The following is a 57,671-nucleotide window of genomic DNA, read 5'->3' as shown; positions in this document are numbered from 1 at the left end:
AACGCCACCGTGCGGAAGGCGTCGGTGCGGGCGGCGTGGGTGCGGCGGTTGTCGTCGAAGGTGCCCTGGCGGCGCCGCTCGCCGGCGATCAGGTCCAGGTCGACGTCGGCGACCGCGTGCCGCGCGCCCTGCGGGAAGCGCCCGGACTCCGCGAGCAGCACGCCGTTCTCGTAGATCATGGTCTGGCCGTCCCACGAGACGTCCGTGGTCGACTCGCCCTCACCCGCGGCGGCGTAGACGTAGGCGGCCAGGCAGCGCGCCGACGCCGAGCGCGACAGCAGGTGCCGGGTGTCGGCCCGGCCGACCGTGATCGGTGAGCCGGACAGGTTCGCCAGCACCGTCGCCCCGGCCAGCGCCGCCTCCGCCGACGGCGGGATCGGCACCCAGTAGTCCTCGCAGACCTCGGCGTGGAGCACGAAGCCGGGCAGGTCCTCGGCGGCGAAGAGCAGGTCCGTACCGAAGGGGACGTCGGTGGCGCCGAGCCGGATCGAGGCGCCGCGGACGTCGTCCCCGGGGGCGGTCTGGCGACGCTCGTAGAACTCGCGGTAGGTGGGCAGGTAGGACTTCGGGGCGACGCCCAGGATCCGGCCCCGGTGGATCACGACCGCGCAGTTGTACAGGCGGTGGCGGTACCGCAGCGGTGCCCCGACCACGAGGACGGGCAGCAGGTCCGCGGTCGCCTCGACGAGGGAGAGCAGCCCGGTCTCGACGGTCTCCAGCAGCGTGTCCTGCATCAGGACGTCCTCGATGGAGTAGCCCGAGAGCGTCAGCTCGGGGAACACCACCAGCCCGACGCCGTCGTCGGCGCAGGTCCGGGCGGTCTCCAGCACGGCGGCGACGTTCGCGGCCGGGTCGGCCATCGTGGTGTGCAGGGTCGCCGCGGCGGTGCGCAGGAAGTGGTGGCGGTAGACGGAGCGGAAGTCCACGCCGTCATTCTGACCGGTGGGTGGTCAGCTCCGCCGACCCGCCAGCATCCGCGCCGCCGCGCAGGCGACCCCGGTGGCGAGCAGCAGCCCGAGCAGGACCGCCCAGCCCGCCCCGACCGACCCGCCGGCCAGCACGACCCCGAGCGAGCCCAGCCATGCCAGCGGCACCAGCAGCCACAGCGCCAGGCCGTGCAGCACCTTCGGTATCTCCCCGACGCCAGCAGCGATCACGATCCACACCACCCCGGCGAGCAGCCCGCCGACGAGCAGCAGGGTGCCGACTCCCTCCCAGACCACGTGTGTCTCCTTCCTAGGGGTCGGGCACCGGCAGCACACGCTGCGGCACGCCGGGCCCGTCGTCGATCGTGACACCCGCCGGCGTCACGGGCGGGACCAGCGGCCCCAGCAGGTGCGCACCCAGCCAGTCCACCAGGTCCGGCAGCTGCGCGCGGACGGCGTTCTGGTTGTGTCCGCCACCCGGGTAGAGCCGGGTGTCGACGGTCACCGGCGGCGCGGCGGCCGCGCGGATCCGGTCCGCGGCGGCCCGCTCCTCGGGCTCGTCGGAGCCCGCGGTGACCAGCATCGCCAGGGGCGCGGGCCGCTCGCCCAGCAGCGCGACGACGTCGTTGGCGGCGGCCAGGTCGGGCCGCCCGGCGAACAGCTCCCCGGTGACGACGTCGTCGGGGGTGCGGTCGTAGCCGCTCTGGCTGACCGCGAGCGCGTAGGTGCGCGGGTGGCGCAGCGCCAGGTTCATCGCGCAGTAGCCGCCCGAGGACCAGCCGGCCAGCGCCCAGGCGCCGCGGTCGGGCCGCACCCTCAGGTGCCGGGTCGTCCAGTCGACGAGGTCGGTGGTCAGGTAGGTGTCGTCGGCCGCGCCGTGCTGGGCGTCGACGCACTCCTGGTCGTGGCCGAACCGGGGCTCGCCGTTGATGTCGGGGACCACCATCACGACCGGCGGGATGCGGTGCGCGGCGATCGCGGCGTCGAGGACGTCGGGCACCTCGAACAGCGCGGCCACCTCGCGGGGCTCGCCGGGGAACCCGGGCAGCCACTCGACGACCGGGAACCGCGCCCGCGCGTGCTCGGTGTAGCCGGGCGGGAGGTAGACGTCGGCGTCGCGGTCGATGCCGGACACGGCCCCGTGCAGGGTCATGTGCAGCGTGGAGCCCAGCCCCTGCGCGGAGCGGGCGGCGACCAGCGGCATCGCCGCGTCGAGGCCCGCGCCGTCCGGGCCGATGTCGGCGACCGAGCCCTCGCCGGGGTCGGGGGACGACCCGACCAACGACCCGACGGTGGGGAAGAAGCCGCCGAGGAGGTTGGCCCCGGCCCCGGCGGCCGCGAGCACGGCCACGGCCGAGACGGCCACGAGCAGCGTCCGGGCCACCCGGCGCAGCCGGTGCCACGCCCCACCGGTGAGGGCGAGCAGCAGCACCGCCGCCACCGCCGGCACGACCACCGCGGCGACGACGTCGAGGCGCAGCTCGGAGGCGTGGATCACGGCGCCGCCCCCGCGCGGACCCGGCTCACCGGCGCAGCAGCCGCAGCAGCGCCGGCGGTCGGCCGCCGAAGCCCTCGGCCTCGAGCACGACGAACAGCACCCGCGGCAGGTCGCGGACGGCGGGGAACAGCACGTAGCGCGGGTACCAGCTCGGGCGGAACTTCGCGTTGAACCGGTAGAGCGAGTCGATCTGCCACCAGCGCGACGCGATCCGCAGCACCCGGGCCCAGCCGCGGGCGACCGGTCCGGCGCCGATCCGCTCGCCGCGCTCCAGGGCGGAGCGGAACATCGCGAAGTTCAGCGACACCCGCTTCACGCCGTGGTCCTTCGCGGCGGCCATCAGTTCGGCGATCATCAGCTCGTTGACGCCGTTGTCGGCGTCGGCGTCGCGGACCATGAGGTCCAGCGAGAGCCCGTCGCGGCCCCAGGGGACCAGCTGCAGCATCCCGGACGGCTCGCCGTCGCGGAGCGCGGTGACGATCACCGCGTCCGGGTCGGAGGGGTCCGCGACCCGCGAGGACGCCATCGAGAAGCCGCGCTCGTCCTCGGCGCCGCGCCAGCGGTGCGCGCGCTCGGCGACCCGCATCCGTGCGGTCTCGTCGAGGTCCCGCAGCCGCGTCACCTCGACGGTGTGCCCGCTGCGCTGCATCCGGTTGACGGTCTGGCGGACCCCGCGCATGGGGCGTCCGTCCAGGCTGAACGACGCCGTCTCCAGCACCGCCTCGTCGCCGAGCTCGAGGGCGTCGAGACCGGCCTTGGACCAGGCGGTCGCGCCGCGCTCGGAGCAGCCCAGCACCGCGGGCGACCAGCCGTAGCGGGTGCAGATGCCGAGAAAGGCCTCGATCGCGCCGGGCCAGGCGCCGACGTCGCCGACGGGGTCGCCCGAGGCCAGTGCGACCCCGGCGAGCACCCGGTAGGACACCGCGGACTTGCCGCCGTGGGCGAACACCGCGGCCTTGTCCCGGCGCAGGGCGAAGTAGCCCAGCGAGTCGCCGTCGCGCTGGTCGAGCAGGGCGCGCAGGCGCTGCTCGTCGTCGGGGTCGAGCGACGGGCGCGGCTCCGGCGAGCGCAGGAGGTGGTACCCGGCGACGACGAGCGCGACCACCCCGAAGGTCAGCCCGATCGCCGAGGTCAGGTCGTCGAGCCACACGGCGCGCTGCTGGAACTCGACCGGTCCGGTCACCCCGATCAGCGACAGCGCCGCGTGCGCGGCCTGCGCGGCGATCGAGGGGTCGCCGACGAGCCGGCGCGGGTTGAGCGCGAGCAGCACCCAGACGATGAGGAAGCCGGACAGCCCGAACTGCAGCAGCGACCGGACCGACCGGCCGAGCCCTCCCGGGTCCTGCCGGGCGACGAAGTAGCGGCGCGTCGCGATCAGCGCCGCCAGCAGCGCGACGACCAGCACCGCGGGCCCGATGCCGCGCCGCTGGTCCAGCACGTGCAGCAGGTTGACAACGACGAGGAACGTCGTCGTCGCGGTCGCCACCCACCAGGCGCGCTGCTTGCGCCGGCGCAGCCCGGTGGCTAGCAGCAGCAGGCCGACCCCGGCGAGCGCGGTCACGACCAGCGACGCCAGCCCCAGACCTGCGGGCAGGCCCAGGGTGCTGCGCAGCTCGCTGCCGATGACCCGGCGCGGCGCGGGCAGCACCGCCGCGACGACGGTCAGCGCACCGACGATCCGCGCCGCCCACACCACGGCGCGGACGACGGCGGCCTCGGACAGCCGTCGTCTGCGGGCCTCCGGGTCCGGCGCCGGCGCCGCTCCGCGGGTGCGGACGTCCCCGTGCTCGTCCCGGTGCTCGTCCCCGGTGGTCCCGGGCGGGCCGGAGCCCTCAGAGCCCGTCACGCGTTCCTCCTGTCGATCCCGTCGCCGGTGGCGGACCACCGGCGACGCCCGAGCGGGCCACCGGAGCCGGCAGCCGGGCGCCGAGCGCGTCCAGCTCCGCGGCGACGACGTCGGCCGCCGGTGTCCCGGGCGCCGCGGTCACCGACCCCGACGCTAGCGCCGGGCCCGGCGGCGGCGCGTCCGGCACCGGGTCATCCTGCGTCGCCGCGGTGCGCACGACGACCAGGTCCAACGGATCGGGCGAACCGGACGCGGGGGCCGGGCAGCCGTCGCCGCCGGGCGGCCCCGCCGCCGTCGCGACGTCGGCGCGCTCGGCGAGCGCCCGGCCCAGCGGGCACCCGGGGCCCTCGGGCGGACCGGCGAGGGCCCACGCGGCCCGGTCGGTCCGCAGCACCGGCGAGCCGGCCGCGACGGCGGCGGCGCGCAGCCGGGACACCGGCACCCGGTCGGTCCACAGCACCACCACGGCCGGCATCCGGCCCGCGGTGACCGCGGCGTCGACGGCGGCGTCGACCGCGGCCGATCCGTCCGCGGGCCCGGTCCACACCAGGACGGGGTGGGCGAGGTGCTCGTCGTAGCCGGGCGGCAGGTGCGCGGGCACGTCGACGCCGTCGACGGTCAGCACGGTGTCCCGGCCGGGGCCGGTGACCGGCGGGGCGGGTGGCGCGGGCAGCCCGCCGCGGTCCGGTCCGGCGGCGAGTGAGGCGGGCGTCGGGTAGAAGCCGAACCAGGCGTTCGTCCCCACCGCGAGGGCGAGCACGACGAGCCCGACCACGGCCGGCAGCGCGGCCGCCCGCACCGCGGGCCGCCAGCGGGACCAGCGGCGCACGAGCAGTACGAGGGTGAGCGCGGCCGTGCCCGCGACGGCGGTGACGGTGACGGCCGACCCGAGCGGGAGCAGTGCGGTCCCGGCGAGCACGTCACCACGATTCCACGCCGGTTCCGGGGACCCGGCGGCGGGATGATCCGTCCCCGTCGTCGGGAACGTCCTAGATCAAGTCCAGAACAGACCGTCCCAAACATGCCGTCCGGGGTCGCCCGCGACGGGAACGCGCTACACCCAGCGTTGTCGCACAAGCGATCCCGTGGGGCCGGGTGGATGACGACGGTCACACGGACGACGGGGAACGGGGCGTCCGCCGCATGTCGGGGCGGTTCCGGGCCGACCCCACCGGTGTTCGACAGCATTCGCACCGAGCCACGGAGGAGAGCAGCATGATCACGAAGGACATGACCCGGGAGCTCATCGGTCGTCAGGTCGTCGACAACCACGGCGAGAAGGTCGGCAAGATCGGCCAGATCTACCTGGACGAGCGCAGCGGTGACCCGACCTGGGCCACGGTCAACACCGGGCTGTTCGGTACCAAGGAGAGCTTCGTGCCGCTGCAGAACGCCGACGTGCACGACCGCGACGTCGCGCTGGGCGTGGAGAAGAAGGCGGTCAAGGACTGCCCGCACGTGGGCCGCTCCGACGAGCGCCTGACCGGGTCGGAGGAGGACGAGCTCTACCGCCACTACGGCATCGGGCACGGCAACGGCAACGGCAACGGCCGCACGGACGCCCGCCACGCCACCGGTGAGCGCACCGACCGCGACCGCACCGACCGCACCGACCGCACCGGCGACGACGCGATGGTCCGCCACGAGGAGAACCTGCGCGTCGGCACCGAGACCGAGGAGACCGGCCGCGTCGCGCTGCGCAAGTACGTCGTGACCGAGGACCAGACCGTCACCGTCCCGGTGTCGCACGAGGAGGTCCGCCTCGAGCGCGAGCCGATCGACGGCACCGAGGCGAAGGCCCGCCCGGGCGCCATGGGCGAGGCCGAGCACGAGGTGACCCTGCACCGCGAGCGCCCGGTCGTCGACAAGACCACCGAGGCCGTCGAGAAGGTGCGCCTCGGCACCCGCACCGTCACCGAGGACGAGAAGGTCTCCGACACCGTGCGCAAGGAGCGCATCGAGGTCGACGACCCGCAGCACGCCCTGCCCCGCGACGAGCGCCGCAGCTGAGCGACGCACCGCGCCACCGGCGCGTCACCGGAGCCCGCACCTCGGGCCCGGTGACGCGCCGGGCCCATGTCGGGGGTCGGTCAGGTCGCGCCGAGCAGGGCGAACGCCGTCCGTAGCGCCCCGGCGGCCTCGGCGACGGCCTGGCGGGGCCGCACCCCGATCCCGAGCGAGGTCGCGAAGCCGTGCACGAGGTCGGGGTGGCGGCGCAGCGTCGCCGGGACGCCCGCCTCCCGCATGCGGGTGACCAGGTGCTCGCCCTCGTCGCGCAGCGGGTCGAACCCGGCGGTCGCGACGTAGGCGGGCGGCATCCCGGACAGGTCGCCCTCGGCGATCCGCAGCCGCGGGTCGTCGCGCATCGCCTCGGGCACGTACCAGCCCGCCATCGCCTCGATCGCCTCGCCGGTGAGCAGGAACCCGTCGCCGAACAGCTCGCGTGAGCGGGTGTGCCCGTCGAGCGCGGTGACCGGGAAGAACGCCAGGCAGAACACCGGACGCCCGGCCGGGTCGGCGCCGTCGCGGCTGGTCTCGCGGGCCACCGTCAGCGCCAGGCCGGCCCCGGCGGAGTCCCCGCCGACCGCGATCCGGCCCGGGGCCGCCCCGAACTCCTCCGGGTGCGCCGTGACGTGCGCGAACGCGGCCAGACAGTCGTCGACGGCGGCCGGGAACGGGTGCTCGGGCGCCAGCCGGTAGTCCACCGACAGCACCCGGGCGCCGGACTCGGCGGCCAGCGTCGCGCACAGCTCGTCATGGGTGTCCAGGTCACCGGCGACGAAACCGCCGCCGTGCACGTAGACGAGCAGCGCGCCGTCGACGACGTCGGGTCCCGGCGGCGGCACGTACAGCCGCGCCCGCAGGTCGGCGACCGCACCGGGGACCGTGCGGTCCTCGCGGCGCACCCCCGGCTCCTCGGGCCCGGCGACGACACGGTCGACGAACGACTGGCCCGCCCGCATCTGCTCCGGCGGCGGGACGGGCTGCGGCCGGCGCGGGGTGAGCAGCCGCAGCAGGAGCTGGATGTCGAGGTCGAGCTGCTGGCCGTCGCGCCGGACGGGCGGGCCGGCGATCGCCCGCTTCACCGGCTTCGGCAGGGCCAGCACACCGCGCAGGGCTCCTCGTGCGACACGTACCCGACGATGCACGGTGGCCTCCCGCGTCTACCCGATCTTCACCGTCGATTGTGGCACCGGGTGCCGTTGCGTGCCGCTCGTCGCGGCACGGATCACCGGCGGAGCGGCGCCGGGGAGCGGGACGAGGCGCCGCACGCCGCGCCGCAGCGTCGGGTCGCAGCGCCGAGCCCGTCGACAGTGCCGGAACGGCGCCCGCCGCGACCGTGTCGCAACGTCCGGTCGCGGTGCCGCCCGTTCCCCGGCGGACGGGTGCTCGTTCAGTCCAGTGGAGATCATCTGCGGAGGGGGACGGGCATGAGGACGAGACTGCGCGCGACGGTCGTGGCGGGGGTGGTGGCGGTCGTCGCGGCGGTGGTCGCGGTGCCGCAGGCATTGGCATCGCCGGACGGGCCGGGGGGCGAGGGTGCGCCGGGTGACGTCGTGTCCGCGGAGCGGGTCCTCACCCCGACGGTGCCCGCCGCGACGGCGACCCGGATCCTCTACCGCAGCCTCGACACCGACGATCGCCCGGTCACGGTGACCGGGATCGTCCTCACCCCGCTGGTCCCGGCGCCCGGGCCGACCCGGGTCGTCGGCTTCGCCGCGGGGACCCAGGGGCTCGCCGACCGCTGCGCGCCGTCGCGGCAGCTGCAGGCCGGCACCGAGTACGAGGCCCCGGCGATCGGTGCGCTGCTGACCAGCGGCTACACCGTGGCCGTCACCGACTACGAGGGTCTGGGCACGCCCGGCGAGCACACCTACGTCAACCGCGCGGCGCAGGCGCACGCCCTGCTCGACGTGGCGCGCGCCGCCCAGCGGGCCGGCGTCGGCGTGCCGGAGGACGCCCCGACCGCGCTCTACGGCTACTCCCAGGGCGGTGGCGCGTCGGCGGCCGCGGTCGAGCTGGCCCCGGAGTACGCCCCCGAGCTGGACCTCGTCGGCGCCTACGCGGGCGCGCCTCCCGCCGACCTGCGCGCCACCGGCCGGGCCCTCGACGGCGGCCCGTCCGTCGCGCTGCTCGGCTACGCCGTCTCCGGGTTCGACGCCGCCTACCCCGACCTGGGGGTGCAGGACCTGCTCAACGACCGCGGCCGGCAGGTGGTCGCCGAGCTGCGCGAGCAGTGCACCCAGGACTCCGCGCTGCGCTACCCGGGCCTGCGCTCGGAGGCGCTGTCCGCCGACGGACGCCCGATCTCGGCGTTCCTCGACGAGGAGCCCTTCGCGAGCCGGGTCGACGAGCAGCTGATCGGGCGTCGCACGCCCGGGGCGCCGGTGCTGATCGTGCACAGCGTCGCCGACGACATCGTGCCGTTCGGCCAGGGCGAGGAGCTCGCCGAGCGCTGGTGCGCCCGCGGCGCCGACGTCGAGTTCCGGCCGTCGCCCGTCCCCGGTCACCTCGGCGGGTACCCCGACGGCCAGGCCCGCGCGCTGGCGTTCCTGAAGGCCCGTTTCGCCGATCTGCCGACCACGCCCACCTGCGGCTGACGACCATGGCGGGAGTCCCTCCCGCCATGGTCAACGTATAACGCACCGGGGGACTTGCGGCAAGACCCGGGGACCGCGCCAGACTCTGCGCCCGGCGCCGTGACCTGCGGCGTCGTGGTGACACGGGGGTGGGAGTGCACGAGGTGCTGCTGCAGTTGGGCGAGGTCGGCCGGGACCGGCTCGGCGTCGTCGGGGGGAAGGCCGCGCACCTGGGGGAGCTGACCCGGACGGCGGGGGTCGCGGTCCCGGGCGGCTGGTGCGTGACCACCGGCGCCTACCGGGCCGTCGTGGGGGGCGCGCCCGGGTTCGACGCGTTGCTGGACCGCCTGGCCGGACTGCCCGCCGACGACGCCGACGGGCTCGCCGCGGTCGCCGCCGAGCTCCGCGGGCTGGTGGCGTCCCGGCCGGTCCCCGACGACGTCGCGGCGGCGGTCACCGCGGCGGTCGGCCGGGCCCCGGCCGGGACGGCGTGGGCGGTGCGCTCCAGCGCCACCGCCGAGGACCTGCCGACGGCGTCGTTCGCCGGGCAGCAGGACTCGTACCTGAACGTGGTCGGCGCCGACGCGGTGCTCGACCGGATGCGGGACTGCTGGGCGTCGCTGTTCACCGACCGCGCCGTGGCCTACCGCCGGCGCCGCGGCCTGGACCACCGCGCCGTCGCGATTGCGGTGGTGATCCAGGAGATGGTCGTCCCGGATGTGTCCGGGGTGCTGTTCACCGCCGACCCGGTGACCTCCGACCGGACCGTGACCGTCGTCGAGGCGGTGCCCGGGCTGGGGGAGGCGCTGGTGTCCGGCCTGGTCGCCGCGGACGCGTGGACGGTCCGCGCCGACACCGTCGTCGACACGCGGATCGCACCGCGGACGGTCGCGGTGCAGCCTGCGCCGGGCGGCGGCACCCGCACCGAGCGGCTCGACCCGGACGGCCCGCCCCTGCTCACCGAGGACCGGGTACGGGAGCTGGTCCGGCTCGGCCGGACGGTCGAGGCCGGGCTGGGGAGCCCGCAGGACATCGAGTGGTGCCTGTCCGGCGGCCGGTTCCAGGTCGTCCAGAGCCGCCCGATCACCACGCTGTTCCCGGTCCCCGCCACCGGCGACGACCGCCTCCACGTCTACCTGTCGGTCGGCTACCAGCAGATGATGACCGACGCGATGCGTCCGCTCGGGCTGTCGTTCTGGCAGATGACGACGCCGCGCCCGATGGCCGAGGCCGGCGGGCGGCTGTTCGTCGACGTCACCGCCGCACTGGGCACCCCCTCCGGACGGGCCGGCCTCCTCGCGGTGATGGGCCGGTCGGACCCGCTGACGACCGACGCGCTGCGCACCGTGCTCGACCGCGGCGCGGTCCCGCTCGGTGAGGATCCGGCGACGCCCGCCCCGGTGCACGGCGCGCCGACCACTGAGCCGCTGGACCCGGACCCGGCACTGGTCGCCGAGCTGGTCGCCGAGGGACGGGCGTCGGTGGCCGACGCGGCGCGACGGATCCACGGCCGCGTCGGACCGGAGCTGTTCGTCGCGATCCGCGAGGACATCCCCGAGCTGCGGGCGCGGCTGAGCAACCCGCGCAGCACCCGGGTGTTCATGACGGCGATGGACGCGGCGTACTGGATCGACGAGCACGTCGGCGAGTGGCTGGGGGAGCGGCCGTCGGACGTGCTGACCCGGTCGGTGCCCGACAACGTGACCTCGCAGATGGGGCTCGCGCTGCTCGACGTCGCCGACGTGGTCCGCCCGTACCCGGCGGCGGTGGCGCTGCTGCGCGAGGCCGGGGACGACGTGCTCGACGCGCTGGGGTCGGTGGAGGGCGGCACGGTGGCCCGCGACGCGATCGTCGGCTGGCTCGACGCCTACGGGGCCCGCTGCGTCGGCGAGATCGACATCAGCCGGCCGCGGTGGCACGAGCGCCCGGCCGCGCTCGTGCCGCTGATCCTCGGCCACGTCGACGGCGAGGAGCCCGGCGCCGGGCGCCGCCGGTTCGAGGAGGGGCGCCGCGCCGCCGAGGCGACCCGCGACGACCTGCTGGCCCGGCTGCGGGCCGGGGTCGACGGCGAGGCACGGGCCGCGCGGACGGCGCTGATGATCGACCGGCTGCGGACCTTCATCGGCTACCGCGAGTTCCCCAAGTTCGGCATGGTCTCGCGCTACGCGGTCTACCGGGCCGCGCTGCTCGCCGAGGCCGACCGGCTCGTCGCCGCACGCGTGCTCGACGACCGCACCGACGCCTACTACCTGCGGTTCGACGAGCTGGAGCAGGTCTCGCGCACCGGGCACGCCGACCTCGCGCTGGTGCGCGCCCGGCGGGCGGAGTTCGCCGCGTACGAGGCGCTGACCCCGCCGCGGGTGCTGACCTCCGACGGCGAGTGCCTGCAGGGCTCCTACCACCGCGACGACGTGCCGCCCGGAGCGCTCGCCGGGCTCGCGGTGTCGGCCGGGACGGTCGAGGGCCGCGCCCGCGTCGTCGCCGACCTGTCCGGGGCCGCGCTCGAACCCGGGGACGTGCTGGTCACCGCCTACACCGACCCCAGCTGGACGCCGGCGTTCGTCACGGTCGCGGGGCTGGTCACCGAGGTCGGCGGGCGGATGACCCACGGCGCCGTCGTCGCCCGCGAGTACGGCCTGCCCGCCGTGGTCGGGGTGGAGGGCGCGACCCGGCTGATCCGGGACGGTCAGCGGGTCCGGGTGGACGGCGGGAGCGGGCTGGTCGAGATCCTCGGCTGACACATGTCGAGAACCGGGGACCGGCTCCGTCCCCGGGGCGGACGCGGCCACCGGGGCCGCGCGGTCGGGAGGATGTCATGAGCGTGCTGCGGATGGACAACGTCGGCGTCGTCGTCACCGACCTCGACGAGGCGGTCGCGTTCTTCGGTGCGCTCGGCCTGGAGGAGGAGGGCCGGGCGACGGTGGCGGGCCCGGACGTGGACCGGCTGGTCGGGCTCGACGGCGTGCGGTGCGACATGGCCGTCGTGCGGACGCCGGACGGGCACGGCCGGCTGGAGCTCATGCGGTTCGTGTCGCCGTCGTCGCCGGCCGGGGACCCGGGCGCCGCGGTGAACGTGCTCGGCATCCGGCGGATCATGTTCGCGGTCACCGACGTGGCGGAGACCCTCGCCCGGCTGCGCGGACACGGCGCCGTGCCGGTCGGCGACGTGGTGCCGTTCGGCGGCGCGCACGTGCTCGCCTACGTGCGGGGACCGGACGGCATCCTCGTCGCGCTGGCCGAGGAGACCGGCTGACGGCGCCCGGCTGACGGCGGCCGACCGACCGGGGCCGGGCGGCCCTCGGCCGGGCGGCCCCGGTTCTTGACAGCGGCGCCCCTCCCCGTCACTCTCTTGCACCGTGAACCTGTCAGACAGCCAGACAGCCGGACAGCGTGGTCCCCGTCGCGTCAGCGCCATGGAGGCCGTGCTGTCCCACCTGCGAGCCATGATCGAGCGGGGTGAGTACGAGGTCGGCGACAAGCTGCCCGCCGAGGCGGCGCTGAGCGCGGAGTTCGAGGTCAGCCGGTCGGTGGTCCGCGAGGCGCTCCGGGGCCTGCAGGCGCTCGGGCTGACCGAGTCGCGCACCGGGCGCGGCACCTTCGTCGTCGCGACCGGTCCGACGGACGACCCGACCTTCGGCGACTACAGCGCCCGCGACCTGTTCGAGGTCCGCAGGCACGTCGAGATCCCGGTCGCGGGCTACGCCGCCGTGCGGCACGACGACGCCGACCTCGACGAGCTGTGGCACCTGGTCGGACGGATGGACGCCGAGACCGACGACGCCACCTGGGTCGCCCTGGACTCGCTGTTCCACATCACGATCGCGCGGGCGTCGCGGAACCCCGCGTTCGCCAAGGTCATCGAGGAGATCCGGGAGGCGCTGGCCGCGCAGTCGTCGTTCCTGAACAAGCTGGGCGACCGGCGCGAGCAGTCCAACGCCGAGCACCGGCGGATCGTCGCGGCGATCGCCGAACGCTCCTCCGAGCGCGCCGTCGCCGAGATGACCGCCCACCTGGGCCACGTGGAGCAGACCCTGGCCGGGATCGTGCGCGAGGGCGGGGTGACCCGGTGACCCGGACGCGACCCGCCCCCGTCGCCGACCCCGGCGACTCCGGCTACCGCAAGGACCTGCGGGCCCGGCACATCCACATGATCGCCATCGGTGGGGCGATCGGGACCGGGCTGTTCCTCGGTGCCGGCGGCCGTCTGGCCCAGGCGGGACCGGCGCTCGCGCTGGTCTACGCGGTCTGCGGCGTCGTCGCGTTCCTCGTGGTCCGGGCGCTCGGTGAGCTGATCCTCCACCGGCCCTCGTCGGGTGCGTTCGTGTCCTACGCCCGGGAGTTCATGGGGGAGAAGGGCGCCTACGTCGCGGGCTGGATGTACTTCCTCAACTGGTCGACGACCGGGATCGCCGACATCACCGCGATCGCGCTCTACGCGCACTTCTGGTCGTTCTTCACCCCGGTCCCGCAGTGGGTCCTCGCCCTGGTCGCGCTGGCCGTCGTGCTGGTGGTCAACCTGGTGTCGGTGCGGCTGTTCGGCGAGCTGGAGTTCTGGTTCGCCATCGTCAAGGTCGGCGCCCTGGTGGCGTTCATGCTGCTGGGCATCTGGCTGCTGGCGACGCAGACCCCGGTCGACGGGGTCACCCCCGGACCGTCCCTGATCACCGGGAACGGCGGGATCCTCCCGGCCGGGCTGCTGCCCGCGGTGCTCATCGTGCAGGGCGTCGTGTTCGCCTACGCCGCGATCGAGATGGTCGGCGTCACCGCCGGCGAGACCGAGCACCCGGAGAAGGTCATGCCGCGGGCGATCAACTCGATCGTCTGGCGGATCGCGCTGTTCTACGTCGGCTCGGTGGTGCTGCTGACGATGCTGCTGCCGTGGACGGAGTACTCCGCCGGGGAGAGCCCGTTCGTCACGGTGCTCGCCCGGCTCGGGCTGCCCGGCGCGGACAGCATCATGAACCTGATCGTGCTCACCGCGGCGCTGTCCAGCCTCAACGCCGGCCTCTACACGACGGGCCGGATCCTGCGCTCGATGGCGGCGTCGGGGTCGGCACCCCGCTTCACCGGGGTGATGAGCCGGCGCGGGGTGCCCTACGGCGGGATCCTCCTGACCTCGTCGATCTGCGTGCTCGGCGTCGGGCTCAACGCGGTGGTCCCGGCGCAGGCGTTCGAGATCGTCCTGAACTTCGCCGCGATCGGCATCCTCGGCACCTGGGGAACGATCATGATCAGCAACCTGCTGTTCGTGCGCCGCTGCCGGCGCGAGGGCGTCGAGCGGCCCGCGTTCCGGCTGCCGGGCGCGCCGTACACGCACGTCGCGACGCTGGTGTTCCTCGCCGCCGTCGTCGTGCTCATGGCCTTCGACGAGGTCGGCCGGATCACCCTCATGGGGCTGCCGGTGATCGTCGGCGCCCTGGTCGCGGGCTGGTACGCGGTCCGCAACCGCATCGACATGTCCGCGTTCGACCGGACCGGTTTCGGCGCGGACGACACCACGGCCCACAGCACACACGCCGGAGAGGACGACACGGTATGACCCAGCTGGCCGCCCCGCCGAGGATCGGGGTACCGGCCCACGAACCGCTGGTGCACCTCCTGCGCGACGGCATGGTCGAGGGGGTGCACCACGGCTCGGTCGTGGTGCTCGCCCCGGACGGCTCGACGCTGTTCGCCGCGGGGGACCCGGACGTCGCGTTCTACCCCCGCTCGACGGCGAAGCCGCTGCAGGCCGCGGCGATGGCCCGGCTCGGGCTGCGACCCGGTCCGTCCGGGTTCGCGATCGCCGCCGCGAGCCACTCCGGTGAGCAGGCCCACCTCGGCGCCGTCCGGGCGCTGCTCGGCCCGATCGGCGTCGGCGCGCTGGGCAACCCCGCCGACCTGCCCTACGACCCCGAGGAGCGGGACGCCTGGCTCGCCGCGGGCCGGTCCGCGTCGCAGCTGGCGCAGAACTGCTCCGGCAAGCACGCCGCGATGCTGCGGACCTGCCTGCTGCGCGACTGGCCGACCGAGGGCTACCTGGACCCGCGGCATCCGCTGCAGACCGCGATCCGGGGGACCGTCGAGGACCTCACCGGCGCCCCGGTCGCCCGGACCGCCGTCGACGGCTGCGGGGCACCGCTGTTCGCGGTCTCGCTGCGGGGTCTGGCCGGCGCGCTGGCCCGGCTCGTCACGGCCGACCCGGAGTCCCCGGACGGCCTGGTCGCGGCCGGGATGCGCCGGCACCCCGAGCTCGTCGGCGGATCGCGGCGCCCGGTCACCGCGCTGATGCGGGCGGTGCCCGGCCTGCTCGCCAAGGACGGCTTCGAGGCCGTCACCGTCGCCGCGCTGCCGGACGGCACCGCCGTCGCCGTGAAGATCGCCGACGGCGGGCTGCGCGCCCTGCGCCCCGTCGTCACCGCCGCACTCGCCCGGTGCGGCGTCCACCTCCCGCCGGGCCGGGCCGACCTGCGGGTCACCGGACCCCTGGCCACCGCCGAAGGAGAGACCGCATGAGCGCCGTCCGTCACGAGCACGACCTGCTCGGCGACCGCGACGTCCCCGCCGAGGCCTACTGGGGCGTGCACACCGCCCGGGCCCGGGAGAACTTCCCGATCACCGGCACCACCATCGCCGCCTACCCGCACCTCATCGAGGCGCTCGCGGCGGTGAAGGAGGCCGCGGCCCTGGCCAACCGGGAGCTGGGGCTGCTGGAGCCGGAGGTGGCCGACGCGATCGTGGCCGCCTGCGCCGAGATCCGGGGCGGGGCTTTGCACGACCAGTTCGTCGTCGACGTCATCCAGGGGGGTGCGGGCACCTCGACGAACATGAACGCCAACGAGGTCGTCGCCAACCGGGCGCTGGAGCTGCTGGGCCACGAGCGCGGCCGCTACGACGTCGTGCACCCCAACGAGCACGTCAACATGTCCCAGTCGACCAACGACGCCTACCCGACCGCGGTCAACGTCGCGACGATCCTGGCGGTGCGCGAGCTGTCGGAGTCGATGCACGTGCTGGAGCGCGCCTTCGCGGCGAAGGCCGTCGAGTTCCACGACGTGCTCAAGATGGGTCGCACCCAGCTGCAGGACGCCGTGCCGATGACCCTCGGCCAGGAGTTCGGCACGTACGCGGTGATGCTGGGCGAGGACCGCGAGCGGCTCACCGAGGCCGCGGCGCTGCTGCACGAGATCAACCTCGGCGCGACGGCGATCGGGACCGGTCTCAACGCGGCGCCCGGCTACGCCGAGGCGGCGTGTGCGCACCTGGGCGAGATCACCGGGGTGCCGGTCCGGACCGCGGCCGACCTGGTGGAGGCCACCCAGGACTGCGGCGCGTTCGTGCACCTGTCGGGTGTGCTCAAGCGGATCGCGGTGAAGCTGTCGAAGTCGTGCAACGACCTGCGGCTGCTGTCCTCGGGCCCGCGCGCCGGTCTGAACGAGATCGACCTGCCGCCGGTCCAGGCCGGCTCCTCGATCATGCCCGGGAAGATCAACCCGGTGATCCCGGAGGTGGTCAACCAGGTCGCGTTCGAGGTGATCGGCAACGACGTCGCCGTCACCATGGCCGCCGAGGCCGGACAGCTGCAGCTCAACGCGTTCGAGCCGATCATCCTGCACTCGCTGTCGGAGTCGATCACGCACCTGGGCGCCGCGTGCCGGACGCTCGCGACCCGCTGCGTCGCGGGCATCACGGCGAACACCGACGTGCTCCGCGGCTACGTGGAGAACTCGATCGGGCTGGTCACCGCCCTGAACCCGACGATCGGCTACGCCGCCGCCACCGAGATCGCGAAGGAGGCGCTCGCGTCGGGCCGCGGGGTCGTGGAGCTCGTCGTCGAACGGGGCCTGATCCCGGCCGACGAGCTGGCCCGGCTGCTGCGCCCGGAAATGCTGGCCCGCCCCGGCACGCGCTGAGACCCTCTGGCCCCGCCGTCCCCCCCGGCCGGGGCGGCGGGACCGGCCCAGGGCTGCGGCGGGGCCTCGTCGGGCAGTCCGCGGGTCGGGCTGTGCACCCCGCCCGCGGTCGGCAGGCCCCCGAGCGCGATGGTTCCCTCCGCTGCTCAGCTGTCGTCGACGGCCCGGCGGGTCGTGGACGGACACCCGCCCGGCTGGGCTCCGGTCACTGCGCCCGGCGGCGGATCGGCGCACCGGCCCCGGCCCCGACGAACCGGTCCCGGAACTCGCGCGGCGAGACGCCGAACCGCCGGTGGAACACCCGGCTGAAGTGCGCCGGATCGGGCAGCCCGCACCGGCGACCGATCGTGGCGACGGACTCGCGGCGGCTCGCCGGCGAGCCGAGCGACCGCACCGCCGCCTGCAGCCGCTCCTCCCGGATGAGGGCGGCCACCGTGCGCTCCTCGCCGGCGAACACCCGGTGCAGGTGGCTGACGGAGACCCCGCACGCCCCGGCGATCGTCGTCGGGGACAGTCCGGGGTCCCGGAAGTGCCGCCGGACGAGAGCACGGACGAGGGCGACGGGGACCCGTGCGGGCCCGCCGGACGGGGCCGTGGGGACCAGGCAGGAGACCGCGGCCAGCAGCGACTCCTGGAGGGCCAGGTCGTCGTCGATGTCACCGCCGGTCCGCTTCGGCGGGACGAGAGAGGCGACGAGGTGGCGCACCGCCCCGGCCAGACCGTCGCGGGCGGACCCGGGCCGGACCGTGCACGTGGCGTCCACCCCGCCGGGCAGTCCCAGCAGGCCCTTGGGCATCAGCAGGATCGTGTAGTCGAGGGCGCCCCGGGTGCGGAACTCGAAGGGCCGGGCGCTGTCGTAGAGCAGGAAGTCCCCGGGCGTGAGTGTCGCCGTCCGCCCGTCCTGCTCGACGACCGTCGTGCCGCGGTTGACGAACAGGAGGTTGAGCTCCTCGGGGTCGCCGCCCCGCCGGATGTCGCTGTCCCGCCGCCGGAACGTGTGCTCGGTGCCGGCGATGCGCCGGACCCGGGTGCTGCCGATCTCACGGAACCGGATCCGGCCCTGCACCTCCCGGCCCGCCGGGACGACCAGGAGCGGCACGAAACGGTCGCGCACGGACTCGTGCCAGTACTCCAGCCGCTCGCGGGCGGGGACGGCTCTGGTGTCGACCTCCACACCGATCAGTGGACCACCGGCTGCTCCGGCGGTGGTTGCGCCCGCGTCACATGTCTTGTCGATGCGTCGCCGTTCGTTGACGCATCGAGCGCCGGGACCGGAGTGTCGCGCCATGACCGACGCAGCGGACCCCACCACCAGCACCGACGACCGCCCGCTCTACGACCGCCTGGGCGGGTTGCCGGTCGTCACCTTCCTGGCCAAGACGCTCGTGCAGCGGGCCATGCTCGACCCGACCATCGGCCACATCTGGAACCACAAGAGCCAGGCCGAGGTGCAGGAGGAGATCAACGGCTTCGTCGAGTTCCTCGGGGAGCACTGGGGCGGCCCGCACACCTACACCGGCCCCGACATGGCCACCGCGCACCGCGGGATGGGCGTCACGGAGGAGTACTGGACGGCGCTGTTCGACGACATCGTCACGCCCGCCTACGCCGAGTTCGGCCTCCCCGAGCGCGAGGCGAAGGAGATCGACGAGTTCCTCCGCTCGTTCAAGGACGTCGTCGTCGGCAGCCCGTCGTACAAGGACGTCCTGCTCGCCCACCCGGACATGGACGTGCTGGCCGGGATGGAGAGCGTGGGCGTGCACTGGCCGGCGCCCCGCGACGCCGACGCCCGCTGACGACGGCGCCGGGAGCACCGCATGGGTGAGAACGGACGCGACGGCGACCCGGCGGCGTGGCGGATCGAGGTGTCACCGCGCTGCATCTCCGCGGGCCTGTGCCTGGCGATCGCGCCGGACCACGTCGAGTTCGCAGGGGTCCGGGCCCGGCCCACCGGGGCGCCGCTCGACGAGGAGGGCCTCGCGACGGTCCGCGCCGCCGCGGACCGGTGCCCGGTCGCCGCCATCACGGTGGAGCCGGGCCTGGCCCCGGCCTGAGCCGCCCCGGCGGCGCGACGACCGCGCCGCCGGGGCGCCACCCGCCCGCGGGCCGGACGCGCTCGGACGGCGGCCCCCGCCGCCGCCTCAGCCGTGGCGCCCGGCGCGGGTCGTGCCCCGGCCGAGGTGGGCGTGCTCGCCCTGGAGGCTGAACAATGCGAGCGTCTCGGCGGGCCGGTCGTCGGCGCTGCCGATCCAGTGCGGTGTGCCGGTGTCGAACTCGACCACCTCGCCGGGGTCGAGGAGGTGCTCGGTGTCGTCGAGGACCAGCCGCACCCGGCCGTCGAGGACGTAGAACCACTCGTAGCCCTCGTGGGTCTGCAGGGCGGTCGTCGGCGACGCGGCGGCCGGCGGGTAGACCACCTTGAAGGCCTGGACCCCGCCGCCGCGACGGGTCAGCGGGACGAACACCAGCCCGCGGTGGCGCACCGGGCGCAGGTGGATGCGGGGGTCACCGGTCGGCGGTGCCTGCACGAGGTCGTCGAGCGGGACCCCGTGCGCCCGGGCCAGCGGCAGCAGCTGCTCCAGTGTCGGCCGCAGCTTCCCGGTCTCCAGCCGGGACAGGGTGCTCGCGGTCAGGGCGGTCTCCGCCGCGAGCTGGTCGAGGGTGGCGCCGCGGCGACGGCGCAGGTCCCGCAACCTCGGGCCCACGCCGGCGAGCACGTCGTGTCCGGTGTCGTCCACCTCCCCAGATTGCCGATCGGCAAGATTCCTTGCAACCCGGGACGGCGGGTGTCGATGCTGCGGAGGTACCGACGTCGGCGACGCCGATGACGCCGCACCCACACCTCCCGGAGGAACCACCGATGGAGCCCATGCCGACCGCGTCCGACCCCGCGACCTTCTGGGACGAGCTCTACCGCCGCCGCGGTGGGGGAGAGGCCCGCGCCAACCCCCTGCTCACCGAGGTCGCCGGCCCGCTGACACCGGGCACGGCCCTGGACCTCGGATGCGGTGCCGGGGGCGACACGATCTGGCTGGCCCGGCACGGCTGGCACGTCACGGCGGTGGACATCTCCGCCGCCGCCGTGGACGGGCTCGCGCGTCGCGGCCGCGCCGAGGGGCTCGCGCCGCGGATCCGCGCCGAGCGCCACGACCTCGCGACGACGTTCCCGGACGGGACGTTCGACCTGGTCTCCGCCCAGTACCTGCAGACCCCGTTCACGCTGGACCGCGACGCGGTGCTGCGGACCGCCGCGCGCGCACTGCGCCCGGGCGGGCTGCTCCTCGTCGTCGACCACGGGTCCGTCGCCCCGTGGTCGTGGAACCAGGACCCGGACGCCCGCCACCCCACCGCCGCCGAGATCGCCGCCGGGCTCGGCCTCGATCCCGACGGATGGGCCGTCGAGCGCGCCGACGAGCCCCGGCGCCTCGCGACCGGCCCCGACGGCCGTACCGCCACGGTCGTCGACACCGTCCTGGTCCTGCGCCGCGCCGGCGCCGCCGCCACCCACCGGAGCTGACCCGTGCCCCGCCGCGACACCGCCCTCCCGCCCGACGCCGCGGACGAGAAGAGCGTCCTGACCGGGTTCCTGGGCCACCTCCGCGGCGCGGTCGCGGCCAAGGCCCTCGGCATCCCGGACGCCGCCGCCCGTGAGCCCGGCGTCCCCTCGGGGACCAGCCTGCTCGGCCTGGTCGCGCACCTGACGCACGTCGAGCGTCACTACTTCCTCGGTGAGGCCGTCCGGGACTGGCCCGCGACCTTCCGGCCGCGGGCGGAGGACACCGCCGAGGACGTCGTGGCGGCCTACCGGGAGGCCACCGCCCGGGCCGACGCCGTCGTCGACACCTGGTCCGGCCTGGACCGGGCGGCGCCGGTACCCGCGGGACGGAGGTCGGCCCCGTCGAGGCGGTGGCTGCTGGTGCACATGATCGAGGAGACCGGGCGCCACGCCGGGCACGCCGACATCCTCCGCGAGCGCATCGACGGCCGCACCGGGCGCTGAGGAGCGAGCCATCGCCGACCTGTCGGCAGAATGACCCACCATGGCGGACGCTCTCACGGTCGCGATGCTGAACGAGGACACCTGGCCCTCGTTCGCCGCAGTGGTCGAGGCGAACAACGGTGTCTGGGGCGGTTGCTGGTGCATGGGCTTCCACGTCGAGCTCGGTGGAGGCCGTAGCCCGCAGCAGAATCGGACCGAGAAGCGTGAGCTCGTGCGGTCGGGTGCCACCCACAACGCACTGGTCCTCGACGGCGACACGTGTCTGGGCTGGTGCCAGTTCGGCAGGCCGCACGAGCTCCCCGAGATCAAGAGCCGGCGGCGGTACGAGAAGGAGCTGGCGCGGCTGCCCGACTGGCGCATCACCTGCTTCTTCACCGGGAAGGGGCTGCGGCGGCGGGGAGTCGCCGACATCGCGCTCGGCGGTGCGCTGGCCGAGATCGCCCGTCTGGGCGGCGGGGTCGTGGAGGGGTATCCGGAGGAGACCGACGACCGAGCGGTCCCGGGTTCGTACCTGCACACCGGACCGATGGCTGTGTTCGAGCGGCGAGGCTTCACCCGCACCCGACCGATCTCCCCGCACCGCTGGGTGGTGACGCGCACCGTCGACGGGACGTCGCCGGCGCGCCCGCAAGGAGTCGCCCACAGCCGATGACGGCCGGACACGACGAACGCGGCCCCTCACCCTGTTCCAGCAGGTGAGGGGCCGCGTTCTGCCGAGCAGTGACGTGCCCCCGGCAGGATTCGAACTCCCCGCCTTCCGTCGCTCGCCCCGGTACCCGGGCTGTCACCGGTGCTCGTGCGGTTCGGAGGGCTCGCAGTGACGTGGCGACAGGAAGTACGTGGGTGACCCGACATCGCTTTCCCGGCCGAGAAGTGTGCGGCTCCAGCTGAGCATCGTGCCGGCCGCGGGGCGCTCCCCGGCGAGTCCACTGTTGACATCACGTCCGGTGTGAGCCGAGCATGCCCCTACCCCGGGAGCCCGAAGAGGGACCAGCCGCCGGAGGTAGGACAGAGCTGACGGGGAATCGAGGACATGGGGACGTCACGCCTGCGAGATCATCCTGACTTCGCCTACACGATCAGCGACTTCGATGCGCTCTACCGGTTCGGCTCGGCCGGGGGGAGCCGGCCGATCCGCACGCACATGCGGCAGGTGCGTGAGGCGATCGCCGACGTGTTCGAGGACAACCCGGAGGTCGTCGGCCGCGAACCCACCCGACTTCCGGTGGTCGACCATCTCGGTCGCGCACTGGACCTGGGCTCGCGTGGCGACCTGGGCGTACTCAGCGACTCGCTGCGAAGGATCTCCGACCGGCTGACGTGGGAGCACGGGTACGAGAAGGTTCCGCGGGGGCTGGTGAAGAAGTACGGCTACTGCGAGATCGTCGGCCCGAAGGGGCCGGTGGTGTCCGACCGCATCATTCTGGGACTGGTTCTCTTCGCCCCGGAGACCGTCTATCCCCAGCATCACCACCGGGGGATCCAGGAATCCTACGTCGCGATCGCCGGAGAATGGTCGGAGAACGACGGTGCAGTGCATGCTCCGGGCTCGCTGATCCTCAACGAGGCCGGGCACGAACACCGCATCACGACCGGACGACAGTCCCCGTGTCTGCTCGCCTACTCCTGGATCGGTTCGCCCGAACGGCTACTGACGCCGGCAATGCGTTTCTCCGCACCGCGCCGCCGCGTTCGATAGGCGGTCCCGAGGAGGGGCCCGGGGCTGATGGCGTAGGTCCGGGCGTGTCGGACCTCCCACGAGGGGCCGGTGTCCGACGCTCGACGGAGGATCGGCCGGTGACCGAGCACTCGGTGGCGGTGCTGCTGAAGGTCCACGTACCGACGATCGACGGCCGGCAGGACGCCACGCGGCGGCGCATCGACGCTGCGTCGGGCAGATCGGCGGGCTGAGCCGACTTCGGGGCGCGGTCGGGAGAACACTCGCAACGGGCCATCCACGGCGGGTGGCGGCCGGACACGACGAACGCGGCCCCTCACCCTGTTCCAGCAGGTGAGGGGCCGCGTTCTGTCGAGCTGTGACGTGCCCCCGGCAGGATTCGAACCTGCGCTCCCGCCTCCGGAGGGCGGTGCTCTATCCCCTGAGCTACGGGGGCCGTGCGATGGGAGAACAGTAGCGCACCCTGCGCGACCCCCCGACACGGGGGCCCGTGCGTGATCAGCTCAGCGGCAGCGGGGCGGCGCCCCGCTCGGCGAGCAGCCCGCGCATCAGGTCCGCCTCGGAGTTCTGCGAGAAGAGCATCTGCCCGGCGAGGTTGCGGACCTCGGCGGTGTCGGCGTGGTCGCGGGCGTACTCCAGCATCGACACGCCTCCCTGGTGGTGGCGCAGCATGAGCTGGAGGAACTCGACGTCCAGGGCGGCGCCGGGCGGGGTGGCCCGCAGCCGGGCGAGGTCGGCGGTGCTCGCCATGCCCGGCATCGTCGCGACGCTGCCGGACATGCCGGACATGCCGGCGTGCGCGGAGTCGTCCATCCAGGCCATGTGGCCGCCGCTGGGCAGGCTCGGCGCGTCCCACAGGCCGAGCCAGCCCTGCATCCGGCCGACCTGTTGGTTCTGGGTGGTCTCGATGTCGAACGCCAGTTGCCGCACCCGCGGGTCGGTGGCGCGGTCGCGCTCCCAGGACGCCATCTCGACGGCCTGACGGTGGTGCACGGTCATGTCCTGGGCGAACCCGACGTCGACCGAGCCCGGCTCGGGCACGAACGGGCCGAACGCGCCGCGTACCGCGAACCCGGCGACGAGCACCGCGACCAGCGCGATCACGCCGAGCGTGATCGTGATCGGGTTCCGCCAGAGCGGGGTCTCGTCGGCCGGGGTCGTCATCGGGGCCTCACTGCCCGGGGGCCGGTGCGGGCGCCGGGGCCTGCTGCCCGGGTGCGGGCTGCCCGGGGACGGTGGGGTCGGGCGCCGGGGCGCCGCCGGGGGTCGCGCCCTGGTTCTCGGGCAGGATCGTCTGCCCGTCGACGGCGGACTGCTCCGGGATCGGCTGGAAGGCCGGCGGGTTGTCCTGGTCGAAGCCCTGTGCGCCGAGGGCGTCGCAGGAGGCGCCGACCTCGGGGTGGGTGAAGCGGTTGAGCCGCAGCGCGCGGATGAACTGGTCGATCCGCTCGTCGTCGGCGCTCTGGACCTTCAGCTGGTTGCCCCAGGACTGCAGCGAGATCGGGGCGTCGAGGCCCGGGTAGGGCGACATCACCGTGTACGGCTGTCCCTCGACCCGCTGGGACAGTGCGGCCTTGCCCGCCTCGTCGAGGGTGTCGGGGTTGTAGGCGATCCACACGGCGCCGTGCTCCAGGGAGTGCACGAGGTTCTCCGAGCGGACCGGGTTCGGGTAGACCACGCCGTTGCACGCGGCCCAGAAGCCGTCGTGCGCGCCGCCGAAGGGCGGGCTGTGGGTGTAGGCGACCCGCTGGAAGCCGAGCACGTGCTGCAGGCCCGGGTAGTCCTGGCTGACGATGCCGGGGATCGCGAGCGCCGGGTTGCGGTTGTCGTCGGTGGGCTCCCAGGCCCGGTTCTGGTTGCGCTGCACCAGCGGGTAGACGATGAACGCCCCCGCGAGCAGCACCAGCACGGTGATCGCGGCGACCATGCCCCAGGGGAACTGGCGCCGGCCGACCGAGCTCGGCATCGACGGTCGCTTCTTGCCGGACTTGCCGCTGGCCATGGGGGAGTCCTGTTCGTGGTCGGCGGGCGGGTTCGCCCGAGTCTAGGAAGACGCCGTCAGCGGCTCGCCCACCACCCGTAGGAGCGGTAGTCGGGGTAGGGCGCGAGCAGCGGTGCGACCGGACGGGTGGTCACCGTGACGCGGTCACCGGTCACGAGCTCCCCGGGCACCGTGAACGACGCCTGCGCCCACGGCTGCGCGTCCGGCAGCGTCCACTCCCCGGCGGGGCGGCCGTCGACGTCGACGGCGACCACCCGGGTCCGCTCGCCGGGCAGCGCGGGCCCGGCGCCGATCCGCCCGGTCAGGGTGAGCGGCCGTCCGGGGACGGTGCCGCCGAGGGTGAAGGTCTCGCCCCCGACGACGTGCCGGCCGCTGTCGGCGACGAGCCGCCCCGGCGCGACGACGGCCCGGTCCAGCACCGAGTCCGGCTGTACGCCGAGCACCGGCGGGTCGGTCGTCCAGCCGTGCGCGGCCTCGTCGGCGGTGTCCCCGACGTTCAGGTGGTCCACGATCCGGCCGGGCACGGGTGCGTCCGGTGCCTGCGCGGAGTCCGCGGCGGACCAGTCCGCGCGCCAGATGCTCACCCGGTCGCAGCTGCGGTCGATCTGGCAGGTCTGCGGTGCGGACGCCGAGATCGGCCGGGCCGGCCCGGCGAGCCCGAAGGTGATGACCGGCTCGGTGCCGAGCAGCCCGGCGCGGCCGAGGTCGGCGACGGGCACCCCGCCCCACCGGTCGAACACCGCGAACCACTGCGGCCGCTCGTCCGGCGGCAGCGCGCGCAGCGCCTCGTAGAGCGTCCCCGGTCCGTTCAGCGACGGCGCGGCCATCCCGTTCGTGGTCAGGCCGACCAGGTCGACGGTGCGGTGACCGCCGAACCAGGCCGCGGCGCCGACGTCGTTGACGGCCACGGCGTCGCCCGGCGGGACGTTCCCGGCGATCCACTGCGCGACGCTCACCGGCCCCTCGCGCATCGCCGAGGCCTGCTGGCCCAGCCGCAGCGCCCAGGCGGGCGTCGCGGCGACGGTGAACAGCAGCACCACCGCGAGCAGCCCGCCGCGCGCCGTCCGGTGCGGCACGAGACCGGCGCCGAGCACCACGAGCAGGAGCAGCAGCGGCAGGAACGGCTGCAGGTAGCGCAGGTCCTGCCACATCGCCGTCGTCAGGGTGGCGACGGCCGCCACCACCAGCACCAGCCCGCCGCCGAGAGCGACCGCGAGGGTCCGCTCCCGGCGCGCGGCGAGCGCGGCGACCCCCAGCACCGCGACAACGAGCGCGAGCGGCGCCAGCACGTCCTGCCCGGACAGCCCGGCCAGCGAGGCGAGCAGCGCCGCGACGTTGCGCTGCACGTGGTCGGCGATCTCCAGCGGCTGGTGCAGGAACCCGGTGTGCAGCCACGACTTCGCGAGCACCCCGTTGGCCTGGGAGGTCCCGGTGAGCACCCGGAACAGCAGCAGCTGTGCCGCGAACACCACCACCGGCGCCGCGACGAGCAGCCCCCGCGCCGCCGCACGCCCCCAGGGGAACCCTCGTTGCCACCTAGGCCACGAGAGTTCCCCTGGGGGCGTCCCGGGGCGGGACCGCAGCAGCGTCCACGCCATCGCGGCGGTGAACGCGGCGGCCAGCAGGAAGCCCTCGGGACGGGTCAGCGCCAGTAGCGCCGCGACCACCGGCGTCCACCGGAAACGGGGACGTTCGCGCAGGTAGGACAGCAGGGTGCCGGTGACCAGGGTCGCGAGCAAGCCCGCCTCCATCCCGCTGGCCCCGCCCCACAGCAGCGGCCCGCACAGCGCGGTGAGCAGTCCCGCCCACCATCCCGCGGCCCGCCCGCCCAGCCGGGTCGCGGCGGCCGAGGTGAACGCCGCGGCGAGGGCGACGCCGACGACCCCGCCCGCGACGGCGACGGCGAGCAGCCACCGGCCGTCGAACCCGACCGCGTGCGCGGCGCCGAGCAGGACCATCCAGAGCAGGCTCGACGCGCCCGTCGTGATCTCCGCACCCGGCTGGTAGCGCAGCGGCTCGCCGTCGCCGAACTGCCGGGCGTACTGCAGGTGGATGTAGACGTCGTCGAGCGGCGGGACCAGGCTCCCGCGGTTGTAGGCCAGCGACACCGCGACGAACCCCGCCCCGAGCAGCAGCGCCACCGCCCCGGAGACGACGGGCGCGCGGGTACTCCGGTCGGTGGAGGGGGGCGTCACGCCCCGCATCGTCGCCGGTCGGGGTGCGGATACCTGCATGAGGGTGCCGGGGGTCCCTCCGTAGAATCCGGGTGGTGAATCCCGACGTGCTCGCCGACCTGGTCCGTGACGTCGCGCGGGACGTGCTGCTCCGACGCGACCTGGACGTCTCCGCGCTGCCGGCCGATGCGGGTGTCGAGCGTCCCCGCAACCCCGACCACGGCGACTACGCGACCAACATCGCGCTGCGCACCGCCAAGAAGGCCGGCGTGAACCCGCGCGAGCTCGCGACCTGGCTGGCCGAGGAGCTCGCGACCCGTGACGGCGTCGCCAGCGCCGAGATCGCCGGGCCCGGCTTCATCAACCTGCGCCTGGCCGCCGACGCCCAGGGCGCGATCGTCGGGGAGGTCCTCGCCGCGGGCGCGGGCTACGGCACCGGCGACGAGCTGGCCGGGCGCAACGTGAACCTCGAGTTCGTCTCCGCCAACCCGACCGGCCCGCTGCACCTGGGCGGCACCCGGTGGGCCGCGGTCGGTGACGCGCTGGGCCGGGTGCTGTCCGCGCGCGGCGCGAAGGTCACCCGCGAGTACTACTTCAACGACGCCGGCGCCCAGATCGACCGGTTCGTCGGCTCCCTGGTCGCGGCCGCGCAGGGCGAGCCCGCCCCGGAGAACGGCTACGGCGGGGATTACATCGCCGAGATCGCCCAGCGGGTCGTCGCGGCCGAGCCCGGCGTGCTGGACCTGTCCGACGCCGAGCGGGACGAGGTGTTCCGCCGGGTCGGTGTGGGCTTCATGTTCACCGAGATCAAGCAGAAGCTGGGGGAGTTCCGCGTCGAGTTCGACGTGTGGTTCCACGAGCAGTCGCTGCACGACTCGGGTGCGGTGGAGACCGCCGTCGCCGCGCTCAAGGAGAAGGGCTCGCTCTACGAGTCCGACGGCGCCTGGTGGCTGCGCTCGACCGACCACGGCGACGACAAGGACCGCGTCGTCATCAAGTCCGACGGCCGCCCCGCCTACATCGCCGGCGACATCGCCTACCTGCGCGACAAGCGGGCCCGCGGCTTCGACCTGTGCATCTACATGCTCGGTGCCGACCACCACGGCTACGTCGCCCGGCTCAAGGCCGCGGCGGCCGCGTTCGGCGACAACCCGGCCGTGGTCGAGGTGCTGATCGGCCAGCTGGTCAACCTGGTCAAGGACGGCACCCCGGTCCGGATGAGCAAGCGCGCCGGCACCGTCGTGACGATGGACGACCTGGTCGGGGCCGTCGGCGTCGACGCCGCCCGGTATTCCCTCGTGCGGTCCTCGGTGGACTCGGGCCTGGACATCGACCTGGACCTGCTGGCCAGCCGGACCAGCGAGAACCCGGTGTTCTACGTCCAGTACGCGCACGCCCGGCTGTCCTCGCTGGCCCGCAACGCCGCCGACCTCGGCATCACCCCCGGCGAGGACTACGGCCTGCTGTCCCACCCGCGCGAGGGCGACCTGATCCGCACCCTCGGCGAGTTCGGCGACGTCGTGCGCACCGCCGCCGAGCTGCGCGAGCCGCACCGGGTCGCCCGCTACCTGGAGTCGCTCGCCGGCGCCTACCACAAGTTCTACGACTCCTGCCGCGTCCTGCCCCAGGGCGACGAGGAGGTCTCCGACCTGCACCGCGCGCGCCTCGCGCTCTGCGTCGCCGCCCGCACGGTGCTCGCCAACGGCCTGGCGCTGCTCGGCGTCGACGCCCCGGAACGGATGTGACATGAGGGCACACCCCGCAGGCCCGATGCACGCGGGCCTCACCCCCGCGCCCGAGTCGGCCGGGCCCCGCCCGGAGAGCGCAGCGGCGCTCGACGAGCTGGCGCCCGCGGTCTGGCCGCGGCACGCCGCCCGCGGCGCCGACGGCGCGCTGCGCCTGGCCGGGGCCGACGTCCGCGACCTCGCCGCGGCCCACGGCACCCCGCTGTTCGTGCTCGACGAGGACGACTTCCGCGGCCGCTGCAGCGAGTTCGCCGCCGCGTTCGGGGCCGAGGCCGTGCACTACGCGGCGAAGGCGTTCCTGTGCACCGAGATCGCCCGCTGGGTCGCGCAGGAGGGCCTGTCGCTGGACGTGTGCTCCGGCGGCGAGCTGGCCGTGGCGCTGCGCGCGGAGTTCCCGCCCGAGCGGATCGCGCTGCACGGCAACAACAAGTCCCTCGCCGAGCTGGAGGCCGCGGTCGAGGCGGGGGTCGGCGGGATCGTCGTCGACTCCTTCGACGAGATCGCCCGGCTCGCCGACGTCGCCGCCGCGCGGGACACCGTCGCGCCGGTGCTGATCCGGCTCACCGTCGGCGTCGAGGCGCACACCCACGAGTACATCGCCACCGCGCACGAGGACCAGAAGTTCGGGTTCTCCATCGCCGGGTCCGACACGAAGGACTCCGCGGCGCTGGAGGCCGCCCGCCGTGTGCTCGCCGCGAGCCACCTGAGCCTGGTCGGGCTGCACAGCCACATCGGTTCGCAGATCTTCGAGACCGAGGGCTTCGAGGCGGCCGCCCGCCGCGTGGTGAAGGTGCTCGCCGACCTGCACGCCGAGCACGGCGGCGAGAACCTGACCGCGCTGCGCACCCTGGACCTCGGCGGCGGCATCGGCATCGCCTACCGGCCGGGGGACACCCCGCTGTCGATGCCGGCGCTGGCCGAGGAGCTGCGCGCGATCGTCAAGCGCGAGTGCGCCGCCTCCGGGCTGGACGTGCCGGCGATCGCCGTCGAGCCGGGCCGGGCCATCGCCGGGCCGGGCACCGTCACCGTCTACGAGGTCGGCACCGTCAAGGACGTCCCGCTCGGCGGGTACTCCCGGCGCTACGTCAGCGTCGACGGCGGGATGAGCGACAACATCCGCACCTCCCTCTACGACGCCGAGTACGACGTACGGCTGGTGTCCCGCGCCAGCGGGCACGACTCGGTCCCCGGCGGGGACGTCCCCGTGCTGTCCCGGGTGGTCGGCAAGCACTGCGAGTCGGGTGACATCGTGGTGCGCGACTGCTGGCTGCCGGCCGATCTCGCGCCGGGCGACCTGCTGGCCGTCGCGGCGACGGGGGCCTACTGCTATGCCATGGCGTCGGGGTACAACCGGCTGCCGCGCCCTGCTGTCGTCGCGGTCCGTGACGGGGTCGACCGGACCCTGTTGCGTCGCGAGACACTGGAGGACCAGTTCCGTTTCGAGGTGTGAGCGCACCCGGGTGAGAACCGCCACCCGGACCTGTCTGCACCCGCCCGACCAGGAATGATCGGCGCGCGCCCGAGGGGTGCGCGCACGCGAGGAGGACACGTGGCGAGCGAGACCGGCGCCGTCCGGGTGGCACTGCTGGGCTGCGGCACCGTCGGCACCGAGGTGGTCCGGCTCATCACCGAGCAGGCCGACGAGCTGGCCGCGCGGGTGGGAGCCCGCATCGAGCTGGCCGGGGTCGCCGTGCGGCGACCGCACCGGCACCCCTGGCTGACCGAGAACTTCCCGGACCTGGTGACCACCGATGCCGGCGAGCTCGTGACCCGCGACGACGTCGACGTCGTCGTCGAGGTCATCGGCGGGATCGAGCCGGTCCGCGGCTGGCTGCTGGAGGCGCTCAAGTCCGGCCGCTCGGTCGTGACGGCGAACAAGGCGCTGCTCGCCGAGGACGGCCCGACGCTGGCCGAGGCCGCCGACGCCTCCGGCGCCGACCTCTACTACGAGGCCGCCGTCGCCGGGGCGATCCCGCTGCTGCGCCCGCTGCGCGAGTCCCTGGCCGGGGACCGCATCACCCGGGTCGCCGGCATCGTCAACGGCACCTCGAACTTCATCCTCTCCGCCATGTCCTCGGGCGGGACGTCCTACGCCGACGCGCTGGAGGAGGCGACCCGGCTGGGCTACGCCGAGGCCGACCCGAGCGCCGACGTCGACGGCTACGACGCCGCCTCGAAGGCCGCGATCCTGGCCTCGCTGGCGTTCCACACCCGCTTCACCGCCTCCGACGTGCACCGCGAGGGCATGCGCGAGGTCAGCTCGGCCGACGTCGCCGCCGCCCGCAGGCTCGGCTGCACGATCAAGCTGCTCGCCATCTGCGAGCGCGTGGTGGCCACGGACGGGACCGAGTCGGTCTCGGCGCGCGTCTACCCGGCGATGGTCCCCGACTCGCACCCGCTGGCCGGCGTCGACGGCGCGTTCAACGCGGTGTTCGTCGAGGCCGAGGCCGCCGGCCAGCTGATGTTCTACGGCCAGGGTGCAGGCGGCGCGCCGACCGCCTCCGCGGTGCTCGGCGACCTCGTCGCGGTGGCCCGCAACCGGGTCGGCGGCGGCCGCGGGCCGCGCGAGTCGGCCTACGCCAGCCTGCCGGTGCGCCCGATCGGCGAGGTGCCGACGCGCTACCACGTCGACCTCGAGGTGGCCGACCGTGAGGGCGTGCTCGCCGCCATCGCGAGCGAGTTCGCCCGGCACGGCGTCTCGATCGCCGCGGTCCGCCAGACCGGCGGTGTGAACGGCTCGGTGGACCGGGCCGACGGCTCGGACCGCAGCCAGGCCCGGCTGACGGTCGTCACGCACTCGGCGCCGGAGGCCGCGCTGTCGGCCACGGTGTCGGCGCTGCTGGACCTCGACCACGTGCTCGGCGTCGCGGGCGTGTTGCGGGTCGAGGGACTGGGCCGCGCGGTGAGCGCACTGGGTATGGGCGAATGACCACAGGTGGGGGATCAGGGAGTGGACCGGTCGTGACGGACAGCGTGCGAGGAGTCCGGGGGCCGGCCTCCGGCCCCTTCGGCCCCGTGACCCAGGTCGCCGGTGCGGTCGCGCCGCCGCCACCCGGCCAGTGGCCGGGTGTCATCGAGGCCTACCGCGACCGGATGCCCGTGCAGCCGGACTGGACCGTGGTGACGCTCGGGGAGGGCGGCACGCCGCTGCTGCCGGCCCCCCGGCTGTCGGAGCTGACCGGCTGCCAGGTCTACCTGAAGGTCGACGGCGCCAACCCGACCGGCTCGTTCAAGGACCGCGGCATGACGATGGCGGTCACCGCCGCGCTCGCCGACGGCAAGTCCAGCGTGCTGTGCGCCTCCACCGGCAACACCTCGGCGTCGGCGGCCGCCTACGCCACCCGTGCCGGGATGACCTGCGCGGTGCTCGTGCCGACCGGGAAGATCGCGCTGGGCAAGCTCGCCCAGGCCGTCGCGCACGGCGCCCGGATCCTGCAGATCGACGGCAACTTCGACGACTGCCTGGAGCTGGCCCGCAAGACGACCGCCGACTACCCGGCGATCGCGCTGGTCAACTCGGTGAACCCGACCCGGATCGCCGGCCAGGCCTCCGCCGCCTACGAGATCTGCGACCAGCTGGGCCGCGCCCCGGACGTGCACTGCCTGCCGGTCGGCAACGCCGGCAACATCACCGCGTACTGGCACGGCTACCGCGGCTACCACGCCGACGGCGTCATCCCCGCGCTGCCGCGGATGTTCGGGTTCCAGGCCGCCGGCGCCGCACCGCTGGTGCACGGCGCCCCGGTGAGCGACCCCGAGACGATCGCGACCGCCATCCGGATCGGTGCCCCCGCCTCGTGGAAGGGCGCGACCACCGCGCGCGACGAGTCGAACGGGAAGTTCGCCGCCGTCACCGACGACGAGATCCTCGCCGCCTACCGGATGCTGTCCGCGCAGGAGGGCGTGTTCGTCGAGCCCGCATCGGCGTCCAGCGTCGCGGGGCTGCTGCAGAGCCACGCCGACGGATCGTTGCCCACCGGCTCCCTCGTGGTGTGCACGGTGACCGGGCACGGCCTGAAGGACCCCGACACCGCCCTGCTCACCGCTCCGGACCCGGAGATCGTCCCGATCGACCCCGGGGCGGTCGCGGCGGCGCTCGAGCTGGCCTGATGGGGCGCCCGACGCGCGTACTGGTGCGGGTCCCGGGGTCGACGGCCAACCTCGGCCCCGGCTTCGACTCCCTCGGCATGGCCCTGGCGTTGTACGACGAGATCGAGGTCGAGACCTTCGAGACGCCGGGGTTGTTCGTCGACGTCGCGGGGCAGGGCTGCCGGCACGTCCCGCGCGACGAGCGGCACCTGGTCCTGCGGGCGATGCGTCTGGCCTTCGAGACGTTCGGCGGGGCGCCCGCGGGGCTGCGGCTGCGCTGTCTCAACGCGGTGCCGCACTCACGCGGCCTCGGCAGCTCCGCGGCGGCCGCCGTCGCCGGGGTGACGGCGGCCGCCGTGCTGGCCGGGCGGGACCCGGAGCTGGAGCGCGACGCGCTGCTACAGCTCTCCGCCGGCATGGAGGGCCACGCCGACAACGCCGCGGCCAGTCTGCTCGGCGGGTTCGTGGTGGCCTGGGAGACGGCGGGCTCGGCCCGGCGCTTCCACGCCGAGAAGCTGGACGTGCACCCCGACGTGCACCCGGTCGCCTGCGTGCCCGACGTCGAGTCCTCGACCAAGACCACCCGGGGGCTGCTGCCCGAGCAGGTCCCGCTGGCCGACGCCGCGTTCACCGGCAGCCGCTGCGCGCTGGCGGTGCTGGCGATGACCCGGCGGCCGGACCTGCTCATGGCGGCCACCGAGGACCGGCTGCACCAGCCCTACCGGCGTCCGGCGTACCCGTCGTCGCTGCGGCTGGTCGAGGCGCTGCGGGAGCACGGCGTACCCGCCGCGATCTCCGGCGCCGGGCCGACGGTGCTGGCCCTGACCGGCGACGGCGCGCTGCCCGACGGCGTCGACACCGACGGTTTCGCGGTGCAGCGGCTGCCGGTCGACACCACCGGTGTGCAGGTCGAGGTCCGCTGAGCACCGGTGCCCGCCGGGAACGTGAGGTACGCGACCCCGTGCGTCGGCGCGTCGCCCGAGGGGGGTTGTTGCCGCCCCGGGGTGTACGGACTAGTCTCGCCCGTGCATGGCGATCCACGCGACATCGGCGTAGTCTTGCGGCCGGGCCCGCTCGCCCGATCTCCTTTCTGAACTGGACTCGGAATCCCGAACGGGCGGCCTGACTCCCGCGACGTCGTCGTGGGACTCCATCTGTGAATGCTGCCGATACGGGGTCTCCGTATCGGCCGAGCGTGTGACATCCCCTGACCTGGACAGGTAACCGGGTCGGTCAGGAAGGAACTCTGTGAGCGAGACCGATCTCGCCGGTACCGGGACCGCGTCGGCCGAGGCGGCGCCCCGCCGACGCGGCGGCCTGTCCGGCATGGTGCTGGCCGAGCTGCGCCAGCTGGCCACCGAGCTGAACGTCCCGGACATCTCCGGCATGCGGAAGGGTGACCTGATCGCGGCCATCAAGGAGCGTCAGGGCGGAGCGGCGGCGGCCCCCGCGAAGAAGCCGAAGGCGAAGGCGGACCCCGCCGCCACCACCGGCTCCGACGGTGCGGACGCGCCGCAGCTCGCCCTCGGCGACACCGCCGCGGCCCCCGCCGGCAACGGCTCCGCCGCGCCGGCCGCCCCTCAGGCACCCGCCGAGCAGGCCGGCGACCAGGGCGGACAGGTCGAGGCCCCCGCGCCGCGCACCCGTCGTCGCCGTGCTGCGACCCGTCCGGCCGGCGCCCCCGACGCCACCGTGACCGACGCCGCCACCGGCGACCCCGGCACCTCCGCCGGCAACGGTGCGGCCCCGGCCGTCGCCGAGAGCGCCCCGGCCGCCGCGCCCGAGCAGGCCGCCCCCGCCGCGAGCGCGCCGGAGAAGGCCGACAGCACCCCGGCCCCGGCCGAGGAGCGCCGTGAGGACGCCGACGGCGCCGGTCGTCGTGGCCGGACCCGCCGCCGCGGGCAGGCCGACGACAACGGCCAGAAGGACAACGGCCAGAAGGACACCGGCTCCCAGGGCGCCCCGAAGGACACCGCCACGGACGCGGGCCAGCGGGACGCGGGCCAGAAGGACGCCCGTCGCGACGCCGACGGCGACGACGCCGGCACCGACGGCGACCGCCGTCGCGGCCGTGGGGCCGACCGCAACGCCGAGCGCGGTGCTGACCGCAACGGTGGCGACCGCACCGGTGAGGGCCGCGACGACAACGGCCGCGGCAACGGCGACAACGGCCGTGGCGGGCGCAACCGCGACGGCGACGACTCCGGCCGCGGCAACCGCGGGAACCGCAACAACGACCGGACCGGAGACCGCGGCGACAACCGCGGCGAGCGGAACGGTGACCGGAACAACGACCGCAACGGTGACCGGAACAACGACCGGAACAACGACCGCGGTGCCGACCGGAACGACTTCCGCGACGACGACGGCGACGACGGTGACGGCCGCGGCCGCCGCGGCCGCCGCTTCCGCGACCGCCGTCGCGGCCGGGACCGCGAGCGCACCGGTGGCGGCGCCACCGGCGGTGGCGTGGACACCGAGATCCGCGACGACGACGTCCTGCTGCCGGTCGCCGGCATCGTGGACATCCTCGACAACTACGCGTTCGTCCGGACCACCGGCTACCTGTCCGGCCCGACCGACGTCTACGTGTCGATGTCGATGGTCCGCAAGAACGGACTGCGGCGTGGTGACGCCATCACCGGCGCCGTCCGTCAGCCCCGCGAGGGCGAGCAGCAGCGGCAGAAGTTCAACCCGCTGGTGCGCGTCGACTCGATCAACGGGCGGGACCCGGAGGCCGCGCGCAACCGGCCCGAGTTCACCAAGCTGACCCCGCTCTACCCCAACGAGCGGCTCCGCCTGGAGACCGACCCGTCGCAGCTGACCACCCGCGTGATCGACCTGATCATGCCGGTCGGCAAGGGGCAGCGTGCGCTGATCGTCTCCCCGCCCAAGGCGGGCAAGACGACGATCATGCAGAACATCGCGAACGCGATCACCACGAACAACCCCGAGTGCCACCTCATGGTCGTCCTCGTCGACGAGCGGCCCGAGGAGGTCACCGACATGCAGCGGTCGGTGAAGGGCGAGGTCATCGCCTCGACCTTCGACCGCCCGCCGGCAGACCACACCGCCGTCGCCGAGCTGTCCATCGAGCGGGCCAAGCGCCTGGTCGAGATGGGGCACGACGTCGTCGTCCTGCTGGACAACATCACCCGCCTCGGGCGCGCCTACAACCTGGCCGCGCCCGCATCGGGCCGGATCCTGTCCGGTGGTGTCGACTCCACGGCGCTGTACCCGCCGAAGCGCTTCCTCGGCGCCGCGCGCAACATCGAGGACGGTGGCTCGCTCACCATCTTCGCGACCGCGCTGGTCGAGACCGGGTCCACGATGGACACGGTGATCTTCGAGGAGTTCAAGGGCACCGGCAACGCCGAGCTCAAGCTGGACCGGAAGATCGCCGACAAGCGGATCTTCCCGGCCATCGACGTCGGCGACTCGAGCACCCGCAAGGAGGAGCTCCTGATGTCGCCCGACGAGCACGCGGTGATGGTGAAGCTCCGCCGCGTCCTCGCCGCGCTCGACGACCAGCAGGCGCTCGACCTGGTGCTCAGCCGGCTCAAGAAGACCAAGACCAACATCGAGTTCCTGATGCAGGTCGCCAAGAACACCCCCGGCAAGGACGAGGACTAGTCCGAGCCGTGCCGTCCGGGCCCCGGTGGGAATTCCGCCGGGGCCCGGATGGTTGAATGGACCGTCAGCTTCCCGGCACCGGTTCACCCTGGTCGTACCAGGGACCCGGCGGCCAACGATGAGGAGAGAGCCATGCGCGAGGGAATCCACCCTCAGTACGTCGACACCCAGGTCACCTGCGGTTGCGGCAACCAGTTCACCACCCGCAGCACCAAGAACAGCGGCGCCATCAGCGTCGAGGTCTGCTCCGCCTGCCACCCGTTCTACACCGGCAAGCAGAAGATCCTGGACTCCGGTGGCCGCGTGGCCCGCTTCGAGGCCCGCTACGGGAAGCGCGAGCGCGCCGCCAAGTAGCTCCCGACACGGCGCCCGTCGCCTCGCCGCACGCGAGGAGGCGGGCGCCGTTTCGCGTTCCCGCCCCAGCGCCACGAAGGAATCTCCGATGAGCACGCAGTCGGTCGACGCCCTGCTCGACGAGCACGCCGAGCTGGAGCAGCGCCTCGCCGACCCCGACGTCCTCTCCGACCAGGCGCAGGCCCGCAAGCTGGGCCGTCGCTACGCCGAGCTCGGCCCGGTCGTGCGCTGCGCCCGCGAGCTCGCCCAGGTCCGCGAGGACCGCGACGCCGCCCGTGAGCTCGCCGCCGAGGACCGCGCCTTCGCCGCCGAGGCCGACGCCCTGGACACCCGCATCGTCGAGCTCGAGACCGAGCTGACCGAGCTGCTGCGCCCGCGTGACCCGCACGACGGCGACGACGTCCTGATGGAGGTCAAGTCCGGCGAGGGCGGCGAGGAGTCCGCGCTGTTCGCCGGCGACCTCGTGCGCATGTACAGCCGCTACGCCGAGAGCCGCGGCTGGAAGGTCGAGGTCCTCGGTGCCACCCCGTCCGACCTGGGCGGGTACAAGGACATCACGCTGTCCCTGCGCAGCAAGGACCCGGTCGACGGGGTGTGGGCCGCGTTGAAGTTCGAGGGCGGCGTGCACCGCGTCCAGCGCGTCCCGGTGACCGAGTCGCAGGGCCGCATCCACACCTCCGCGGCCGGCGTGATGGTCTTCCCCGACACCGACGACGCCGGGGACGTCGAGATCCACGACGCCGACATCCGGGTCGACGTCTACCGGGCCTCGGGCCACGGCGGGCAGAGCGTCAACACCACCGACTCCGCCGTGCGGATCACGCACCTGCCGACCGGCATCGTCGTGACCTGCCAGAACGAGCGCTCCCAGCTGCAGAACAAGGCCCGCGCGATGGACGTCCTGCGGGTCCGGCTGCAGGCGAAGGCCGAGGCCGAGGCGGCCGAGGCGGCGTCGGAACAGCGCCGCTCGCAGGTCCGCACGGTGGACCGCTCGGAGCGGATCCGCACCTACAACTACCCGGAGAACCGGATCTCCGACCACCGCGTCGGGTTCAAGGCCTACAACCTGTCCGCGGTGCTCGACGGCCACCTCGTCGACGTCCTCGCCGCCCTGACCGCGGCCGAGCGCGCCGAGGCCATGGCGGGGGAGCAGGGGCAGGAATGATCCCCCGCTCAGGTGATGCTCCGGTCACCTGCGGTGTCCCCGCGCCCCGCAGCCGGGACACTGAAGCCGTGACCGAGACGACGGCGAGCCCCACGACCGGCAGCCGGCTGCCGCTCCGGGTGGCGATCGCGGAGGCCGAGCGCACCCTGGCCGCCGCCGGTGTCGCGTCGCCGCGTGTCGACGCCGAGCTGCTCGCCGCGCACGTGCTCGGCTCGTCGCGGTCCACGCTGCTGATGACCCCGCTGGTGGACCCGCCGGTCGTCGAACGGCTGCAGACCCTCGTGGCCCGCCGCGCCACCCGCGAACCGTTGCAGCACATCCTCGGCACCGCGGTACTCGGCCCGGTCGAGGTCGCCGTCGGACCGGGGGTGTTCACCCCGCGCCCGGAGACGGAACTGCTGCTGGAGTGGGGCCTCGCCGCGATCCGCGACGTGAGCCGCCCCCGGGTGCTCGACCTCTGCACCGGCTCCGGCGCGCTCGCGCTGGCCTTCGCGGTGTCCCGGCCCGACGCCGAGGTGCACGCTCTCGAGGCCGACCCGTCGGCACTGTCCTGGACCCGGCGCAACCTCGACGCGCACGTCGCCGCGGGCGGACGCCCGGTGACCCTGCACGTCGCCGACGTCCGGTGGACCGACCTGCTCATCGAGCTGGAGGGTGCGGTCGACCTGGTCGTCTGCAACCCGCCCTACGTCCCGGACGGGACGCCGGTGCCGCCCGAGGTGGAGCGGTGGGACCCGCCCGGCGCCGTGTTCGGCGGCCCCGACGGCACCCAGATCATCCAGGCCGTCGTACGCGGGGCCAGCGGATGGCTGCGGCACGGCGGGCACCTCGCGATCGAGCACGACGACACCCACGGCGAGACGGTCCCGGCTCTGCTGCGCCGCCGGCGGACGCTGGGCGAGGTCACCGAGCACGACGACCTCACCGGCCGCCCGCGCTTCGTCACCGCCCGCCGCGTCCCCTGCCCCTGACGCCCGTCCCCCCACCGGGGAGCGGTCGTCCGGACGCCCCGCCGGCGCCGCGGATGTGAGCCGCCCCGCACCCCCGCGCGGCACGGTCGTATCCTCGCGGATCGTGAGTGCACCGCAGACCCAGCCGCTGTTCGACTGCAGCGTCCCCGCCGAGCGCACACGCGGTCTGACCGCCGCCGCGCGCGCCGTCCGGGCGGGTGAGCTGGTCGTCCTGCCCACCGACACCGTCTACGGCATCGGCTGCGACGCGTTCAACGGCACCGCCGTGCGCGCGCTGCTCGCCGCCAAGCGGCGCGGCCCGGACATGCCGGTCGGCGTGCTCGTCGGTTCCTGGACCACCATCGACGGCCTCGTCTCAGGAGTCCCGCAGTCCGCCAGGGCGCTGATCGAGGCGTTCTGGCCGGGCGAGGTGTCGCTGGTGCTGGAGCACGCGCCCTCGCTGGCCTGGGACCTGGGCAGCACCCGCGGGACGGTGATGCTGCGCATGCCGCTGCACCCGGTCGCGCTGGAGCTGCTGCGCGAGGTCGGGCCGATGGCGGTGTCGAGCGCGAACACCTCGGGCAACCCGCCGGCGTCGAACGTGACCGAGGCGATCACCCAGCTGGCCTCGAGCGTGCAGGTCTACCTCGACGGCGGCCCGTCCGGTGACCCGGTCGCCTCCACGATCGTCGACCTCACCGGCGCCCGGCCGCGCATGCTGCGCGAGGGCGGGGTGACCGCCGAACAGGTCGAGGAGGTCGTCGGCCAGGAGATCGACCGGGTCTGAGGGGGCCACCCGCGGGTGTGATCACGCCTGCACGGCCGCGGCCTGCGGGGATGGCAGCGGGTAGCGTGTCCCGGCGTGAGCGAGCAGACCTTCTGGGGACCGGACTTCCACGCACTGCAGCAGCAGGACCCCGAGATCGCGGGCGTCGTGCTGGACGAGCTCGAGCGCCTGCGCGGCGGACTGCAGCTCATCGCGAGTGAGAACCTGACCAGCCCCGCGGTGCTGGCGGCGCTCGGGTCGACGCTGTCGAACAAGTACGCCGAGGGCTACCCCGGCCGCCGCTACTACGGCGGCTGCGGCGTCGTCGACGTCGCCGAGAACATCGGCAACGCGCGGACCAAGGAGCTCTTCGGCGCCGAGCACGTCAACCTCCAGCCGCACTCCGGTGCGAGCGCGAACCTCGCCGCCTACGCCGCGTTCGCCAAGCCCGGCGACACCGTGCTGGCCATGGACCTCAAGCAGGGCGGCCACCTCACGCACGGCAGCAAGGTCAACTTCTCCGGCCTGTGGTTCAACGCGGTGTCCTACACCGTCCGTTCCGACACCGAGGTCATCGACTACGACCAGGTCCGCGACCTGGCCAAGCAGCACCAGCCGAAGATCATCATCGCCGGTGCGACCGCGTACCCGCGCCTGATCGACTTCGCGGTGTTCCGCGAGATCGCCGACGAGGTCGGCGCCAAGCTCATGGTCGACGCCGCGCACTTCATCGGCCTGGTCGCCGGCAAGGCGATCCCGTCGCCGGTGCCCTACGCCGACGTCGTCACCGCCACCACGCACAAGGTCCTGCGCGGCCCGCGCGGCGGCATGGTGCTGTGCCGCGAGGAGCACGCCAAGGCCATCGACAAGGCGGTCTTCCCGTTCTCCCAGGGCGGCCCGCTGATGCACGCGGTCGCCGCGAAGGCCGTCGCGATGAAGGAGGCGGCGCAGCCGGAGTACCAGGCCTACGCCCGCCAGGTCATCGCGAACGCCCAGGCGCTGACGAAGAGCCTGGAGTCCGAGGGCATGCGCGCCGTCTCCGGCGGCACCGACAACCACCTCGCGCTGCTGGACCTGCGTCCGATCGGCGTCACCGGCTCGGAGGCGGAGACCCGCTGCGACCGCGCCGGCATCACGCTGAACAAGAACGCGATCCCCTACGACCCGGCGCCGCCGATGAAGCCGTCCGGCATCCGGGTCGGCTCGCCCAGCGTCACCACGCAGGGGATGACCGAGGCCGACATGGCCGAGGTCGGCGCGCTGCTGGCCCGCGCGGTCAAGGCCGAGCACGACACCACGGCCGGCGACGCCGAGCTCGCCGACGTCGCGAAGGCGGTCACCGCGCTCGTCTCGAAGGCACCGGCCTACCCTCGGGGGTGACCTGAGACCCACGGCGGAGGCGGAGAGGCGCTCGCGACGTGCCCACTGACCAGTTCACGTACGGACTCCCCATCCGGGAGCTCCTGCTCGTCGGGCTGGTCGCCGCCGTCGTCACGCTGCTGCTGACCGGGCCGGTCCGGATGCTGGCGCTGAAGGTCGGCGCGGTCGCCTGGCCGCGGGGACGGGACGTGCACGTCACCCCGACCCCGCGGTGGGGCGGCCTCGCGATGTTCGGCGGGGTGCTGGCCGGGCTGCTGCTGTCGCTGCAGCTCCCGGCCCTGCGGCTGGCCTACTTCGAGCAGAGCACCGAGGTCGTCGGGGTCGTCGTCGCGACCGGGCTGCTGGTCGGCGTCGGGATGCTCGACGACCGCTACGACCTCGACGCCCTCACCAAGTTCGCCGCGCAGGTCACCGCGGCCGGGCTGCTGGTCCTGTACGGGGTCCAGTGGCTCCAGATCTGGATCCCGATCGGCGGCGACTCGTTCCTCAGCGGGTCGGTGCTGGCGCTCGGGCAGAGCCAGTCGGTGCTGCTGACGGTGCTGGTCACCGTCGTCCTGGTGAACGCGATGAACTTCGTCGACGGGCTCGACGGGCTCGCGGCGGGCATCGGGCTGATCACGACGCTCGCGACCGCGGTGTTCTGCATCGGACTGATCAGCGAGAACGGCAACGATCCGGCCACGTTCGTCCCCGCGCTGCTCGCGGTGGTGCTCGCCGGGTCCTGTCTGGGGTTCCTGCCGCACAACTTCCACCCCGCGCGGATCTTCATGGGGGACACCGGCTCGATGATGGTCGGGGTGATGCTGGCCGCCGCGATCACGAGCGCGTCCGGCCGCGTCCCGCAGTCGGACACCCCTTCGCCAGGGGATCTGCTGGCGCTGGTCTCCCCGGTGGTCGTGCTGGTCGGGATCGTCTTCATCCCGTCGCTGGACCTGCTCATGGCGGTCGTGCGCCGGACCCGCGCCGGGACCAGCCCCTTCAGCCCGGACAAGATGCACCTGCACCACCGCCTGCTCCAGGTCGGGCACAGCCACCGGCGCGCGGTGCTGCTGGTCTACCTGTGGGTCGCGGTGATCGCCTTCGGCGCGGTCGCGCTCGCCCTGGTCCCGCGCACCGGGCTGGTGCTCGCCGCGACCGGGATCGCACTGGTCGTGGCGTTCGTGGCCTCGGCCGTGCCGCACCGGTCGCGGATGCGCACCGCCGCCTCCGCGGCACCGGCCGCCGCGGGGGAGACGGCGATCGCCTCGACCGACGACCTCCCGGACGCCGGGCCCGGGCGCGCGGCGCCCTCCGCCCGGCCGTCCGCCGGCGGTCCGGCCGCGGACGGCCCCGGACCGCCGGGCCGCGCCGCGCCGGCACCGGCGCCGGGCCGGGTCGTGCCGGGCGGGGACCCGTCCGGTCGGGACCCGTCACGGCGGGACACAGCGGGCCGGGACGCACCCGGGGTGCCTGCGCCGTGGACACGGGGCGCGCACCGGCCGAGCGGCGGGCGCGGCCCGTCGCGGACCGGGACGCGCCCCGCGCCTGCCGGCGCCGGGGGACCGGTGGCCGCCGGTGCCGCCGGACCTGCGCCTGCCGGACCCGCCCGGCTCGCGGGCACCCCGGCCGGGGGGCCGGAACACGTCGGCCCGACGACGTCCGCCGATGCCGGGCCGCCCACACCACCGCCCCCGTCCCGGCCCGTCGCCGCCCGTCCGCGGATGCCACGCGGCACGGCCGCCGGACCGCCGACGCCGGACCCGACCGGTCCCGTGCCGACCCCACTGCTCCCGCAGCACCCGCGCGGCACCGGTCACCGCCCCCACCCCGCCGCGACGCCGGGGCCGGGGCCGGACCAGCCGACCGTCCCCACCCCCGCGCACCACCCCGCCCGGGACCGCGACGCCTGACCCGCGCCGGTCCTGGCCCTGGGGACAGGTGTCCGCGCTCACGGATCAGGCCCCGCCCGCCCCGTACGCCGCCCGGTCCCGGGCCCGCCGAGCGCGTCGAGAAGCACCCGGGTGCTGCCCGACGGCGGCCGGCGACGCCCGGGCGCCTCCCGACGCGGCCGGGCGGCCCGGGACACCGCGGGGGGACGGCGCCGGTCGGGGTGCCGGACCCGGCGGTTACCGTGTGCGCGGAGCCGTACCCGCTGGTGGGGCGGCCGGTGAGCCGGGAGGCGGACGCACCGTGTGGCGATGGGACCGCTGGGGGACCGTGGAGTACGACGGTCCCGCGCTCGGTCAGGCGCAGGTCGTGCGGCGGCTGTCGGGGTCGATGGCCCGCGGCGCCGCCCTGGTCGGCGCGGCCACCACGGTGGTCTGCGCCGTCGGCGGGGTCGTCGCGGCCGGGGTCCCGGGCCTGTCCGCCGCGGCCCTCGGTGGCCTGCTGGCCACCGGCTCGGCCCTGCTCACGCCCGTGCTGATGCTGCGTACGACCCATCTCGAGCCGGGCGCTGTGATGCTGGCCGCATTCGGCGGTCTCGCGATGAAGGCCATCATCCTCCTGCTCGCCCTGTTCACCCTCGGGGGTGCGCCGGGGCTGCACCGCATGTCACTGGCCGTCACCATGCTCGTCGTCTTCATCGCGACGACGGCGGCGGAGGCCTGGGCCGGGCAGAAGCTCCAGATCCTGATCGGCACCGATCCGGGGTCCACAGATGCCTGACCTGGGGTTCGACGACCGTTTCGTCCGGTCCCGCGGTGCCCGCGAGGCTGTTCGCGGGGGCCGTCGAGGGCGTCGTGCGGATGGCCGGGCGGCGACCGCCGGGGGAGTTAACGGTGAATCACACGACGCGACCCACCGGACCCGATCAAGATCGTTTCGTCGGACGAACGCGCAGGTGAGGTGCGTACGAGCCCCCGACATCGTGTAGAAGTACGGCTGATAGCATCCGCCACGTAGGCGATGTGGGTGACTTCCGGTGTTTCGACCCGGCCGCCCGGAAACACATCGCGCCACGAGGCACCTTGCAGGCGATCCCCCGTTCCGCGTGGATGCGGAACGGGAGCACCGGAAGGACCCCCATTGGGCACGTTGGTACTGGCGGCCGAGGAGTTCACTCCGCCCGGCGCAGGTCTGTTCGAGTACCCGCCGATCTTCGGCGCCGTCACCAAGCCGATGGTGCTGGCGGTCCTGTCGCTGATCATCGTCGCGGCCGTCTTCACGCTGGGCACGCGCAAGCTGTCCATCGTGCCGAGCCGATTCCAGTTCGGACTGGAGTCCTTCTACAACATCCCGCGCAACACGATGGCGCGTGACCAGATCGGCTCCGAGGACTTCAAGCGGTACATCCCGCTGATCCTCGGCCTGTTCAGCTTCATCCTGGTCAACAACATCTTCGCGATCATCCCGGTGATCCAGTTCCCGACGCTGTCGCGGATCGGGTTCCCCATCGCGCTGGCGTTGTTCGTCTACGTCTTCTACCACTACGCCGGGTTCAAGAAGCACGGGTTCTTCGGCTACATCAAGCACGCCGCGCTGCCGCCGGGCGTCCCGGTCTTCATCGCGCCGCTGATCATCGTGATCGAGCTGCTGCAGAAGTTCCTGGTGCAGCCGCTCTCGCTGGCACTGCGTGTGTTCGCCGCGATGTTCGCAGGCCACCTCATCCTCGCCCTGACCGCCGTGGGTGCGGCGTTCCTGGTGTCGGCGGGCTCCGCGCTCGTCATCGCGTCCCCGGTGGTGTTCGCCGCCGGGATCGCGTTCACGTTCCTGGAGGCGCTGGTCCAGGTCATCCAGGCCTACGTCTTCGCCCTGCTGGCCGCCGTGTTCATCGGCGCGGCGATCTCCGAGGACCACTGACAGCACCACCGAGACCCCGGTGCCGCCGGCACCGCGCTCGCACCACCTGCTTCATCCGCCGGCCCGTCCGGGCCGATACACCGAACGACCCGCATCCCGCGGACCCGACGGAAGGAAACCCGAAGTGAACGTCACCCAGGTTCTGGCCCAGGAAGCCGCCAACATCAACCCGGGCCTCGCGGCCATCGGGTTCGGCGCCTCGGCCATCGGCGCCGGTATCGGCGTCGGCCTGATCTGGTCGGCCGTCATCAGCGGCACCGCCCGCCAGCCGGAGGCCCGCGGCCAGCTGATGGGTATCGGCTGGACCACGTTCGTCCTCGCCGAGCTGGTCATGCTGATCGGCCTGGTGCTCTTCTTCATCGCGCAGTAAGAGCCGGCAGATCACTCTCATGCCGGTCCCGGTACCGGCGGCCATGTCAGGGAAGGACACACGGTGGAACTGATTCTCGCCGCCGAACAGCCGCTTCCGATTCTCCCGCACCTCGATGAGCTCGTGCTCGGTGTGGTCGCGTTCGCGATCCTGCTGTTCCTGCTCTGGAAGTTCGCGGTCCCGCGCTTCGAGACGCTCTACGAGGAGCGGACCGACGCGATCGAGGGCGGCCTCAAGCGTGCTCAGGAGACCCAGGAGCAGGCGGACCGGCTGAAGAAGGAGTACGAGGAGCAGCTCGCCGGCCTGCGGGCCGAGGCGGCGCGCATCCGCGACGACGCCCGGGCCGAGGGCCAGCAGATCAAGGCCGAGCTCCGCGAGGAGGCCGAGGCCGAGGCCGCGCGCATCAAGGCCCGTGGCGAGGAGCAGGTGGCCGCGTCGCGCGACGCCGCCCAGCGTGCTCTGCGCAACGAGGTCGGGGGCCTGTCGGTCCAGCTGGCCGAGCGCCTGCTGCGCGAGCAGCTGGCCGACGACTCGCGTCGCTCCGCGACGATCGACTCGTTCCTCGGTGAGCTCGACCAGCAGGGCGTGGCCCAGCGGAGCGGGGCGAACTGATGGCGGCTGTCCTGCAGCCCGCCAGCCGTGAGTCCCTCGCGGCGCTGACCGAGCGGCTGGACTCCTGGACCGACTCCGCGTCGGCCCGGGACCTGACCACGACCGCGGACGAGCTGTTCGCGGTGGCCCGGTTCCTGGACTCCGAGCGCTCCGTCCGGCGCCTGCTGGCCGACGCGTCCTCTCCCGAGGACGCCCGCGCGGACCTGGTCCGCCGGCTGTTCGGGTCCCAGCTCTCGCAGCCGACCGTGGACCTCGTCTCCGAGCTGGCGCGCAAGCGCTGGTCCACCGCCCGCGACATCGTCACCGGTGCGGAGGGCCTGGCCCGCCGCACGGCCATCGCGATCGCGGACCGCAACGGCTCCCTCGACGAGGTCGAGGACCAGCTGTTCCGGTTCGGCCGGATCGTGGCCCGCGAGCCGCAGCTGGCGAGCCTGCTCGGCGACGCCGCCCGGCCCGTCGAGGGTCGCGTCCAGCTCCTGGACTCGGTGCTCGGCGAGAAGGTCTACCCGGTGACGGCGACGCTGCTCCGCGAAGCGGTCCGGCTGCCCCGCAGCCGGCACCTCGACGTCGTCGCCGAGGAGCTCGCCGAGCTCGCGGCGGCCCGCCGGGACCGCTCGGTCGCCAAGGTGCGCACACCCGTCGAGCTCTCCTCCGAGCAGGAGACCAAGCTCGCCGAGACCCTGGGCCGTATGTACGGCCGCACGATCTCCCTGCAGGTCGAGCTCGACCGGAGCCTCCTCGGAGGCCTGGTCGTGCAGGTCGGCGGCGAGGTCATCGACGGCAGCGTGGCGGGTCGACTCGCCGCAGCTCGCCGATCCCTGCCCAGCTGACCTGCTTCGGACGCGATCGCCGGACCCCGGCGGAACGACCCGAAGACCCCGTTCGAGAGAAGGAACGACGCAGCCATGACAGAGCTGACGATCTCCTCCGAGGAGATCCGGAGTGCGATCTCCAGCTACGTCTCGTCGCTGGAGAGCGGCACGTCCCGCCGTGAGGTCGGGATCGTCGCCGACACCGGTGACGGCATCGCCCACGTCGAGGGTCTGCCCTCGGCCATGACCAACGAGCTGCTCGAGTTCGAGGGCGGCGTCCGCGGCGTCGCGCTGAACCTCGAGCAGAACGAGATCGGTGCGGTCGTCCTGGGCGACTACACCGGCCTCGAGGAGGGCCAGCAGGTCACTCGCACCGGCGAGGTCCTGTCCGTGCCGGTCGGCGAGGGCTACCTGGGCCGGGTCGTCGACCCGCTGGGCAACCCGATCGACGGCCTCGGCGACGTCGAGAGCGACGCCCGCCGCGTGCTCGAGCTCCAGGCGGCCGGCGTGATGGACCGCCAGTCCGTCGGCGAGCCGCTGCAGACCGGGATCAAGGCCATCGACGCCATGACCCCGATCGGGCGCGGCCAGCGCCAGCTGGTGATCGGCGACCGCAAGACCGGCAAGACCGCGGTCTGCGTCGACACGATCATCAACCAGAAGGAGAACTGGGAGTCGGGCGACCCGTCGAAGCAGGTCCGCTGCATCTACGTCGCCATCGGCCAGAAGGGCTCCACGATCGCCGGTGTCCGGCAGTCCCTCGAGGACGCCGGTGCGCTGGAGTACACGACGATCGTCGCGGCCCCCGCGTCCGACCCGGCCGGCTTCAAGTGGCTCGCGCCCTACACCGGCTCGGCCATCGGCCAACACTGGATGTACCAGGGCAAGCACGTCCTCATCGTGTTCGACGACCTGTCGAAGCAGGCCGAGGCCTACCGCGCGATCTCGCTGCTGCTGCGCCGCCCGCCGGGCCGTGAGGCCTACCCGGGCGACGTCTTCTACCTGCACTCGCGTCTGCTGGAGCGCTGCGCGAAGCTCTCCGACTCCCTCGGCGCGGGGTCGATGACCGGTCTGCCGATCATCGAGACCAAGGCGAACGACGTGTCGGCCTACATCCCGACCAACGTCATCTCGATCACCGACGGCCAGGTCTTCCTCGAGTCCGACCTGTTCAACCAGGGTGTCCGGCCGGCGATCAACGTCGGTATCTCGGTCTCCCGGGTCGGTGGCTCGGCGCAGATCAAGGCCATGAAGACGGTCTCGGGCTCGCTGCGTCTGGACCTGTCGCAGTACCGCGAGCTGGAGGCGTTCGCCGCCTTCGGTTCCGACCTCGACGCCGCCTCGGCCGCCGCCCTGGGCCGTGGCGAGCGACTGGTCGAGCTGCTGAAGCAGGCGCAGTACGCGCCGGTCTCGGTGCAGGACCAGGTCGTCTCGATCTGGCTGGGCACCTCCGGCAAGCTCGACTCGGTGCCCGTCGCCGACGTGCAGCGCTTCGAGTCGGAGTTCCGCGAGTACTCGCGTCGCCACGCCTCCGGCGCCCTGAACGAGATCACCGACACCGGGAAGCTCTCCGACGACGCCGTCGAGACGCTGACCAAGGCGGTCGACGAGTTCAAGCGCAACGAGTTCACCGCGTCCGACGGTTCCTCGGTCGTCCCCAAGGAGAAGGCCGAGAAGGCCCTCGACGAGGACGATGTCGAGCAGGAGACCGTCACGGTCAAGAAGAACTGAGGCTGATACCCGATGGCGGCACAGATCCGGGTGCTGCGCCGGCGTATCCGGTCGACGCAGTCCATCAAGAAGATCACCCGTTCCCAGGAGCTGATCGCGACCTCACGGATCGCGAAGGCCCGGGCGCGGGTGGACGAGGCACGTCCGTACGCCGAGCTGATGACGAGCACCCTGTCGGAGCTCGCGTCGAACTCGGCGCTGGACCACCCGCTGCTCGTCGAGCGGGAGCAGCCGAAGCGGGCCGCGGTCCTGGTCGTCACCAGTGACCGCGGTCAGTGCGGCGGCTACAACGCCAACGTCCTCAAGGAGGCCGAGCAGCTCCAGGCCCTGCTCCGCGAGCAGGGCAAGGAGCCGGTCCTCTACGTGATCGGCCGCAAGGGCGTCTCGTACTACCGGTTCCGCAACCGGGAGATCGAGCAGTCGTGGACCGGCTTCTCCGAGCAGCCGGGCTACGAGCACGCGGCCGAGGCCGCACGGACGCTGGTCGACTCGTTCATGGCGGGGGAGGACGACCACGAGGGGAACACCGACGGTGTGACCGGCGTGGACGAGCTGCACCTCGTCTACACCAGCTTCAAGAACATGATCACCCAGGTGCCGCAGGCCCGGCGGATGGCTCCGCTCGAGGTCGAGTACGCGGCCGACAGTGCCTCGGCGAAGCCGGTCGACGAGATCGACAGCGACGCCGACACGGCCGAGAGCCAGCGGGACCACCCGGAGAGCAAGGGGCTCCAGCCGCTCTACGAGTTCGAGCCGGACCCGGACACGCTCTTCGACGCGCTGCTGCCGAAGTACATCGGGGCCCGCCTCTACGCGGCCCTGCTGGAGTCGGCGGCGTCGGAGTCGGCGAACCGGCAGCGGGCCATGAAGGCCGCGACGGACAACGCCAACGAACTGATCCGTAGCCTGACCCTGGAGGCCAACCAGGCTCGCCAGGCACAGATCACCCAGGAGATCAGCGAGATCGTCGGTGGGGTCGACGCTCTCGCCAGCGCAGGAAGTGAGAGCTGATGACCACGACCGCCGAAACTTCGGCCGGCCCGATCACCGGGCGCGTCGTCCAGGTGACCGGCCCGGTCGTCGACGTCGAGTTCCCGCGTGACCAGGTCCCGAACCTGCTCAACGCCCTCACGCTGGAGGTGGACCTCTCCGGCGACAAGCGCAAGCTGACGCTGGAGATCGCCACGCACCTGGGTGACAACCTGGTCCGGGCCATCTCCATGCAGCCGACCGACGGTGTCGTGCGCGGCCAGGAGGTCACCGACCTCGGCCGCCCGATCTCCGTGCCGGTGGGCGACCAGGTCAAGGGCCACGTGTTCAACGCCCTCGGCGACTGCCTGGACGACCCGTCCATCCAGTTCACCGGTGACCTCCGGTCGATCCACCAGAAGGCCCCGCGCTTCGACGAGCTCGAGGGCAAGACCGAGATGCTGGAGACCGGCATCAAGGTCCTGGACCTGATGACGCCCTACGTCGTCGGCGGCAAGATCGGTCTGTTCGGTGGTGCCGGTGTCGGCAAGACCGTGCTGATCCAGGAGATGATCCAGCGTGTCGCGCTGAACTTCGGTGGCACCTCGGTGTTCGCCGGCGTCGGTGAGCGCACCCGTGAGGGCAACGACCTCATCACGGAGATGACCGAGTCGGGCGTCATGAAGAACACCGCCCTGGTGTTCGGTCAGATGGACGAGCCGCCGGGCACCCGTATGCGCGTCGCGCTCTCCGCGCTGACCATGGCGGAGTACTTCCGTGACGTGCAGGAGCAGGACGTGCTCCTGTTCATCGACAACATCTTCCGGTTCACCCAGGCCGGCCAGGAGGTCTCGACCCTCCTCGGCCGCATGCCGTCCGCGGTGGGCTACCAGCCCACCCTGGCCGACGAGATGGGCGAGCTGCAGGAGCGGATCACCTCGACCCGCGGTCGTTCGATCACCTCGATGCAGGCGATCTACGTCCCCGCGGACGACTACACCGACCCGGCTCCGGCGACGACGTTCGCGCACCTCGACGCCACCACCGAGCTCTCCCGGCCGATCTCCCAGAAGGGGATCTACCCGGCGGTGGACCCGCTGACCTCGACCTCGCGGATCCTGGACCCGCAGTACGTCGGTGACGAGCACTTCCGCGTCGCCAACGAGGTCAAGCGGATCCTGCAGAAGTACAACGACCTGCAGGACATCATCGCCATCCTCGGTATCGACGAGCTGTCCGAGGAGGACAAGCAGCTCGTCGGCCGGGCGCGTCGCATCGAGCGCTTCCTGTCGCAGAACCTCCTGGTCGCCGAGCAGTTCACCGGCCAGCCGGGCTCGACGGTCCCGCTCAAGGAGACCATCGAGGCGTTCGACAAGATCGCCAAGGGCGAGTTCGACGACGTCCCCGAGCAGGCGTTCTTCCTCTGCGGCGGTCTCGACGACCTGGAGAAGAACCGCAAGAAGCTCGAGGGCTGATCACCGATGCCTGCTGAGATGACCGTGGAGCTGGTCTCCGTGGAGCGCCGGCTGTGGTCGGGCGACGCACGCTTCGTGCTCGCCCGGACCACGGTCGGCGAGGTCGGCATCCTGCCCGGCCACCAGCCGATGCTGGCCCAGCTGGAAGAGGCCGGGGTCGTCCGCATCGACTCCACCGACGGCTCGAAGCGCACCATCGCGGTGCACGGCGGGTTCCTGTCGGTGTCGGCGGAGCGGGTGTCCATCCTGGCCGAGTTCGCCGAGCAGGCGGACGAGATCGACGTCGAGCGGGCCCGGCGGGCGCGCGACGGCGCCGACTCGTCCACCGACGAGGGCAAATCGGCGATCGCCCGGGCCGAGGCCCGCCTTCGGGCGGCCGAGGCGAACTAGCACGGGGACCGGGCACGGCAGTGGAGCTCATCGCGGCGTTCGTCGGAGTTCTGCTGCTGTGCCTGGTCGTCCCCCTGGTCTGGCTCGCCGTACGGCGGGTACGACTCATGCGCAACGGCGGTGTGGACCTGTGTCTGCGCCGCCGTTTCGCTGTCACGGACTGGCACTTCGGCGTCGGGCGCTACGAGGGCGAGCGGTTCGCCTGGTACCGCCTGACCAGCTTCCGGATCGGTGCGACCGTCGTGATGGACCGGGCCGACCTGGAGATCGTGGACCGGCGGCCGCCGCACCGGTCGGAGGAGTTCGCGATCCCGATGGCGGTCGAGGTGCTGCGCTGCCGCGGCCGCGACGCCGCAGGCCGGGGCATCGACGTCGAGCTGGCGATGTCGGCGGGTGTCCGCACCGGCTTCATGGCCTGGCTGGAGTCCACCCCGCCGGGGCAGGGGCACGGCTACCGCGAGGCGTCCTGACCTCGCCGGATCGGTAGCTCTACGGACCTGACGTCCGTTCTGTCCGTTCTATGCTGCCGTCGTGGATCTGGTCTTCCTGGCGTTCGCGGGCATTCTCGGCTGGCTGGCGTGGACGTCGTTCCGCGAGGCCCGCGACGGGCACGCCCGCTGGACGCGCGGCCTGGCCGCGACCCCGGTGACGATCGCGGAGCTCGTCGCCATGGCCGGGTCCGTCCGCGACGAGCTCGACGCCCCGGCGTTCCGCCAGGTGGTGTCGCTGTCCGGGACCGTCGAGCCGCTCGACGACGAGGCCCGCCCGGCCCCGCTGACCGGGGTCGACTCGGTCTGGTTCCGGTTCGTCGAGGAGGCGCTCTCCCGCGGCCGGGACGACCGGGAGGAACGGCAGGTCGTCGCCGAGCAGCGGCGGGAGCGGCCGTTCCGGCTGACCGACGGCGGCGCGGAGGTCGTGGTCGACCCCCGTGACGCGCACACCGAGATCCCGGTCGCCGAGCGCCGCCGGGTCACCGACGACGGCGGGGGCCGCGAGTTCGGCCTGTTCCGCCTCGTCGACCCGACGGTGGCCCGTGAGCGCACCGAGTGGCGGATCGAGCCGGGCTCCCGGCTCACCGTGGTGGGGGAGGCCCGGCTGTCCGGGGACCGGGTACGGCTGTCCGCCGCGGCCGGCCACCCGCTCACGCTCACCGTCGCCGAGCGCGGCGACCACCTGGAGCGCAGCCGGAGCCGCAGCGGCGCCGCGATGCGGCGTGCCGTGGCGTTCGGCTGCGGCGCCGTCGTCGCGCTGCTGGTGGCCGTGCTGTTCTGAGCGGGCCGTCCTGAGCGGGTCCGGTCAGGCGTCGGTGGTCGGGGCGCCGTGCGGGCCGCCCGGCTGCCACAGGACGTCGCCGTCGGGGTTCGCGACCCGGCCGAGAATGAACAGCAGGTCCGAGAGCCGGTTGAGGTACTGCGCGGTCAGCGGGTTGGTGTGCTCCCGGTCGACCTCCAGCAGGCCCCACACCGACCGCTCGGCACGCCGGGTGACGGTCCGGGCGACGTGCAGGTACGCCGCGCCCGGGGTGCCGCCGGGGAGGATGAAGGAGTTGAGCTTGGGCAGCTCGGGGTTGAACTCGTCGCACCAGCCCTCGAGCCGGGTCACATAGCCCTCGGTGACCCGCAGCGGCGGGTACTCGGGGTTCTCGACGATCGGGGTGCACAGGTCGGCACCGACGTCGAACAGGTCGTTCTGGATCTGCCGCAGCGGGTCGACGATCCGTTCCGGGAGTCCCCCGACGGTCACGGCGACCCCGATCGCGGCGTTCGCCTCGTCGGTGTCGGCGTAGGCCGCCAGCCGGGCGTCGGTCTTCCGGACCCGGCTGAAGTCGCCCAGGGCCGTCGTACCGTCGTCGCCGGTCTTCGTGTAGATCCGCGTGAGATGCACCGCCACCCCGACAGGCTAGGGGCGCCGGTGCCTCGGCGACCAGATGCGGGGGTGCGCCGGACGGTCCGAAGGGTCAGGACCGTCCGGGGCGGGCATCCGGCGCGGTGACGGTCCCGTTACCGTTCCGGGCGTGGTGGAGCATTTCGCGGTCAACGGCGGGGCCCGGCTGAGCGGGTCCGTCGACGTCGTCGGGGCGAAGAACAGCGTGCTCAAGCTCATGGCGGCGGCGCTGCTGGCCGAGGGACGGACGACGCTCGAGAACTGCCCGGAGATCCTGGACGTGCCGCTGATGGCCGACGTCCTGCGAAGCCTGGGCTGCACGGTCGCGATCGAGGGGTCGACCGTGCACATCGACGTGCCCGCCGACCCCGGGGCGGAGGCCGACTACCGGTCGGTGTCCAAGCTGCGCGCGTCGGTGTGCGTGCTCGGGCCGCTGGTCGCGCGCTGCCGGCGGGCGGTCGTCCCGCTCCCCGGGGGCGACGCGATCGGTTCGCGGCCGCTGGACATGCACCAGAACGGGCTGCGCAAGCTCGGCGCGACCACCGACATCGTGCACGGCAGCGTCACCGCGACGGCGGGCGACCTGCACGGCGCGCAGATCTGGCTGGACTTCCCGAGCGTCGGCGCGACCGAGAACATCCTGATGGCCGCGGTGCTCGCCGAGGGCACGACGGTGATCGACAACGCGGCCCGCGAACCGGAGATCGTCGACCTCTGCGTGATGCTGCAGCAGATGGGCGCGAAGCTCGAGGGCGTCGGGAGCTCCACGCTGACCGTGCACGGCGTCGCGGGGCTGCAGCCGACCACGCACCGCGTCATCGGGGATCGGATCGTCGGCGCGACCTGGGCGTTCGCGGCCGCCATGACCCGGGGCGAGGTCACCGTGCGCGGCGTCGACCCGCACCACATCGACCTGGTCCTCGACAAGCTCCGCAGCGCGGGCGCCGAGATCACCACCGCCGAGCAGGAGTTCTCGGTCGCGATGCCCGGCCGCCCGGAGGCGGTCGACTTCGTGACGCTGCCCTATCCGGGCTTCGCGACGGACCTGCAGCCGATGGCGATCGCGCTGTCCGCCGTCGCCGAGGGCACGTCGATGATCACCGAGAACGTGTTCGAGGCGCGCTTCCGCTTCGTCGACGAGATGGTGCGCCTGGGTGCGGACGCCCGCACCGACGGGCACCACGCCGTCGTACGGGGGCGGCCGGAGCTGTCCAGCGCGCCGGTGTGGGCCAGCGACATCCGGGCCGGCGCCGGGCTGGTACTGGCCGGGCTGTGCGCACGGGGCACGACCGAGGTCTGGGACGTCGCGCACATCGACCGCGGCTACCCGCGGTTCGTGGAGAACCTGTCCGCGCTCGGCGCCGACATCCGGCGGGTCGCGGGCGAGCCGGAGCGGTAGGCGCTCGGCCCCGCAGGGGCGCTGGCGGCGGCTCGCCGTGGCGGCGCCGGTACCCGGCGGCGATCCGGCCCGGGGTGGGCGACACCCCTCGGCGCGACACGGCCCGGGTGCGGCCTCGCCGTTGCTCCGAACGGCCCATCAGCCCGGCGGACCGGTCCGCGCCGTGCCACCCTTCGCGTCGACTCGACGAGGAGGCCCGTCATGGTGAGCACCCCCGACGCCGCGGACGTCTCGCAGGCCGGCCGCAAGGCGGGCCGCGGGGCGCGGGACGCCGCGCACTCGACACCGGTGCGCGTCGCCGCCCGGGTCGGCATCGCCGCGAACGGGGTGCTGCACCTGCTGATCGGGTGGCTCGCCGTGCAGATCGCGCTCGGCTCGGGCGGGCAGGCCGACCAGAACGGCGCCCTCGGGGCGATCGCCGCCGAGCCGGCCGGCCGGGTGTTGCTGTGGGTGCTGGTGGTCGGGTTCGCCGCGGTCGTCCTGTGGCGGACGGTCTCGGCGGTGTGGGGCTTCCACTACGTCGGCGACAGCACGAAGCGGACGGTGAAGCGGGTCGTCGCCGGTGGACAGGCGGTCGTCTACGCCGTGCTGGCCGTCACCGCGGCGACCACCGCTGTCAGCGGGCGCGCCTCGAGCGGCGGCGGTGGGCGGGCGACCGCCGGACTGCTCGGCCTGCCGGGCGGCCAGATCCTCACCGCGCTGATCGGGCTGGGTGTGCTGGTCGGCGGCGGCGTACTGGCCTGGAACGGCTACCGGAAGAAGTTCACCGAGGACCAGGACCTCGGCGGCGCCGACACCCGGCTGCGGCGGATCAACGCCCGTACCGGGCAGGCCGGGTACATCGCCAAGGGGATCGCGATCGGCGTGCTGGGCATCCTGCTGGGCGTCGCCGCGCTGACCTTCGACCCGCAGCGCGCGAACGGGCTGGACTCGGCGCTCAAGACGCTGCGCGAACAGCCCTACGGGGTGTTCCTGCTGGTCGCGGTGGGCGTCGGGATCGCCTGTTACGGGGTGTTCTGCTTCTTCGACGCCCGCTACCACCGGGTGGACTGAGCGCTCAGTCCAGGGAGCGGCGGCTCAGCACCACGCGGGCGTCCTTCACGTCGCGGGGGAAGACGAGCAGCACCCAGCCGCCGCCGTCGGCGCGCGAGGTCGTCGCGCGGATGCCCTCGGAGCGGAGCCGGTCGCGCAGCACGCGGGCGGCCTCCTGGCCCGGTACCCGGGAGACCTCGGTGAGCAGCCCGGTGGCCACCGGGTCGTCCGGGTCGTCGGTGGGCAGCGCGTGGTGCTTCTGGTGGCCGTAGGTCCAGCGCAGCAGCAGCCCGAGCACCAGCAGCACCACCGCCAGGCCGATGACGGCGCCGAGCCGCGGGACCAGGTCGAGCTCCATCCGCCGATGGTCGCACCCGGACGGGCGACGCGCCCTGTCCGAGGGGTCGGGTGGTGAACCGATCCAGCGCTCGGTTTCCCGCGCGCGTCGCGTACTTTGCCGAACACGCCGACTGTGACGAGGGACGACTCCGTGCCCGTCGCCGGCTACTGACGAGTAGTCTCAGTCCGCATCACAGGCAGTGCCGACTGTGCTCCCGCGACGACACGGAGGTTCCGGTGCCGTACCCCACCGATCGTGAGCGCGACCGTCCGTGGGTGATCCGCACCTACGCCGGTCACTCCTCGGCGGAGAAGACCAACGAGCTCTACCGCCGCAACCTGGCCAAGGGGCAGACGGGTCTGTCCGTGGCCTTCGACCTCCCGACCCAGACCGGCTACGACCCGGACGATGAGCTCGCCAAGGGCGAGGTCGGCAAGGTCGGCGTGCCGGTCAGCCACATCGGTGACATGCGCACGCTCTTCGAGGGGATCCCGGTCGCCGAGGCCAACACCTCGATGACGATCAACGCCCCGGCGATGTGGCTGCTCGCGCTGTACGTGGCCGTCGCCGAGGAGCAGGCGGAGCAGTCCGGTCTGGACTACGCCGAGGTCCGCGCGAAGCTGGCCGGGACGACCCAGAACGACATCGTCAAGGAGTACCTGTCGCGGGGCACCTACGTGTTCCCGCCCGGGCCCAGCCTGCGGCTGATCACCGACATGGTCGCCTGGTCGGTCGGCGAGATCCCCAAGTGGAACCCGATCAACATCTGCAGCTACCACCTGCAGGAGGCCGGGGCCACGCCGACGCAGGAACTGGCCTACGCGCTGTCCACGGCGATCGCCGTCCTCGACTCGGTGCGCGACTCCGGGCAGGTGCCGCCGGAGAAGTTCGGCGACGTCGTCGGGCGCATCTCGTTCTTCGTCAACGCCGGCATCCGGTTCGTCGAGGAGATGTGCAAGCTCCGCGCGCTGGGCCGGCTCTGGGACGAGATCACCCTCGAGCGCTACGGCGTGCAGAACCCCAAGCAGCGACGCCTGCGCTACGGCGTGCAGGTCAACTCGCTGGGGCTGACCGAGGCGCAGCCGGAGAACAACGTCCAGCGCATCGTGCTGGAGATGCTCGCCGTCACCCTGTCCAAGGACGCCCGGGCCCGTGCGGTCCAGCTGCCCGCCTGGAACGAGGCGCTCGGCCTGCCGCGGCCCTGGGACCAGCAGTGGGCGCTGCGGATGCAGCAGGTGCTGGCCTACGAGACCGACCTGCTGGAGTACGAGGACATCTTCGACGGCTCCCGCGTCGTCGAGGCCAAGGTGTCCGAGCTCGTCGAGGGCGCCCGCGCCGAGATCGACCGGGTGCAGGAGATGGGCGGCGCGGTCGCGGCCGTCGAGTCCGGCTACATGAAGGGCGAGCTGGTCAACTCCCTCGCCGCCCGCCGTCGACGGCTGGAGTCCGGCGACGAGGTCGTGGTCGGGGTCAACAAGTTCGACACGACCGAGCCGAGCCCGCTGCAGGCCGAGGGCGCCGACGCGATCTTCACCGTCGACCCGGCGACCGAGCGGTCCGCGGTCGAGGCGATCCGCGAGTGGCGCGCCGCGCGGGACCAGGACGCCGTCGACGAGGCGCTGCGGGCGCTGCGCGACGCGGCCAAGACCGAGCAGAACCTCATGCAGGTCTCGATCGACTGCGCGAAGGCGGGCGTGACCACCGGCGAGTGGTCCGGTGCGCTGCGCGAGGTGTTCGGGGAGTTCCGGGCCCCGACCGGAGTGGCGGGGGCGAGCATGTCCGGCGAGGGCGCCACCGAGATCTCCGAGGTCCGCGAGCGGGTCCGCGCCACCGGCGACGAGCTGGGGCAGCGGCTGCGGATGCTGGTCGGCAAGCCCGGTCTCGACGGCCACTCCAACGGCGCCGAGCAGGTCGCCGTGCGCGCCCGCGACGTCGGGTTCGAGGTGGTCTACCAGGGGATCCGGCTGACGCCGTCGCAGATCGTGGCGGCGGCGGTCCAGGAGGGCGTGCACGCGGTCGGGCTGTCGGTGCTGTCCGGGTCGCACCTGGAGGTCGTGCCCGCGGTCGTGCGGGGGCTGCGCGAGGCCGGGGCCGGGGAGGTGCCGGTCGTCGTCGGCGGGATCATCCCGCCCGAGGACGAGAAGCGGCTGCGCGAGGGCGGGGTCGCGGCGGTCTTCACGCCGAAGAACTTCCGGCTGA

The 57,671-nt window shown here is 73.7% G+C and carries 53 protein-coding genes and 1 tRNA gene (2 of these 54 cut by a window edge); 40 read left to right on the top strand and 14 right to left on the bottom strand.

The features are described from left to right. The 5 genes from ND486_RS10680 to ND486_RS10660 all read right to left on the bottom strand — a co-directional run. Positions 1 to 926: the 5' end (the start) of an NAD(+) synthase gene (locus ND486_RS10680; protein ID WP_251784190.1), read on the bottom strand. It extends 1,120 nt beyond the left edge of the window; only the first 926 of its 2,046 coding nucleotides appear in the window; the start codon lies at positions 924 to 926; the stop codon falls past the left edge of the window. Positions 927 to 950: 24 nt separating this feature from the next. Next, positions 951 to 1,223, bottom strand: coding sequence for a hypothetical protein (locus ND486_RS10675; protein WP_062397427.1), 273 nt, complete (start codon positions 1,221 to 1,223; stop codon positions 951 to 953). Positions 1,224 to 1,236: 13 nt separating this feature from the next. After that, entirely contained in the window at positions 1,237 to 2,424 is a 1,188-nt protein-coding gene (locus tag ND486_RS10670) for an esterase family protein (RefSeq protein ID WP_251784188.1), read from the bottom strand. A 25-nt stretch (positions 2,425 to 2,449) separates the two neighbouring features. Continuing rightward, positions 2,450 to 4,147: a GNAT family N-acetyltransferase gene (locus tag ND486_RS10665; protein ID WP_285898583.1), complete on the bottom strand. Its 1,698-nt coding sequence runs from the start codon at positions 4,145 to 4,147 to the stop codon at positions 2,450 to 2,452. A gap of 109 nt (positions 4,148 to 4,256) precedes the next feature. Beyond that, complete coding sequence (locus tag ND486_RS10660; RefSeq protein ID WP_251784187.1) at positions 4,257 to 5,189, bottom strand: hypothetical protein; 933 nt, start codon at positions 5,187 to 5,189, stop codon at positions 4,257 to 4,259. Positions 5,190 to 5,485: 296 nt separating this feature from the next. Here ND486_RS10660 and ND486_RS10655 point away from each other — a divergent pair, with 296 nt between their 5' ends. Beyond that, the gene (locus tag ND486_RS10655; RefSeq protein ID WP_251784184.1) at positions 5,486 to 6,280 is read left to right on the top strand and encodes a PRC and DUF2382 domain-containing protein; all 795 of its coding nucleotides are present in this window, start codon (positions 5,486 to 5,488) and stop codon (positions 6,278 to 6,280) included. 80 nt (positions 6,281 to 6,360) lie between these two features. Here the strand turns inward: ND486_RS10655 and ND486_RS10650 are convergent, their stop codons facing one another. Next, the gene (locus tag ND486_RS10650) at positions 6,361 to 7,377 is read right to left on the bottom strand and encodes an alpha/beta hydrolase (protein WP_251784182.1); all 1,017 of its coding nucleotides are present in this window, start codon (positions 7,375 to 7,377) and stop codon (positions 6,361 to 6,363) included. 324 nt (positions 7,378 to 7,701) lie between these two features. Between ND486_RS10650 and ND486_RS10645 the strand changes: the two genes are divergently transcribed. From ND486_RS10645 to aspA, 7 genes are all read left to right on the top strand, one after another. Beyond that, on the top strand, positions 7,702 to 8,871 hold the full coding sequence (locus tag ND486_RS10645; protein WP_251784173.1) for a lipase family protein: 1,170 nt from the start codon (positions 7,702 to 7,704) through the stop codon (positions 8,869 to 8,871). Between the two features lie 128 nt (positions 8,872 to 8,999). After that, a complete protein-coding gene (gene rph / locus ND486_RS10640; RefSeq protein ID WP_251784171.1) occupies positions 9,000 to 11,588 on the top strand; it encodes a rifamycin-inactivating phosphotransferase in 2,589 nt (862 codons plus the stop codon). Positions 11,589 to 11,665: 77 nt separating this feature from the next. Further along, positions 11,666 to 12,103, top strand: a complete 438-nt coding sequence (locus ND486_RS10635) for a VOC family protein (protein ID WP_251784162.1) — start codon at positions 11,666 to 11,668, stop codon at positions 12,101 to 12,103. Between the two features lie 160 nt (positions 12,104 to 12,263). Then, entirely contained in the window at positions 12,264 to 12,920 is a 657-nt protein-coding gene (locus ND486_RS10630; RefSeq protein WP_251784161.1) for a FadR/GntR family transcriptional regulator, read from the top strand. A gap of 77 nt (positions 12,921 to 12,997) precedes the next feature. After that, positions 12,998 to 14,389, top strand: a complete 1,392-nt coding sequence (locus tag ND486_RS10625; RefSeq protein ID WP_251784432.1) for an amino acid permease — start codon at positions 12,998 to 13,000, stop codon at positions 14,387 to 14,389. Continuing rightward, the gene (locus tag ND486_RS10620; RefSeq protein WP_224401535.1) at positions 14,386 to 15,345 is read left to right on the top strand and encodes an asparaginase; all 960 of its coding nucleotides are present in this window, start codon (positions 14,386 to 14,388) and stop codon (positions 15,343 to 15,345) included. The genes ND486_RS10625 and ND486_RS10620 overlap by 4 nt, the downstream gene beginning before the upstream one ends. Continuing rightward, positions 15,342 to 16,742: an aspartate ammonia-lyase gene (gene aspA / locus ND486_RS10615; protein WP_251784159.1), complete on the top strand. Its 1,401-nt coding sequence runs from the start codon at positions 15,342 to 15,344 to the stop codon at positions 16,740 to 16,742. The genes ND486_RS10620 and aspA overlap by 4 nt, the downstream gene beginning before the upstream one ends. 205 nt (positions 16,743 to 16,947) lie before the next feature. Here aspA and ND486_RS10610 read toward each other — a convergent pair whose 3' ends face one another. Then, a complete protein-coding gene (locus ND486_RS10610) occupies positions 16,948 to 17,916 on the bottom strand; it encodes a helix-turn-helix domain-containing protein (RefSeq protein WP_251784157.1) in 969 nt (322 codons plus the stop codon). Positions 17,917 to 18,028: 112 nt separating this feature from the next. Between ND486_RS10610 and ND486_RS10605 the strand changes: the two genes are divergently transcribed. Further along, positions 18,029 to 18,538, top strand: a complete 510-nt coding sequence (locus ND486_RS10605; protein ID WP_208820528.1) for a group 1 truncated hemoglobin — start codon at positions 18,029 to 18,031, stop codon at positions 18,536 to 18,538. Between the two features lie 21 nt (positions 18,539 to 18,559). Beyond that, entirely contained in the window at positions 18,560 to 18,796 is a 237-nt protein-coding gene (locus ND486_RS10600; protein ID WP_251784155.1) for a ferredoxin, read from the top strand. A gap of 87 nt (positions 18,797 to 18,883) precedes the next feature. Here ND486_RS10600 and ND486_RS10595 read toward each other — a convergent pair whose 3' ends face one another. Continuing rightward, the gene (locus ND486_RS10595) at positions 18,884 to 19,480 is read right to left on the bottom strand and encodes an XRE family transcriptional regulator (protein ID WP_251784153.1); all 597 of its coding nucleotides are present in this window, start codon (positions 19,478 to 19,480) and stop codon (positions 18,884 to 18,886) included. A 122-nt stretch (positions 19,481 to 19,602) separates the two neighbouring features. Here ND486_RS10595 and ND486_RS10590 point away from each other — a divergent pair, with 122 nt between their 5' ends. From ND486_RS10590 to ND486_RS10575, 4 genes are all read left to right on the top strand, one after another. Next, on the top strand, positions 19,603 to 20,259 hold the full coding sequence (locus ND486_RS10590; protein ID WP_374231397.1) for a cyclopropane-fatty-acyl-phospholipid synthase family protein: 657 nt from the start codon (positions 19,603 to 19,605) through the stop codon (positions 20,257 to 20,259). A gap of 3 nt (positions 20,260 to 20,262) precedes the next feature. Next, positions 20,263 to 20,742: a DinB family protein gene (locus ND486_RS10585; protein WP_251784151.1), complete on the top strand. Its 480-nt coding sequence runs from the start codon at positions 20,263 to 20,265 to the stop codon at positions 20,740 to 20,742. 40 nt (positions 20,743 to 20,782) lie between these two features. After that, the gene (locus ND486_RS10580; protein WP_251784149.1) at positions 20,783 to 21,394 is read left to right on the top strand and encodes a GNAT family N-acetyltransferase; all 612 of its coding nucleotides are present in this window, start codon (positions 20,783 to 20,785) and stop codon (positions 21,392 to 21,394) included. A 381-nt stretch (positions 21,395 to 21,775) separates the two neighbouring features. Further along, complete coding sequence (locus ND486_RS10575; RefSeq protein WP_251784147.1) at positions 21,776 to 22,441, top strand: dimethylsulfonioproprionate lyase family protein; 666 nt, start codon at positions 21,776 to 21,778, stop codon at positions 22,439 to 22,441. 343 nt (positions 22,442 to 22,784) lie between these two features. Here ND486_RS10575 and ND486_RS10570 read toward each other — a convergent pair. The 4 genes from ND486_RS10570 to ND486_RS10555 form a co-directional block, all read right to left on the bottom strand. Beyond that, positions 22,785 to 22,856: transfer RNA gene (locus ND486_RS10570), tRNA-Arg, on the bottom strand. Between the two features lie 62 nt (positions 22,857 to 22,918). Beyond that, positions 22,919 to 23,584, bottom strand: a complete 666-nt coding sequence (locus ND486_RS10565; RefSeq protein WP_251784145.1) for a DUF305 domain-containing protein — start codon at positions 23,582 to 23,584, stop codon at positions 22,919 to 22,921. A 7-nt stretch (positions 23,585 to 23,591) separates the two neighbouring features. Next, positions 23,592 to 24,422: a DUF3105 domain-containing protein gene (locus ND486_RS10560; protein WP_208820538.1), complete on the bottom strand. Its 831-nt coding sequence runs from the start codon at positions 24,420 to 24,422 to the stop codon at positions 23,592 to 23,594. A 56-nt stretch (positions 24,423 to 24,478) separates the two neighbouring features. Beyond that, the gene (locus ND486_RS10555) at positions 24,479 to 26,617 is read right to left on the bottom strand and encodes a hypothetical protein (protein ID WP_251784143.1); all 2,139 of its coding nucleotides are present in this window, start codon (positions 26,615 to 26,617) and stop codon (positions 24,479 to 24,481) included. 74 nt (positions 26,618 to 26,691) lie between these two features. On the opposite strand from ND486_RS10555, the gene argS reads away from it, so the two are divergent. From argS to ND486_RS10440, 23 genes are all read left to right on the top strand, one after another. Next, positions 26,692 to 28,341, top strand: a complete 1,650-nt coding sequence (argS, locus tag ND486_RS10550; protein WP_251784141.1) for an arginine--tRNA ligase — start codon at positions 26,692 to 26,694, stop codon at positions 28,339 to 28,341. Between the two features lies 1 nt (position 28,342). Next, the gene (gene lysA / locus ND486_RS10545) at positions 28,343 to 29,791 is read left to right on the top strand and encodes a diaminopimelate decarboxylase (protein WP_251784139.1); all 1,449 of its coding nucleotides are present in this window, start codon (positions 28,343 to 28,345) and stop codon (positions 29,789 to 29,791) included. A 99-nt stretch (positions 29,792 to 29,890) separates the two neighbouring features. Continuing rightward, positions 29,891 to 31,270: a homoserine dehydrogenase gene (locus ND486_RS10540; protein ID WP_062397382.1), complete on the top strand. Its 1,380-nt coding sequence runs from the start codon at positions 29,891 to 29,893 to the stop codon at positions 31,268 to 31,270. Positions 31,271 to 31,434: 164 nt separating this feature from the next. Continuing rightward, positions 31,435 to 32,451, top strand: a complete 1,017-nt coding sequence (gene thrC, locus ND486_RS10535) for a threonine synthase (protein ID WP_235975738.1) — start codon at positions 31,435 to 31,437, stop codon at positions 32,449 to 32,451. Continuing rightward, positions 32,451 to 33,353, top strand: coding sequence for a homoserine kinase (gene thrB / locus ND486_RS10530; protein ID WP_251784137.1), 903 nt, complete (start codon positions 32,451 to 32,453; stop codon positions 33,351 to 33,353). The genes thrC and thrB overlap by 1 nt, the downstream gene beginning before the upstream one ends. Positions 33,354 to 33,678: 325 nt before the next feature. After that, positions 33,679 to 36,063, top strand: coding sequence for a transcription termination factor Rho (rho, locus tag ND486_RS10525; protein ID WP_251784135.1), 2,385 nt, complete (start codon positions 33,679 to 33,681; stop codon positions 36,061 to 36,063). A 132-nt stretch (positions 36,064 to 36,195) separates the two neighbouring features. Beyond that, positions 36,196 to 36,417 (top strand): 50S ribosomal protein L31, encoded by a 222-nt coding sequence (gene rpmE, locus ND486_RS10520; RefSeq protein ID WP_062397374.1) that lies wholly within the window; start codon positions 36,196 to 36,198, stop codon positions 36,415 to 36,417. 88 nt (positions 36,418 to 36,505) lie between these two features. Beyond that, positions 36,506 to 37,582 carry a peptide chain release factor 1 gene (gene prfA, locus ND486_RS10515; protein WP_251784133.1) on the top strand — a complete coding sequence of 359 codons (1,077 nt, stop codon included), beginning with the start codon at positions 36,506 to 36,508 and terminating at the stop codon, positions 37,580 to 37,582. A 68-nt stretch (positions 37,583 to 37,650) separates the two neighbouring features. Further along, complete coding sequence (gene prmC / locus ND486_RS10510) at positions 37,651 to 38,553, top strand: peptide chain release factor N(5)-glutamine methyltransferase (protein WP_062397371.1); 903 nt, start codon at positions 37,651 to 37,653, stop codon at positions 38,551 to 38,553. Positions 38,554 to 38,656: 103 nt separating this feature from the next. Next, positions 38,657 to 39,319 (top strand): L-threonylcarbamoyladenylate synthase, encoded by a 663-nt coding sequence (locus ND486_RS10505; RefSeq protein ID WP_174525518.1) that lies wholly within the window; start codon positions 38,657 to 38,659, stop codon positions 39,317 to 39,319. Between the two features lie 75 nt (positions 39,320 to 39,394). Next, complete coding sequence (gene glyA, locus ND486_RS10500) at positions 39,395 to 40,678, top strand: serine hydroxymethyltransferase (protein ID WP_208820555.1); 1,284 nt, start codon at positions 39,395 to 39,397, stop codon at positions 40,676 to 40,678. Positions 40,679 to 40,716: 38 nt separating this feature from the next. Continuing rightward, positions 40,717 to 42,567 carry an MraY family glycosyltransferase gene (locus tag ND486_RS29685; RefSeq protein WP_308215832.1) on the top strand — a complete coding sequence of 617 codons (1,851 nt, stop codon included), beginning with the start codon at positions 40,717 to 40,719 and terminating at the stop codon, positions 42,565 to 42,567. A 280-nt stretch (positions 42,568 to 42,847) separates the two neighbouring features. Next, positions 42,848 to 43,324, top strand: a complete 477-nt coding sequence (locus ND486_RS10490) for a hypothetical protein (RefSeq protein WP_251784448.1) — start codon at positions 42,848 to 42,850, stop codon at positions 43,322 to 43,324. Positions 43,325 to 43,684: 360 nt separating this feature from the next. Beyond that, complete coding sequence (gene atpB / locus ND486_RS10485; RefSeq protein WP_062397367.1) at positions 43,685 to 44,458, top strand: F0F1 ATP synthase subunit A; 774 nt, start codon at positions 43,685 to 43,687, stop codon at positions 44,456 to 44,458. A gap of 124 nt (positions 44,459 to 44,582) precedes the next feature. Beyond that, positions 44,583 to 44,828, top strand: a complete 246-nt coding sequence (locus tag ND486_RS10480; protein WP_020621511.1) for a F0F1 ATP synthase subunit C — start codon at positions 44,583 to 44,585, stop codon at positions 44,826 to 44,828. Positions 44,829 to 44,891: 63 nt separating this feature from the next. Continuing rightward, the gene (locus ND486_RS10475) at positions 44,892 to 45,440 is read left to right on the top strand and encodes a F0F1 ATP synthase subunit B (protein WP_062397364.1); all 549 of its coding nucleotides are present in this window, start codon (positions 44,892 to 44,894) and stop codon (positions 45,438 to 45,440) included. Next, positions 45,440 to 46,270, top strand: a complete 831-nt coding sequence (locus tag ND486_RS10470) for a F0F1 ATP synthase subunit delta (protein WP_178376185.1) — start codon at positions 45,440 to 45,442, stop codon at positions 46,268 to 46,270. The genes ND486_RS10475 and ND486_RS10470 overlap by 1 nt, the downstream gene beginning before the upstream one ends. A gap of 75 nt (positions 46,271 to 46,345) precedes the next feature. Beyond that, the gene (gene atpA / locus ND486_RS10465) at positions 46,346 to 47,983 is read left to right on the top strand and encodes a F0F1 ATP synthase subunit alpha (protein WP_208824806.1); all 1,638 of its coding nucleotides are present in this window, start codon (positions 46,346 to 46,348) and stop codon (positions 47,981 to 47,983) included. Positions 47,984 to 47,995: 12 nt separating this feature from the next. Further along, positions 47,996 to 48,994: a F0F1 ATP synthase subunit gamma gene (locus tag ND486_RS10460; RefSeq protein ID WP_251784131.1), complete on the top strand. Its 999-nt coding sequence runs from the start codon at positions 47,996 to 47,998 to the stop codon at positions 48,992 to 48,994. Then, positions 48,994 to 50,427 carry a F0F1 ATP synthase subunit beta gene (gene atpD / locus ND486_RS10455; protein ID WP_062397356.1) on the top strand — a complete coding sequence of 478 codons (1,434 nt, stop codon included), beginning with the start codon at positions 48,994 to 48,996 and terminating at the stop codon, positions 50,425 to 50,427. The genes ND486_RS10460 and atpD overlap by 1 nt, the downstream gene beginning before the upstream one ends. 18 nt (positions 50,428 to 50,445) lie before the next feature. After that, entirely contained in the window at positions 50,446 to 50,817 is a 372-nt protein-coding gene (locus ND486_RS10450; protein WP_020621465.1) for a F0F1 ATP synthase subunit epsilon, read from the top strand. 20 nt (positions 50,818 to 50,837) lie between these two features. After that, positions 50,838 to 51,287: a DUF2550 domain-containing protein gene (locus ND486_RS10445; protein WP_062397354.1), complete on the top strand. Its 450-nt coding sequence runs from the start codon at positions 50,838 to 50,840 to the stop codon at positions 51,285 to 51,287. A gap of 61 nt (positions 51,288 to 51,348) precedes the next feature. Then, positions 51,349 to 52,089 carry an E3 ubiquitin ligase family protein gene (locus ND486_RS10440; RefSeq protein ID WP_251784129.1) on the top strand — a complete coding sequence of 247 codons (741 nt, stop codon included), beginning with the start codon at positions 51,349 to 51,351 and terminating at the stop codon, positions 52,087 to 52,089. Positions 52,090 to 52,113: 24 nt separating this feature from the next. Here the strand turns inward: ND486_RS10440 and ND486_RS10435 are convergent, their stop codons facing one another. After that, positions 52,114 to 52,707: a cob(I)yrinic acid a,c-diamide adenosyltransferase gene (locus tag ND486_RS10435; protein WP_251784126.1), complete on the bottom strand. Its 594-nt coding sequence runs from the start codon at positions 52,705 to 52,707 to the stop codon at positions 52,114 to 52,116. 124 nt (positions 52,708 to 52,831) lie between these two features. On the opposite strand from ND486_RS10435, the gene murA reads away from it, so the two are divergent. Continuing rightward, positions 52,832 to 54,100 carry a UDP-N-acetylglucosamine 1-carboxyvinyltransferase gene (gene murA, locus ND486_RS10430; RefSeq protein ID WP_062397349.1) on the top strand — a complete coding sequence of 423 codons (1,269 nt, stop codon included), beginning with the start codon at positions 52,832 to 52,834 and terminating at the stop codon, positions 54,098 to 54,100. Positions 54,101 to 54,301: 201 nt separating this feature from the next. Beyond that, positions 54,302 to 55,153 carry a DUF1206 domain-containing protein gene (locus tag ND486_RS10425; RefSeq protein ID WP_251784124.1) on the top strand — a complete coding sequence of 284 codons (852 nt, stop codon included), beginning with the start codon at positions 54,302 to 54,304 and terminating at the stop codon, positions 55,151 to 55,153. A 4-nt stretch (positions 55,154 to 55,157) separates the two neighbouring features. Here the strand turns inward: ND486_RS10425 and ND486_RS10420 are convergent, their stop codons facing one another. After that, complete coding sequence (locus ND486_RS10420; RefSeq protein WP_251784122.1) at positions 55,158 to 55,490, bottom strand: hypothetical protein; 333 nt, start codon at positions 55,488 to 55,490, stop codon at positions 55,158 to 55,160. 218 nt (positions 55,491 to 55,708) lie between these two features. Between ND486_RS10420 and ND486_RS10415 the strand changes: the two genes are divergently transcribed. Next, positions 55,709 to 57,671: the 5' portion of a protein meaA gene (locus tag ND486_RS10415; protein WP_062397343.1), read on the top strand. The gene runs 56 nt beyond the window's last position; the window shows 1,963 of its 2,019 coding nt (coding positions 1–1,963); the start codon lies at positions 55,709 to 55,711; the stop codon falls past the right edge of the window.

The sequence above is a fragment of the Pseudonocardia sp. DR1-2 genome (assembly GCF_023717215.1).
Lineage (GTDB): Bacteria > Actinomycetota > Actinomycetes > Mycobacteriales > Pseudonocardiaceae > Pseudonocardia > Pseudonocardia alni.
The sequence above is the reverse complement of the archived record's forward strand: the minus strand, read 5'-3'. Positions and strand labels throughout refer to the sequence as shown.

What these genes read in the sequence shown, in the direction of transcription:
- ND486_RS10655 (WP_251784184.1), top strand. Translation starts at nt 5,486, where the DNA reads ATGATCACGAAGGACATGACCCGGGAGCTCATCGGTCGTCAGGTCGTC.
- ND486_RS10645 (WP_251784173.1), top strand. Translation starts at nt 7,702, where the DNA reads ATGAGGACGAGACTGCGCGCGACGGTCGTGGCGGGGGTGGTGGCGGTC.
- ND486_RS10635 (WP_251784162.1), top strand. Translation starts at nt 11,666, where the DNA reads ATGAGCGTGCTGCGGATGGACAACGTCGGCGTCGTCGTCACCGACCTC.
- ND486_RS10630 (WP_251784161.1), top strand. Translation starts at nt 12,264, where the DNA reads ATGGAGGCCGTGCTGTCCCACCTGCGAGCCATGATCGAGCGGGGTGAG.
- ND486_RS10625 (WP_251784432.1), top strand. Translation starts at nt 12,998, where the DNA reads ATGATCGCCATCGGTGGGGCGATCGGGACCGGGCTGTTCCTCGGTGCC.
- ND486_RS10620 (WP_224401535.1), top strand. Translation starts at nt 14,386, where the DNA reads ATGACCCAGCTGGCCGCCCCGCCGAGGATCGGGGTACCGGCCCACGAA.
- aspA (WP_251784159.1), top strand. Translation starts at nt 15,342, where the DNA reads ATGAGCGCCGTCCGTCACGAGCACGACCTGCTCGGCGACCGCGACGTC.
- ND486_RS10605 (WP_208820528.1), top strand. Translation starts at nt 18,029, where the DNA reads ATGACCGACGCAGCGGACCCCACCACCAGCACCGACGACCGCCCGCTC.
- ND486_RS10600 (WP_251784155.1), top strand. Translation starts at nt 18,560, where the DNA reads ATGGGTGAGAACGGACGCGACGGCGACCCGGCGGCGTGGCGGATCGAG.
- ND486_RS10590 (WP_374231397.1), top strand. Translation starts at nt 19,603, where the DNA reads ATGGAGCCCATGCCGACCGCGTCCGACCCCGCGACCTTCTGGGACGAG.
- ND486_RS10580 (WP_251784149.1), top strand. Translation starts at nt 20,783, where the DNA reads ATGGCGGACGCTCTCACGGTCGCGATGCTGAACGAGGACACCTGGCCC.
- ND486_RS10575 (WP_251784147.1), top strand. Translation starts at nt 21,776, where the DNA reads ATGGGGACGTCACGCCTGCGAGATCATCCTGACTTCGCCTACACGATC.
- ND486_RS10565 (WP_251784145.1), bottom strand. Translation starts at nt 23,584, where the DNA reads ATGACGACCCCGGCCGACGAGACCCCGCTCTGGCGGAACCCGATCACG.
- ND486_RS10560 (WP_208820538.1), bottom strand. Translation starts at nt 24,422, where the DNA reads ATGGCCAGCGGCAAGTCCGGCAAGAAGCGACCGTCGATGCCGAGCTCG.
- lysA (WP_251784139.1), top strand. Translation starts at nt 28,343, where the DNA reads ATGAGGGCACACCCCGCAGGCCCGATGCACGCGGGCCTCACCCCCGCG.
- thrC (WP_235975738.1), top strand. Translation starts at nt 31,435, where the DNA reads ATGCCCGTGCAGCCGGACTGGACCGTGGTGACGCTCGGGGAGGGCGGC.
- thrB (WP_251784137.1), top strand. Translation starts at nt 32,451, where the DNA reads ATGGGGCGCCCGACGCGCGTACTGGTGCGGGTCCCGGGGTCGACGGCC.
- rpmE (WP_062397374.1), top strand. Translation starts at nt 36,196, where the DNA reads ATGCGCGAGGGAATCCACCCTCAGTACGTCGACACCCAGGTCACCTGC.
- prfA (WP_251784133.1), top strand. Translation starts at nt 36,506, where the DNA reads ATGAGCACGCAGTCGGTCGACGCCCTGCTCGACGAGCACGCCGAGCTG.
- ND486_RS10470 (WP_178376185.1), top strand. Translation starts at nt 45,440, where the DNA reads ATGGCGGCTGTCCTGCAGCCCGCCAGCCGTGAGTCCCTCGCGGCGCTG.
- atpA (WP_208824806.1), top strand. Translation starts at nt 46,346, where the DNA reads ATGACAGAGCTGACGATCTCCTCCGAGGAGATCCGGAGTGCGATCTCC.
- ND486_RS10460 (WP_251784131.1), top strand. Translation starts at nt 47,996, where the DNA reads ATGGCGGCACAGATCCGGGTGCTGCGCCGGCGTATCCGGTCGACGCAG.
- atpD (WP_062397356.1), top strand. Translation starts at nt 48,994, where the DNA reads ATGACCACGACCGCCGAAACTTCGGCCGGCCCGATCACCGGGCGCGTC.
- ND486_RS10450 (WP_020621465.1), top strand. Translation starts at nt 50,446, where the DNA reads ATGACCGTGGAGCTGGTCTCCGTGGAGCGCCGGCTGTGGTCGGGCGAC.
- ND486_RS10425 (WP_251784124.1), top strand. Translation starts at nt 54,302, where the DNA reads ATGGTGAGCACCCCCGACGCCGCGGACGTCTCGCAGGCCGGCCGCAAG.
- ND486_RS10420 (WP_251784122.1), bottom strand. Translation starts at nt 55,490, where the DNA reads ATGGAGCTCGACCTGGTCCCGCGGCTCGGCGCCGTCATCGGCCTGGCG.